At 66.0% G+C, this 57671-nt stretch carries 46 protein-coding genes, 3 tRNA genes and 1 pseudogene (2 of these 50 only partly in view); 30 read left to right on the plus strand and 20 right to left on the minus strand.

Features of this window, described 5'->3' with window-relative positions; genetic code table 11:
• The 4 genes from ACRCUN_RS25075 to ACRCUN_RS25090 form a co-directional block, all read left to right on the plus strand.
• Nucleotides 1-8100: the 3' portion of a fatty acid synthase subunit beta domain-containing protein gene (locus ACRCUN_RS25075; protein WP_462144322.1), read on the plus strand. Its footprint begins 1134 nt before the window's first position; only the last 8100 of its 9234 coding nucleotides appear in the window; its start codon lies off the left edge, out of view; its stop codon occupies nt 8098-8100.
• 9 nt (nt 8101-8109) lie between these two features.
• On the plus strand, nt 8110-8502 hold the full coding sequence (gene acpS / locus ACRCUN_RS25080) for a holo-ACP synthase AcpS (protein WP_462144323.1): 393 nt from the start codon (nt 8110-8112) through the stop codon (nt 8500-8502).
• 101 nt (nt 8503-8603) lie between these two features.
• Nucleotides 8604-9935 (plus strand): dipeptidase, encoded by a 1332-nt coding sequence (locus ACRCUN_RS25085; protein ID WP_462144324.1) that lies wholly within the window; start codon nt 8604-8606, stop codon nt 9933-9935.
• Nucleotides 9936-9937: 2 nt separating this feature from the next.
• Nucleotides 9938-10936, plus strand: coding sequence for a calcium/sodium antiporter (locus ACRCUN_RS25090; protein WP_462144325.1), 999 nt, complete (start codon nt 9938-9940; stop codon nt 10934-10936).
• A gap of 14 nt (nt 10937-10950) precedes the next feature.
• On the opposite strand, the gene bcp is transcribed toward ACRCUN_RS25090, so the two are convergent.
• Nucleotides 10951-11424: a thioredoxin-dependent thiol peroxidase gene (gene bcp, locus ACRCUN_RS25095; protein ID WP_462144326.1), complete on the minus strand. Its 474-nt coding sequence runs from the start codon at nt 11422-11424 to the stop codon at nt 10951-10953.
• A gap of 105 nt (nt 11425-11529) precedes the next feature.
• Between bcp and ACRCUN_RS25100 the strand changes: the two genes are divergently transcribed.
• A complete protein-coding gene (locus tag ACRCUN_RS25100; RefSeq protein ID WP_462144327.1) occupies nt 11530-11754 on the plus strand; it encodes a DUF3618 domain-containing protein in 225 nt (74 codons plus the stop codon).
• A gap of 1122 nt (nt 11755-12876) precedes the next feature.
• Entirely contained in the window at nt 12877-13038 is a 162-nt protein-coding gene (locus ACRCUN_RS25105; protein WP_462144377.1) for a hypothetical protein, read from the plus strand.
• A 72-nt stretch (nt 13039-13110) separates the two neighbouring features.
• Here ACRCUN_RS25105 and ACRCUN_RS25110 read toward each other — a convergent pair.
• Nucleotides 13111-13186, minus strand: a tRNA-Lys gene (locus ACRCUN_RS25110).
• Nucleotides 13187-13340: 154 nt separating this feature from the next.
• On the opposite strand from ACRCUN_RS25110, the gene ACRCUN_RS25115 reads away from it, so the two are divergent.
• Together ACRCUN_RS25115 and ACRCUN_RS25120 are read left to right on the plus strand one after the other, a co-directional pair.
• Nucleotides 13341-14561, plus strand: a complete 1221-nt coding sequence (locus tag ACRCUN_RS25115; protein ID WP_462144328.1) for a L,D-transpeptidase — start codon at nt 13341-13343, stop codon at nt 14559-14561.
• A 95-nt stretch (nt 14562-14656) separates the two neighbouring features.
• Entirely contained in the window at nt 14657-15019 is a 363-nt protein-coding gene (locus ACRCUN_RS25120; protein WP_462144329.1) for a nuclear transport factor 2 family protein, read from the plus strand.
• A gap of 2 nt (nt 15020-15021) precedes the next feature.
• On the opposite strand, the gene ACRCUN_RS25125 is transcribed toward ACRCUN_RS25120, so the two are convergent.
• Both ACRCUN_RS25125 and ACRCUN_RS25130 read right to left on the minus strand, forming a co-directional pair.
• Nucleotides 15022-15489 carry an SRPBCC family protein gene (locus tag ACRCUN_RS25125; RefSeq protein WP_462144330.1) on the minus strand — a complete coding sequence of 156 codons (468 nt, stop codon included), beginning with the start codon at nt 15487-15489 and terminating at the stop codon, nt 15022-15024.
• Complete coding sequence (locus ACRCUN_RS25130; protein WP_462144331.1) at nt 15486-16172, minus strand: DUF899 domain-containing protein; 687 nt, start codon at nt 16170-16172, stop codon at nt 15486-15488. The genes ACRCUN_RS25125 and ACRCUN_RS25130 overlap by 4 nt, the downstream gene beginning before the upstream one ends.
• Before the next feature lie 144 nt (nt 16173-16316).
• On the opposite strand from ACRCUN_RS25130, the gene ACRCUN_RS25135 reads away from it, so the two are divergent.
• A complete protein-coding gene (locus ACRCUN_RS25135; RefSeq protein WP_462144332.1) occupies nt 16317-17087 on the plus strand; it encodes an SDR family oxidoreductase in 771 nt (256 codons plus the stop codon).
• Nucleotides 17088-17099: 12 nt separating this feature from the next.
• A complete protein-coding gene (locus tag ACRCUN_RS25140; protein ID WP_462144333.1) occupies nt 17100-17918 on the plus strand; it encodes an LLM class flavin-dependent oxidoreductase in 819 nt (272 codons plus the stop codon).
• Nucleotides 17919-18003: 85 nt separating this feature from the next.
• Here ACRCUN_RS25140 and ACRCUN_RS25145 read toward each other — a convergent pair whose 3' ends face one another.
• The 3 genes from ACRCUN_RS25145 to orn all read right to left on the minus strand — a co-directional run bounded on the left by ACRCUN_RS25145 (nt 18004) and on the right by orn (nt 19449).
• The gene (locus ACRCUN_RS25145) at nt 18004-18615 is read right to left on the minus strand and encodes a maleylpyruvate isomerase family mycothiol-dependent enzyme (protein ID WP_462144334.1); all 612 of its coding nucleotides are present in this window, start codon (nt 18613-18615) and stop codon (nt 18004-18006) included.
• A 72-nt stretch (nt 18616-18687) separates the two neighbouring features.
• Nucleotides 18688-18760: transfer RNA gene (locus ACRCUN_RS25150), tRNA-His, on the minus strand.
• Nucleotides 18761-18801: 41 nt separating this feature from the next.
• Entirely contained in the window at nt 18802-19449 is a 648-nt protein-coding gene (gene orn, locus ACRCUN_RS25155) for an oligoribonuclease (protein WP_462144335.1), read from the minus strand.
• 103 nt (nt 19450-19552) lie between these two features.
• Between orn and ACRCUN_RS25160 the strand changes: the two genes are divergently transcribed.
• Nucleotides 19553-21124 (plus strand): helicase HerA-like domain-containing protein, encoded by a 1572-nt coding sequence (locus tag ACRCUN_RS25160; protein ID WP_462144336.1) that lies wholly within the window; start codon nt 19553-19555, stop codon nt 21122-21124.
• 20 nt (nt 21125-21144) lie between these two features.
• On the opposite strand, the gene cmrA is transcribed toward ACRCUN_RS25160, so the two are convergent.
• The gene (cmrA, locus tag ACRCUN_RS25165; protein ID WP_462144337.1) at nt 21145-21951 is read right to left on the minus strand and encodes a mycolate reductase; all 807 of its coding nucleotides are present in this window, start codon (nt 21949-21951) and stop codon (nt 21145-21147) included.
• 32 nt (nt 21952-21983) lie between these two features.
• On the opposite strand from cmrA, the gene ACRCUN_RS25170 reads away from it, so the two are divergent.
• Nucleotides 21984-23288 carry an MFS transporter gene (locus ACRCUN_RS25170; RefSeq protein WP_462144338.1) on the plus strand — a complete coding sequence of 435 codons (1305 nt, stop codon included), beginning with the start codon at nt 21984-21986 and terminating at the stop codon, nt 23286-23288.
• Here the strand turns inward: ACRCUN_RS25170 and ACRCUN_RS25175 are convergent.
• Nucleotides 23285-24058, minus strand: a complete 774-nt coding sequence (locus ACRCUN_RS25175) for an MmpS family transport accessory protein (RefSeq protein ID WP_462144339.1) — start codon at nt 24056-24058, stop codon at nt 23285-23287. The genes ACRCUN_RS25170 and ACRCUN_RS25175 overlap by 4 nt on opposite strands.
• Before the next feature lie 104 nt (nt 24059-24162).
• Between ACRCUN_RS25175 and ACRCUN_RS25180 the strand changes: the two genes are divergently transcribed.
• Nucleotides 24163-26031: an alpha/beta hydrolase family protein gene (locus ACRCUN_RS25180; protein ID WP_462144340.1), complete on the plus strand. Its 1869-nt coding sequence runs from the start codon at nt 24163-24165 to the stop codon at nt 26029-26031.
• Here the strand turns inward: ACRCUN_RS25180 and ACRCUN_RS25185 are convergent.
• A complete protein-coding gene (locus ACRCUN_RS25185; protein WP_462144341.1) occupies nt 26028-26624 on the minus strand; it encodes an SACE_7040 family transcriptional regulator in 597 nt (198 codons plus the stop codon). The genes ACRCUN_RS25180 and ACRCUN_RS25185 overlap by 4 nt on opposite strands.
• An 81-nt stretch (nt 26625-26705) precedes the next feature.
• Between ACRCUN_RS25185 and ACRCUN_RS25190 the strand changes: the two genes are divergently transcribed.
• From ACRCUN_RS25190 to ACRCUN_RS25225, 8 genes are all read left to right on the plus strand, one after another.
• Complete coding sequence (locus tag ACRCUN_RS25190) at nt 26706-28247, plus strand: carboxyl transferase domain-containing protein (protein WP_462144342.1); 1542 nt, start codon at nt 26706-26708, stop codon at nt 28245-28247.
• 3 nt (nt 28248-28250) lie between these two features.
• The gene (locus tag ACRCUN_RS25195) at nt 28251-30248 is read left to right on the plus strand and encodes an acetyl/propionyl/methylcrotonyl-CoA carboxylase subunit alpha (protein ID WP_462144343.1); all 1998 of its coding nucleotides are present in this window, start codon (nt 28251-28253) and stop codon (nt 30246-30248) included.
• The gene (locus tag ACRCUN_RS25200; RefSeq protein WP_462144344.1) at nt 30245-31408 is read left to right on the plus strand and encodes an acyl-CoA dehydrogenase family protein; all 1164 of its coding nucleotides are present in this window, start codon (nt 30245-30247) and stop codon (nt 31406-31408) included. The genes ACRCUN_RS25195 and ACRCUN_RS25200 overlap by 4 nt, the downstream gene beginning before the upstream one ends.
• Nucleotides 31405-31893, plus strand: a complete 489-nt coding sequence (locus ACRCUN_RS25205; protein WP_462144345.1) for a MaoC family dehydratase — start codon at nt 31405-31407, stop codon at nt 31891-31893. The genes ACRCUN_RS25200 and ACRCUN_RS25205 overlap by 4 nt, the downstream gene beginning before the upstream one ends.
• Nucleotides 31893-32711, plus strand: coding sequence for an HpcH/HpaI aldolase/citrate lyase family protein (locus ACRCUN_RS25210; RefSeq protein WP_462144346.1), 819 nt, complete (start codon nt 31893-31895; stop codon nt 32709-32711). Before ACRCUN_RS25205 ends, ACRCUN_RS25210 begins: the two co-directional genes overlap by 1 nt.
• Nucleotides 32712-32808: 97 nt before the next feature.
• Nucleotides 32809-33897, plus strand: coding sequence for a pyruvate dehydrogenase (acetyl-transferring) E1 component subunit alpha (gene pdhA / locus ACRCUN_RS25215; RefSeq protein ID WP_462144347.1), 1089 nt, complete (start codon nt 32809-32811; stop codon nt 33895-33897).
• A 61-nt stretch (nt 33898-33958) separates the two neighbouring features.
• Nucleotides 33959-34972 carry an alpha-ketoacid dehydrogenase subunit beta gene (locus tag ACRCUN_RS25220; protein ID WP_462144375.1) on the plus strand — a complete coding sequence of 338 codons (1014 nt, stop codon included), beginning with the start codon at nt 33959-33961 and terminating at the stop codon, nt 34970-34972.
• Nucleotides 34969-36162 carry a dihydrolipoamide acetyltransferase family protein gene (locus tag ACRCUN_RS25225; protein WP_462144348.1) on the plus strand — a complete coding sequence of 398 codons (1194 nt, stop codon included), beginning with the start codon at nt 34969-34971 and terminating at the stop codon, nt 36160-36162. Before ACRCUN_RS25220 ends, ACRCUN_RS25225 begins: the two co-directional genes overlap by 4 nt.
• Nucleotides 36163-36169: 7 nt before the next feature.
• On the opposite strand, the gene ACRCUN_RS25230 is transcribed toward ACRCUN_RS25225, so the two are convergent.
• On the minus strand, nt 36170-36922 hold the full coding sequence (locus ACRCUN_RS25230) for an enoyl-CoA hydratase (protein WP_462144349.1): 753 nt from the start codon (nt 36920-36922) through the stop codon (nt 36170-36172).
• Nucleotides 36923-37095: 173 nt separating this feature from the next.
• Here ACRCUN_RS25230 and ACRCUN_RS25235 point away from each other — a divergent pair, with 173 nt between their 5' ends.
• Nucleotides 37096-37479: a hypothetical protein gene (locus ACRCUN_RS25235; protein ID WP_462144350.1), complete on the plus strand. Its 384-nt coding sequence runs from the start codon at nt 37096-37098 to the stop codon at nt 37477-37479.
• Nucleotides 37480-37944: 465 nt separating this feature from the next.
• On the opposite strand, the gene ACRCUN_RS25240 is transcribed toward ACRCUN_RS25235, so the two are convergent.
• The 3 genes from ACRCUN_RS25240 to ACRCUN_RS25250 form a co-directional block, all read right to left on the minus strand.
• The gene (locus tag ACRCUN_RS25240) at nt 37945-38595 is read right to left on the minus strand and encodes a hypothetical protein (RefSeq protein WP_462144351.1); all 651 of its coding nucleotides are present in this window, start codon (nt 38593-38595) and stop codon (nt 37945-37947) included.
• Nucleotides 38596-38604: 9 nt separating this feature from the next.
• Complete coding sequence (locus ACRCUN_RS25245; RefSeq protein WP_462144352.1) at nt 38605-39294, minus strand: MspA family porin; 690 nt, start codon at nt 39292-39294, stop codon at nt 38605-38607.
• Nucleotides 39295-39615: 321 nt separating this feature from the next.
• Nucleotides 39616-40314 carry an MspA family porin gene (locus ACRCUN_RS25250; protein WP_462144353.1) on the minus strand — a complete coding sequence of 233 codons (699 nt, stop codon included), beginning with the start codon at nt 40312-40314 and terminating at the stop codon, nt 39616-39618.
• A gap of 381 nt (nt 40315-40695) precedes the next feature.
• On the opposite strand from ACRCUN_RS25250, the gene ACRCUN_RS25255 reads away from it, so the two are divergent.
• The gene (locus tag ACRCUN_RS25255) at nt 40696-41292 is read left to right on the plus strand and encodes an Rv2240c family protein (protein WP_462144354.1); all 597 of its coding nucleotides are present in this window, start codon (nt 40696-40698) and stop codon (nt 41290-41292) included.
• Nucleotides 41252-41971: a sensor domain-containing protein gene (locus ACRCUN_RS25260; RefSeq protein ID WP_462144355.1), complete on the plus strand. Its 720-nt coding sequence runs from the start codon at nt 41252-41254 to the stop codon at nt 41969-41971. The genes ACRCUN_RS25255 and ACRCUN_RS25260 overlap by 41 nt, the downstream gene beginning before the upstream one ends.
• 77 nt (nt 41972-42048) lie before the next feature.
• On the opposite strand, the gene ACRCUN_RS25265 is transcribed toward ACRCUN_RS25260, so the two are convergent.
• From ACRCUN_RS25265 to ACRCUN_RS25290, 6 genes are all read right to left on the minus strand, one after another.
• Nucleotides 42049-42534 carry a DinB family protein gene (locus ACRCUN_RS25265; RefSeq protein WP_462144356.1) on the minus strand — a complete coding sequence of 162 codons (486 nt, stop codon included), beginning with the start codon at nt 42532-42534 and terminating at the stop codon, nt 42049-42051.
• Nucleotides 42535-42576: 42 nt separating this feature from the next.
• Complete coding sequence (locus ACRCUN_RS25270) at nt 42577-43464, minus strand: DMT family transporter (RefSeq protein ID WP_462144357.1); 888 nt, start codon at nt 43462-43464, stop codon at nt 42577-42579.
• Entirely contained in the window at nt 43461-45002 is a 1542-nt protein-coding gene (locus ACRCUN_RS25275) for an amino acid adenylation domain-containing protein (RefSeq protein WP_462144358.1), read from the minus strand. The genes ACRCUN_RS25270 and ACRCUN_RS25275 overlap by 4 nt, the downstream gene beginning before the upstream one ends.
• A 593-nt stretch (nt 45003-45595) precedes the next feature.
• Nucleotides 45596-48451 (minus strand): MMPL/RND family transporter, encoded by a 2856-nt coding sequence (locus tag ACRCUN_RS25280; protein ID WP_462144359.1) that lies wholly within the window; start codon nt 48449-48451, stop codon nt 45596-45598.
• The gene (locus tag ACRCUN_RS25285) at nt 48448-48888 is read right to left on the minus strand and encodes an MmpS family transport accessory protein (RefSeq protein WP_462144360.1); all 441 of its coding nucleotides are present in this window, start codon (nt 48886-48888) and stop codon (nt 48448-48450) included. The genes ACRCUN_RS25280 and ACRCUN_RS25285 overlap by 4 nt, the downstream gene beginning before the upstream one ends.
• 277 nt (nt 48889-49165) lie before the next feature.
• Nucleotides 49166-49238: transfer RNA gene (locus ACRCUN_RS25290), tRNA-Arg, on the minus strand.
• Between the two features lie 31 nt (nt 49239-49269).
• On the opposite strand from ACRCUN_RS25290, the gene ACRCUN_RS25295 reads away from it, so the two are divergent.
• The 6 genes and pseudogenes from ACRCUN_RS25295 to ACRCUN_RS25320 form a co-directional block, all read left to right on the plus strand.
• On the plus strand, nt 49270-49752 hold the full coding sequence (locus ACRCUN_RS25295) for a group I intron-associated PD-(D/E)XK endonuclease (protein WP_462144361.1): 483 nt from the start codon (nt 49270-49272) through the stop codon (nt 49750-49752).
• 126 nt (nt 49753-49878) lie between these two features.
• Nucleotides 49879-51342, plus strand: coding sequence for a wax ester/triacylglycerol synthase family O-acyltransferase (locus ACRCUN_RS25300; protein WP_462144362.1), 1464 nt, complete (start codon nt 49879-49881; stop codon nt 51340-51342).
• Between the two features lie 32 nt (nt 51343-51374).
• The gene (locus ACRCUN_RS25305) at nt 51375-52940 is read left to right on the plus strand and encodes an HAD-IB family hydrolase (protein ID WP_462144376.1); all 1566 of its coding nucleotides are present in this window, start codon (nt 51375-51377) and stop codon (nt 52938-52940) included.
• Entirely contained in the window at nt 52937-55312 is a 2376-nt protein-coding gene (locus ACRCUN_RS25310) for a glycerol-3-phosphate 1-O-acyltransferase (protein ID WP_462144363.1), read from the plus strand. Before ACRCUN_RS25305 ends, ACRCUN_RS25310 begins: the two co-directional genes overlap by 4 nt.
• Nucleotides 55313-55412: 100 nt before the next feature.
• Nucleotides 55413-56383, plus strand: a pseudogene (locus ACRCUN_RS25315) (IS481 family transposase).
• 74 nt (nt 56384-56457) lie between these two features.
• Nucleotides 56458-57671: the 5' portion of a bifunctional copper resistance protein CopD/cytochrome c oxidase assembly protein gene (locus ACRCUN_RS25320; protein WP_462144364.1), read on the plus strand. Its footprint extends 796 nt past the window's final position; the window shows 1214 of its 2010 coding nt (coding positions 1-1214); it begins with the start codon at nt 56458-56460; the stop codon falls past the right edge of the window.

Below are 57671 nucleotides of genomic sequence, written 5' to 3' on the forward strand. Positions count from 1 at the left end.
GGTCAGCGCAACCTGTTCACCGTCGGTGCGGTGCCCGAGGTGGCCCGCCCGTGGTCGAGCTACGCCCCGACCGTGGTGTCGCTGCCCGACGGTTCGGTGAAGCTCGCCACGAAGTTCACGCGGCTCACCGGACGTTCCCCGATCCTGCTCGCCGGGATGACCCCGACGACCGTCGACGCCAAGATCGTTGCCGCGGCGGCCAACGCCGGTCACTGGGCCGAGCTGGCCGGCGGCGGGCAGGTCACCGAGCAGATCTTCAACGACCGGATCGCCGAGCTGGGCACCTTGCTGGAGCCCGGCCGCGCCATCCAGTTCAACACCCTGTTCCTCGATCCGTACCTGTGGAAGTTGCAGGTCGGCGGCAAGCGCCTGGTGCAGCGGGCCCGCCAGTCCGGCGCCCCGATCGACGGTGTCGTGGTCAGCGCAGGCATCCCTGACCTCGAAGAGGCCGTCGAGCTGATCGACGAGCTCAACGAGATCGGCATCAGCCACGTCGTGTTCAAGCCGGGCACCGTCGAGCAAATCCGTTCGGTCATCCGTATCGCGGCCGAGGTGCCCACCAAGCCGGTGATCGTGCACATCGAGGGCGGCCGCGCCGGTGGCCACCACTCGTGGGAGGATCTCGACGACCTGCTGCTGGCCACCTACTCGGAGCTGCGGTCGCGGGCCAACATCACGATCTGCGTCGGCGGCGGCATCGGCACGCCCGAACGTTCCGCGGAATACCTCTCCGGCCGCTGGTCGGCGACCCACGGCTACCCCCTGATGCCGATCGACGGCATCCTCGTCGGCACGGCCGCCATGGCCACGCTCGAAGCCACCACGAGTCCTCAGGTCAAGCAGCTCCTGGTGGAGACCCAAGGCACCGAGGCCTGGGTGGGGGCCGGAAAAGCCGCGAACGGCATGGCATCCGGGCGCAGTCAGCTCGGCGCCGACATCCACGAGATCGACAACACCGCATCGCGGTGCGGTCGGCTGCTCGACGAGGTCGCCGGTGACGCCGATGCGGTCGCCGCGCGGCGCGACGAGATCATCGCGGCGATGGCCAACACGGCCAAGCCCTACTTCGGCGATGTCGCCGAGATGACCTACCTGCAGTGGCTGCGTCGCTATGTCGAGCTGGCCATCGGCGACGGCAGCAGCACCGCCGACACCAAGCGCGACGACTCGCAGTGGCTGGACATCACGTGGCGGGACCGCTTCGAGCAGATGCTCAAGCGCGCCGAAGCACGTTTGCACGCACAGGATTTCGGCCCGATCGAAACCCTCTTCGACGACGAGCGGCTGCTTGAGGACCCGAAGGCCGCGCTGACCGCGCTGGTGGGCGCCTATCCGGACGCCGCGTCGGTGCAGCTCCACCCGGCCGACGTGCCGTTCTTCGTAGAGCTGTGCAAGACGCTGGGCAAGCCCGTCAACTTCGTGCCGGTCATCGACAAGGACGTGCGCCGGTGGTGGCGCAGCGATTCGCTGTGGCAGGCCCACGACGCCCGTTACGACGCCGATCAGGTCTGCGTCATCCCCGGCACCGCTGCCGTCGCGGGCATCACCCGCGTCGACGAGCCCGTCGGTGAACTGCTCGACCGTTTCGAGCAGGCCGCGATCGACGAGGTGCTGGCCACCAACGGCGACGCCCAGCCGGTGATCTCGCGCCGTCAGGGCCGCACCGACGTGACCGGGCCGCTGGCGGTGCTGCTCGACGCCCCTGACGTGTTGTGGGCCGGTCGCATGGCCGTCAACCCGGTACACCGGATCGCCGCGCCGGGCGAGTGGCAGGTTAACGAGAACCGTTCGGCCACACATGCTTCCACCGGTGCCCGCCTCGAGGTCGCCGATAATTCACACGTCGTGCTGAGCGTGCCGCTTTCGGGAACGTGGATCGAGATCCGCTTCACGTTGACCGATGCGATCCGCAGTGGTGGCGCCCCGATCGTCGAGGTCGACGACGCCGCGAAGGCGATGCGTTCGGTGTTGGCCATCGCGGCCGGCGTCGACGGACCGGATGCGCTGCCGCCGGTCACCGACGGCGCCGCCACTGTCACCGTGGCGTGGGACCCCGAGCAGGTCGCCGACCACACCGGTGTCACCGCGACGTTCGGCGCCCCGCTGGCGCCGACGCTCACCGTCGTCCCCGACGCGCTCGTCGGCCGCTGCTGGCCTGCGGTGTTCGCCGCGATCGGCTCCGCCGTGACCGACAGCGGGTTCCCCGTCGTCGAGGGCCTGCTGAGCCTGGTGCACCTCGACCACGCTGCTCACCTGCTCGCGACGCTGCCGGCCGAGCCGGCCGAATTGACCGTCACCGCAACCGCTTCGGCCGCCACCGACACCGAGGTGGGTCGTGTGGTTCCGGTTTCGGTGACCGTGACTTCTGCTGACGGCACCGAGCTGGCCAAGCTCGAGGAGCGGTTCGCGATCCGCGGCCGCACCGGTGAGGCCGAGCTGACCGACCCGGTGCGCGCCGGTGGTGCGATCTCCGACAACGCGACCGACACCCCGCGCCGTCGTCGGCGTGACGTCACGATCGGTGCACCGGTCGACATGCGTCCGTTCGCGGTCGTCTCCGGTGACCACAACCCGATCCACACCGACCGTGCGGCCGCGCTGCTGGCCGGCCTGGAATCGCCGATCGTGCACGGCATGTGGCTGTCCGCGGCCGCTCAGCATGTCGTCACCGCCACCGATGGCAAGCCGATCCCGCCGGCCAAGCTGGTCGGCTGGACCGCTCGATTCCTCGGCATGGTCAAGCCGGGCGACGATGTGGACTTCCGCGTCGACCGCGTCGGAATCGACGTCGGCGCAGAGGTTTTGGAGGTCTCCGCGAAGGTCAACGGCGAGCTGGTGATGGCTGCCACCGCACGGCTGGCCGCCCCCAAGACCGTCTACGCCTTCCCCGGCCAGGGCATTCAGCACAAGGGCATGGGCATGGAGGTCCGCGCCCGGTCCAAGGCTGCCCGCAAGGTGTGGGACAGCGCCGACAAATTCACGCGTGAGACCCTCGGGTTCTCGGTGCTGCACGTCGTGCGCGACAACCCGACGAGCCTCATCGCGTCCGGTGTCCATTACCAGCACCCCGAGGGCGTGCTGTACCTGACGCAGTTCACCCAGGTCGCGATGGCTACCGTGGCGGCGGCGCAGGTTGCCGAGATGCGCGAGCAGGGTGCCTTCGTCGAGGGCGCGATCGCCTGCGGCCACTCCGTCGGTGAGTACACCGCGCTGGCGTGCGTGTCGGGCGTGTACGAGCTCGAGGCACTGCTTGAGGTCGTGTTCGCGCGCGGCGGCAAGATGCACGACATCGTGCCGCGCGACGAGCTCGGGCGCTCCAACTACCGGCTGGCCGCGATCCGGCCGAGCCAGATCGATCTCGACGACGCCGACGTCAAGAGCTTCGTCGCACAAATCGCGGCGAATACTGGTGAGTTCTTAGAGATCGTGAACTTCAACCTGCGGGGTTCGCAGTACGCGATCGCCGGCACCGTTCGCGGCCTCGAAGCCCTGGAGGAGGAGATCGAGCGGCGTCGCGAAATCAGCGGCGGCAAGCGGTCGTTCATCCTCGTTCCGGGTATCGACGTGCCGTTCCACTCCTCGGTGCTGCGGGTCGGTGTGGCCGACTTCCGCCGCAGCCTGGAGCGGGTCATGCCGCGGGACAAGGATCCCGAGCTGATCATCGGCAAGTACATCCCGAACCTCGTGCCCCGGCCGTTCACCCTGGACAAGGATTTCGTCCAGGAGATCCGGGACCTCGTGCCCGCCGAGCCGCTCGACGAGATCCTCGCCGACTACGACACCTGGCGTAACGAGAAGCCGGCCGAGCTGTGCCGCAAGATCGTCATCGAGTTGCTGGCCTGGCAGTTCGCCAGCCCGGTGCGCTGGATCGAGACGCAGGACCTGCTGTTCATCGAAGAGGCCGCGGGCGGCCTCGGTGTCGAGCGGTTCGTCGAGATCGGCGTGAAGTCGGCGCCCACCGTGGCAGGTCTCGCGACCAACACGCTCAAGCTGCCCGAGTACTCGCACAGCACGGTCGAGGTGCTCAACAGCGAGCGCGACGCCGCGGTGCTGTTCGCGACGGACACCGACCCCGAGCCTGAGCCCGAGGTCTCGGAAGAGCCGGCAAGCCCGTCCGCGGACGCCGCTCCGGCTGCCGAGGCGGCACCGGCTCCCGCGGCGGCTCCTGCCGCCCCGTCCGGTGGCCCGCGGCCCGACGACATCACGTTCGACGCGGCCGATGCCACGGTCGGACTCATCGCGCTGTCGGCCAAGATGCGTATCGATCAGATCGAGGCGCTCGACTCCATCGAGTCCATCACCGACGGGGCGTCGTCACGGCGCAACCAGCTGCTGGTCGACCTGGGGTCGGAGCTGAACCTCGGTGCGATCGACGGTGCGGCCGAGGCCGACCTCGGTGCGCTCAAGGGACAGGTGAGCAAGCTCGCCCGTACCTACAAGCCGTTCGGCCCGGTGCTGTCCGACGCGATCAACGATCAGCTGCGCACGGTCCTCGGGCCGTCCGGCAAGCGTCCGGCCTACATCACCGAGCGCGTCACCAAGACGTGGGAGCTCGGCCCGGGCTGGGCCAAGCACGTCACCGTCGAGGTCGCGCTGGGCACCCGTGAGGGCAGCAGCGTGCGCGGCGGTGATCTGGGCGGCCTGCACGCCGGTGCACTGCCGGATGCGGCAGGCGTCGACAAGGTCATCGACGCCGCGGTCGCGGCCGTTGCCGCACGACGCGGGGTGTCGGTGTCGCTGCCGTCGGCAGGCGGTGCCGGTGGCGGCGTGGTCGATTCGGCCGCGCTCGGCGAGTTCGCCGAGAAGGTCACCGGACGTGACGGTGTGCTCGCTTCGGCGGCCCGGCTGGTCCTCGGCCAGCTCGGACTCGACGACGCAGTCAGCACACCGGAAGCCGCGACGGACGCCGAGCTCGTCGATCTGGTCACCTCCGAACTCGGTTCGGACTGGCCGCGTTTGGTCGCGCCAGCGTTCGATGCCCGCAAGGCCGTCGTGTTCGACGACCGGTGGGCCAGCGCCCGTGAGGATCTGGTCAAGCTGTGGCTCGCCGACGAGAACGAGATCGACGAGCAGTGGCCGCAGCTGTCCGAGCGCTTCGAAGGTGCCGGGCATGTCGTTGCGACGCAGGCGAACTGGTGGCAGGGCAAGTCACTGGCCGCCGGCCGCAACGTTCACGCGTCGCTGTTCGGCCGGATCGCGGCCGGCGCGGAAAACCCGGGCAAGGGCCGCTACAGCGACGAAGTCGCGGTGGTGACCGGTGCGTCGAAGGGGTCGATCGCGTCGGCGGTCGTCGGGCAGCTGCTCGACGGCGGTGCGACCGTGGTCGCGACGACGTCGCGCCTGGACGACGACCGGTTGGCGTTCTACAAGAAGCTCTACCGCGACAACGCCCGCTTCGGCGCGACGCTGTGGGTGGTGCCCGCCAACATGGCGTCGTACTCCGACATCGACGCGCTCGTCGACTGGATCGGCAGTGAGCAGATCGAAAGCCTTGGGCCGCAATCGATTCACCTCAAGGATGCGCAGACCCCGACCCTGCTGTTCCCGTTCGCCGCGCCGCGCGTGGCGGGGGACCTGTCGGAGGTGGGTTCGCGTTCCGAGATGGAGATGAAGGTTCTGCTGTGGGCCGTGCAGCGGCTCATCGGCGGGCTGTCCACGATCGGCGCCGAGCGCGACATCGCGTCGCGTCTGCATGTGGTGCTGCCGGGCTCGCCGAACCGCGGCATGTTCGGCGGTGACGGTGCCTACGGCGAGTCCAAGTCGGCGCTCGACGCACTCGTGAACCGCTGGAGCGCCGAGGCCTCGTGGGCCGAGCGGGTCAGCCTCGCGCATGCGCTGATCGGCTGGACCAAGGGCACCGGCCTGATGGGTCATAACGACGCCATCGTCAGTGCGGTCGAAGAGGCCGGCGTGACCACCTACACCTCTGCGGAGATGGCGGCCATGCTGCTCGACCTCTGCACGGTGGAATCGAAGGTGGCCGCGGCGAATTCGCCGATCAAGGCTGATCTGACCGGCGGTCTGGGCGACATCAAGATCGACATGGCCGAGCTGGCTGCCAAGGCCCGCGAGGAAATGTCGGGTTCTGCTGCCGACGAGGACGAGGACGAGGCAAGCGGAACGATCGCCGCGCTGCCGTCCCCGCCGCGCGGCTACGACCCGGCTCCGGCGCCGGTCTGGGACGACCTCGACGTCGACCCGGCCGATCTGGTGGTCATCGTCGGCGGTGCCGAGCTCGGGCCGTACGGTTCGTCGCGCACCCGCTTCGAGATGGAGGTCTCGGGCGAGCTCTCGGCGGCCGGTGTGCTGGAGCTGGCGTGGACGACGGGTCTGGTCAAGTGGGAGGACGATCCCAAGGCCGGCTGGTACGACAGCGAAACCGGTGAGCTGGTTCCCGAATCGGAGATCGTGGAGCGCTACCACGATGCCGTGGTGGAGCGGTGCGGTATCCGCGAGTTCGTCGACGACGGCGCGATCGATCCCGATCACGCGTCGCCGCTGCTGGTGAGCGTGTTCCTGGACAAGGACTTCAGCTTCGTGGTGTCCAGCGAGGCCGACGCGCGGGCGTTCGTGTCCTTCGATCCCGAGCACACCGTGGCCCGCCCGGTGCCGGACTCCAGTGACTGGCAGGTGATCCGCAAGGCGGGCACCGAGATTCGGGTTCCGCGCAAGACGAAGCTGTCGCGCACGGTCGGCGCCCAGATCCCCACGGGCTTCGACCCCACGGTGTGGGGCATCACCCCGGACATGGCCAATTCCATTGACCGGGTCGCGCTCTGGAACATCGTGGCGACCGTCGACGCGTTCCTGTCGTCGGGCTTCACCCCGACCGAGCTCATGCGCTGGGTGCACCCCAGCTCGGTGGCCTCCACGCAGGGCACCGGCATGGGCGGCATGACCTCGATGCAGACCATGTATCACGGCAACCTGCTCGGCCGGGCCAAGCCGAACGACATCCTGCAGGAGGTGCTGCCGAACGTCGTTGCGGCACACGTCATGCAGAGCTACGTCGGTGGCTACGGCGCGATGGTCCACCCGGTCGGCGCGTGCGCCACCGCGGCAGTCTCGGTCGAGGAAGGTGTGGACAAGATCCGCCTCGGCAAGGCTGACCTCGTGGTGGCAGGCGGCTTCGACGATCTGACGCTGGAGGCCATCATCGGCTTCGGTGACATGGCGGCCACCGCCGACACCGAGATGATGCGGGCCAAGGGCATCAGCGACTCGAAGTTCTCCCGCGCCAACGATCGTCGCCGGCTCGGCTTCCTCGAGGCACAGGGTGGTGGCACCATCCTGCTGGCCCGCGGTGACCTGGCGGCCAAGATGGGTCTGCCGGTGCTGGCCGTGGTCGGCTACGCGCAGAGCTTCGCCGACGGCGTCCACACCTCGATCCCGGCCCCCGGTCTCGGTGCCCTCGGCGCCGGTCGCGGCGGCAAGGATTCGGTGCTGGCCCGGTCGCTGGCCAAGCTGGGCGTCGGAGCCGACGACATCGCGGTGATCTCCAAGCACGACACATCGACGCTGGCCAACGACCCCAACGAGACCGAGCTGCACGAGCGGCTCGCGGACTCGATGGGCCGTTCCGCTGGCGCGCCGATGTTCATCGTCAGCCAGAAGACGCTGACCGGGCACGCCAAGGGCGGCGCGGCGGTGTTCCAGATGATGGGTCTGTGCCAGATCCTGCGGGACGGCGTCATTCCGCCGAACCGCAGCCTGGACTGCGTCGACGACGAGCTGGCCACCTCGGGCCACTTCGTCTGGGTGCGCGAGGCCCTCGACCTGCGCGGCAAGTTCCCGCTCAAGGCCGGTCTGGTCACGAGCCTCGGCTTCGGTCACGTGTCGGGTCTGATCGCACTGGTGCACCCGGAGGCGTTCATCGCGGCACTGGATCCGGCGGAGCGCGAGGACTACCGCAAGCGGGCCGAGCAACGCACGCTGGCCGGTCAGCGCCGGTTGGCCTCGGCCATCGCCGGTGGGCGCCCGATGTACGAGAAGCCTGCCGATCGCCGGTTCGATCACGACGTGCCGGAGAAGCGCCAGGAAGCAGCGATGTTGCTGAACGTCGACGCCCGCCTCGGCGAAGACGATCTCTACGTCGGCTAGGGTCGGTGCGTGGCGATAGTCGGAGTAGGCATCGATCTGGTTTCCATACCGGAGTTCGCCGAGCAGGTCGATCGGCCGGGAACGGTTTTCGCCGAGACGTTCACGCCAGGTGAGCGCCGGGACGCCGCGGACAAGAGTTCGTCGGCGGCCCGGCACCTGGCGGCTCGGTGGGCAGCCAAAGAGGCCGTCATCAAGGCCTGGTCGAGTTCGCGGTTCTCGAAGCGTCCGGCGTTGCCGGAAGGGATCCACCGCGACATCGAGGTCGTGACCGACATGTGGGGGCGCCCGAAGGTGCGGTTGTCCGGGGACATCGCCAAGCACCTCGAAAGCGTCACCATCCATGTGTCGCTCACGCACGAGGCCGACACCGCCGCCGCGGTCGCCATCATCGAGGAGCCCTAGCCCCGCACCGCGAGCGTGCGTGTCTGCTGCCCGACACGCCGTGATCGGGCAGCATTTCATGCACACTCGTGGCATTCGACAGTGCGGCTAATGTCGTCACCATGAGCGATGTCGTGGAACGGGTGCAGCGGGTATTGCCGTCGGTGCGATCAGATCTGGAGGATCTGGTCCGCATTCAATCGGTGTGGGCCGACCCGGCCAGGCGGGACGAGGTGCACCGCAGCGCCGAAGCGGTGGCGAAGCTGTTGTCCGAAGCCGGTTTCCCTGATGTCCGGATCGTCAGCGAAGGCGGCGCACCGGCCGTCATCGCGCATTTCCCGGCACCGGACGGGGCGCCGACCGTGCTGCTGTACGCCCACCACGATGTACAGCCCGAAGGTGACCCGGCACAGTGGAGTTCCGCGCCATTCGAACCCACGGAGCGCGACGGCCGGCTCTACGGCCGCGGCACCGCCGATGACAAAGCCGGCATCGCAACACATCTCGCCGCAATCAGAGCGTTCGACGGCAAGCCGCCGGTCGGCGTGACGGTGTTCGTCGAAGGTGAAGAGGAATCCGGTTCACCCTCGCTGGGCGCCCTGCTGGCCGCGCACAAAGAGGCGCTGCGAGCCGATGTCATCGTCATCGCCGACTCCGACAACTGGAGCACCGACATCCCCGCACTGACCGTATCGCTGCGCGGATTGGCCGACTGTGTCGTCGAGGTGGCGACGCTCGACCACGGCCTGCACTCGGGCCTGTGGGGTGGCGTGGTGCCCGACGCGCTGAGCGTGCTCGTGCGCCTGCTGGCAAGCCTGCACGATGACGAGGGCAACGTCGCCGTGGCCGGCCTGCACCAGGGTGATGCGGCCGACGTCGATCGCGGCGACGACTGGGTGCGCGCTGAGTCCGGGTTGCTGGACGGCGTCGCCCAGATCGGTTCTGGCTCAGTGGTGCAACGACTTTGGGCCAAGCCCGCCATCACGGTCATCGGGATCGACACCACGCCGATCGACAAGTCGTCGAACACTCTCATCCCGCGAGCACGGGCCAAGGTCAGCATGCGGGTGGCGCCCGGCGGAGACGCTCGCGCTCATCTCGAGGCGCTGACCCGTCATCTTGAACAGCATGCGCCGTGGGGTGCACGCGTGACCGTCACGCCCGGCGATGTCGGCCAGCCCTACGCGATCGATGCGACGGGTCCGGTATATGAGGCTGCCCGCGCAGCGTTTCGCGAGTCCTGGGGCACCGATCCGGTGGACATGGGGATGGGCGGATCGATCCCGTTCATCGCCGAGTTCGCGACCGCCTTCCCGCAGGCCACGATCCTGGTTACCGGGGTGGAAGACCCCGGCACCCAGGCACACAGCATCAACGAGAGCCTGCACCTTGGCGTACTGGAGCGGGCTGCGACGGCCGAGGCGCTCCTGTTGGAGAAACTGGGCGCGCACTGACCGTGGCCGGCAACGCGGGCTGGTTTCTGGCGGGCCTGATCGCGCTGGCCTTCGGCGCGGAAGTGATGGTTCGTGGCGGCGCACAACTCGCGTCGCGGCTCGGGATCAGCCCGATGATGGTCGGATTGACGGTGGTTTCCATCGGGACGAGCCTGCCTGAGCTTGCCGTTGGAGTCACCGCGGCGGTCGAGGGCAGTGGCGAATTGGCCGTCGGCAACATTGCCGGCACAAACGTCGTCAACGTCCTGTTCATTCTCGGCTTGAGTGCCCTGCTGCGGCCATTGGCCATTGAACGCCGGACGCTGCGCTTCGATCTGCCTGCCATGGCCGCGGCTGCGGTGCTGCTGTGGGCGCTCTCGGCAGATGGTGTGTTGTCTCGTCTCGACGGCACCATTCTCGTGGTCGGTGCGCTGGTGTACACCGCGATCCTGGCCTACCTGTCGAGGCAGGAGAGCTGTGATGCCGAAATTCCACCGGCACGACCGCATCTCGGCGAGGCGGACCCGGTGAGCGCTGATGCCTCGCCACCGCCTTCCAGCGCGAGCACCGCACGCCTCATTGCGATGACGGTGGCCGGGATCGGCGTCGTCGTCCTAGGTGCCGAGTGGCTTGTCGATGGCGCAGTCGGATTGGCAAGGGGTTTAGGCGTATCTGACGCCCTCATCGGTCTCACCATCGTCGCGATCGGCACCTCGGCGCCCGAGTTGGTGACGACGCTCGTCTCCACTGTGCGTGGTGAACGCGACATCGCGCTCGGAAATCTGCTGGGCAGCACTGTTTACAACGTTTTGCTCATCCTGGGCGTCACGTGCCTAGTGCCCGCGTACGGCTTGACCCTTAGTCCGGCCCTGGTGTGGATTGACATCCCGATCATGATGGTGGCCGCTTTGGTTTGCATACCGATCTTCTTCTCGGGGCGTCGAGTACACCGCGCCGAGGGTTTCGGAATGGTTGTGGCCTACCTGCTTTACCTGGCGTTCCTGCTGAGCACGCAGGCGTGACGCGACGAAGCCGCCTAGACCGATAGGTCCCGACGGAGCTTGGCAACGTGACCGGTGGCGCGCACGTTGTACTGTGCGACCTCGATCTTGCCCTTCTCGTCGACGACGAACGTCGAGCGGATCACGCCCTGAACGGTTTTGCCGTACATCGTCTTTTCGCCGTACGCGCCCCAGGCCGTCAGCACCTCGCGGTCGGGATCGGACAGCAACGGAAATGTGAGGCCTTCCGCGTCGCGGAACTTGGCCAGTTTGGCGGGCTTGTCGGGGGAGATCCCGATGACGTCGAGCCCGGCGCCGTTGAGTTCGGCGAGGCTGTCGCGAAAGTCGCAGGCCTGCTTGGTGCAACCCGGGGTGGACGCGGCCGGGTAGAAGTACACGATCACCTTGCGGCCCTTGTAGTCGGCGAGCTTGATGGTGTTGCCATCGGCGTCGGGCAGACTGAACGCGGGGGCGGTGTCACCCACCTGCAGGCGGGGGGTTGGCGGCATGCGCGGGTATCCCTTCTTGTCGGCCGGTGCCGTCGACACGGTGCCGGCTGATCTAGGGTAGTGCGGCAGGGCAGCACGACATGGAGCGGCTTAGAGGAGCAAACAGTGGCGAACCGCGATCCGGAGACGATCAAGCAGGACATCGACAAGGCCCGCGATCAATTGGCGTTGACTGTCGACTCGCTGGCAGAACGCGCCAACCCGCAGCGTTTGGCCGACGACGTCAAGGCGGCGGTGATCAGGTTCGTCAAGAAGCCCGTCGTGGCCGCCTCGCTCGCGGGTTTCGGCGCTCTGGTCGTCGTCGTCACGGTCCGACGCATCAAACGCTGACGATCCCGAGAAGCAGTTAGCCCAACGGCCGGTGCGGTGTGTGATCCGCTACCGGCCGTTGTGTTATTGACGTGTTCGTCTCAGCGCCGACGACCGGGCAGGAGCCAGTCAGTCAGCGAGAAACTCGGGGGATTGGCGACGCGTCCGAGACGCCTGCAGCTATGGACCATCAGCGGTTGGTCGGCAGCAACAAAAGCGGAGGTTGACGACGGCGTGGGGTTCGCGCCCCCGGCGGTGGTCATCAGCTAATACCTCGTATCTCGGCATCACTGCCGCGCAGTGCCGAATCATCGAGACTCAGCTAACTTGAGTTTAGCAGCTTGTCTGGTGGCTGACCAGCATATGTAATCCCAGCCGGATTGTAGGCAGTAACTTACGTATACGTCAACGAGGTGTCCATCGTCGGCTACTGCCGCTCGGCGGCTCCGTCCTTGGCACATTTTCTGCGGTATCGGCAAGAATCTGGCGGTACACGACCCGCCGGGCTTTCTGCAAAGGGGAGAGCCGGCCTGAGGCCGGGGTGTGCACTGCGTCGGCCGAATGTTCCGGCAAGGCGGCCAGCGAACGCCGCATGCTCTCGGGCGGGCCTCCCTGTGCCGACCCTGCATGCGCGCGCCTTCGCGGTACCGGCTAGGGTGGCAAGCGAGCTCGGACGTACTGCGAGAAATTTGCTGGATGCGCGCTGCGGGCTGGCGATGAACCGATCTGACCGATTTATTGACGTAACCATCAATCCATTGGCAAACGGCACTTCGTCTGCTATGCACGGCTTTTCCAGCAATGCGTGGCGAATCGGCGACGAAATTAAGATTCGTCGCAGATTATTGTGTGAACGGCTCTTATTCCGAGATCGGTTGCTACCCCATAGGTGTACAGCTAAGGTCGGGTTCAGGTCTGGGTCGGGGAGTCGGACCGGGATCTGAACGGAGCCGCAACACGAATCAATCGTGTGACTAGGGGGATTTTGCCGTGCAGCAAACGATTTCTGAATTTGCCGCCGTAATCACTGGTGCCACCGCAGGCGAAGCCGGGGTCAAAGTTCGCTGGCAGTAGACGACGCTTTCGCAGCGGGTACCCCGTGCGAGTCGCCTTTCACACGATCCTGGAGGTCATATGGCACACGTGAGCGATGAAACCCTCAACGATCTACGTAGGGAACTCAACCGCTTCAAGAGCGAGCAGTACCGCGACCGCGGCTACGCGGCGGCCCACCTAGCCGGTGCGGTGGAGATGTTGTTGGAAGAAGCCGAACAGAGCGTCGGCGACCACTACCGAGCCGGCTGAGCGCCGGCGCGACGCCATGCCTGGCCCAGAAACACCGAAGGCCAGGCATTGTCATGCCTGACCTTCGGTATGTGGTGCGCCGTCAGGGTTTCGAACCCCGGACCCGCTGATTAAGAGTCAGCTGCTCTACCAACTGAGCTAACGGCGCGCGTGTGAGACAATAACAGGACTCGCGGCCAAGCGTGAAATCCGCTGGCCACGCGCTCTGGAGAGACGCTGTCGTCGGACTCTGGTCAGCGTTGCCCTTAGACTATTGCCAAGATTGGTTGATCGACAGCCACGTTATGAGGGGTGGAGCAAAAATGGGGCAGGTGCAGACGGTGGTCCGTCCGCACCGGAATCTCTTCCGGTGGGCGATTGTCGCCATGGTGCCCGCTGTGATGGCCGGTCTCGTGGCCTGTGGGAGGGACGAACCGCAGGGGCCGCCGCCGGTGATCACCGACAAGGGCACGCCGTTCGGTGACCTCCTGGTGCCGCGCGTGAACGCATCGGTCACCGATGGTGCGGTCGGTGTGACCGTCGAATCCCCGGTCACCGTCACCGCTGAGAACGGTGTCCTCGGTGCGGTGTCGATGACCGATGAAGATGGGAACCCGATCGCGGGCAAGATCAGCCCTGACGGCTTGACGTGGTCGACGACCGATCCGTTGGACTACAACGAGCAGTACACGCTCAACGCGTCCTCACTGGGGCTCGGGGGCGTGGCCAATCGCCGGCTGACGTTCGAGACGCACTCGCCCGAGAACCTCACGATGCCGTACGTGCTGCCGAACGACGGTGAAGTCGTCGGTGTCGGACAGCCGCTCGCGATCCGCTTCGACGAGAACATCTCCGATCGGGTCGCGGCGCAGCGGGCGATCACCGTCAAGACCAATCCTCCGGTCGAGGGCGCCTTCTACTGGCTCAACAATCGCGAAGTGCGTTGGCGCCCCGCGCAGTACTGGAAGCCGGGCACGACCGTCGACGTGTCGGTGAACACCTACGGTGTCGAGTTGGGCGACGGACTGTTCGGCCAAGGCAACGTCGAAACCCATTTCAAGGTGGGCGATGAGGTCATCGCCACAGCCGACGACAACACCAAGACGCTGACCGTGCGCCGCAACGGTGAAGTCATCAAGACCATGCCGATCTCGATGGGCAAGAACAGCACCCCCACCAACAACGGCACCTACATCATCGGTGACCGCTACGAGCACCTGGTGATGGATTCGTCGACCTACGGCGTTCCGGTCAACTCGCCCAACGGTTATCGCACCGAGGTCGACTACGCCACCCAGATGTCCTACAGCGGCATCTATGTCCACGGTGCGCCGTGGTCGGTCGGAAGCCAGGGTTACAGCAACGTCAGCCACGGGTGCCTCAACGTGAGCACCTCTAACGCGCGCTGGTTCTACGAGAACACCAAGCGCGGCGACATCGTCGAGGTGGTCAACACCGTCGGCACGGTATTGCCGGGCACCGATGGGCTGGGAGACTGGAACATCCCATGGGAACAGTGGCGGGCCGGTAACGCCAGCACCTGACCGGGCCGGGTTCAACTACCTGTGCGGTAATCGACAGCACGCCCCATCGCGGCGAATCTGGTTGTGTACCAGTTCAACACCGCGAAAGAGGCGAGATGCCCGAGTTCAACGACATCGTTTCGGCGTACCTGAACACCTGGAACGCCACCGACGAAACCGACCGAAAGCAGTTGCTGCACCAGCACTGGTCGCCTGCAGCCACGTATGTCGATCCGCTGGCCGAGGTCAGCGGATACGACGAAATCTCCGGGGCCATCGAAGGCGTACATACGCAGTTTCCGGACTTCGTGTTCAGCCTTGTGGGTGCACCCGACAGTCATCACCGGCAGGTCCGCTTCCAGTGGGGCCTCGGTCCGCGCGACGCCGATCCGCTGGTGATCGGATTCGACGTGCTGACCACTGATGGTGACGGCCGGATCCATACCGTGCTGGGATTCCTCGACAAGGTCCCGACCTGACCTTAACGCACTGAACGTTCCAGTGCCGCAAGCGATTCAGCGATGAACTCCTCGGGGAACGGAGGCATGCCACCGATCTGGTCGGCGAAACTCTGTGGCGTATTGGTCCAGTCGTAGGTGAGGGTCACGTCAGTGCCCGCATCGTTCGGCGACAGGTCGTAACGCCACGTCCAGCCGCCCGGATCGTGGTTGCCCGATTCGTCGAGTTGACCGGGAAGCCACTCGATGGCGCGGTCCTTCTCGAAATCGGTGACCAGGTTGTGCATGACGTAGTGCCCGCCGGCCGCGTCGAGGTACATGTTGATCGCGAAGATCTGGCCGGTCCCGGTGATGGGTTGCGGGTCGATGGCGTCGCGCACCCAGTCACCGGGCTCGGTGTCCTGGTGGCGGGCCGGGTCGGCCAGCAGCGCGAACACCTCGTTGGGAGGTGCGGCGATCGTGCGGGTGACGACGTAGCGGGTGTCGGTCATGCGTTGTCCTCTCCGTAAAGGCGGGCGATGTCGGGACTGTCGAGCCAGCCCGAATAGGTCGGTCGTTTCGGCCAACCCTCGGGCGAATCGAGCCATTCTTCCTGCCGGCCCCAGGGCAGCAGGTCGATGAGTGCGAATGTGTGGCTGAGCTGTTCGGTGCCGCGGCCGTTGGTGTGCCACGTTCGGTACACGGTGCCGCCGTCCCTGAGAAAGACGTTCACCGCGAAACCCTCATTGGGTGGGGCGTCGACGTCGGCTCCGAACGAGCTCTCCGACGACGAATACCAGTCCATCTTGTTGCCGACCTTCGCGCGGTACGCCAGTGCCTCGTCGATCGGACCGTTGGTGACGACGACGAAGCGCGCGTCGTAGTTGTCCAGGAAATCGAGCCGAGTGAACTGCGATGTGAACCCCGTGCAGCCACCGCACTGCCATTCGGCGCCGTCCGTCCACATGTGGTGGTAGGTGATCAGCTGCGACCGGCCCGCGAACACGTCGACCAACCGCACGGGCCCGTCGGCCCCGATCAGCGTGTAATCCGGCAGTTCCACCATCGGGAGCCGCCGCCGGGCAGCCGCAATCGCATCGAGTTCCCGGGTGGCGGCCTTCTCGCGCTTGCGTAGCTCGTCGAGTGCGGCTCGCCAGGTTGTCTGGTCGACCACCAGGGGCATTGCCGTTGTCATCCGTTCCTCCTCGTCGGCGGAGTCAAATGTCGTCCACCGGTATTGACCCACCATGCGGCCAAAACTCATCGCGCACGGTACTGTCCGACGAACGAAGGGTGGCCTAACACTTTTACGGAAGTTTGGAAAGCAGGGGGACACAGAATGAGCGGCCAACGCACCGACGCAGCAGGCCTGCGGCTCCTCGTCATCGGGGCTTCGTCGGGTATTGGGCATGCTGTGGCGACGAGTGCCGCTCAGCGCGGCGCCAAGGTTGCGGTGGCGGCCCGTCGGATCGATCCGCTGAAGTCCTTGGCCGCCACTGTCGGAGGTTCGGCATTCGAACTCGACGTCGAGGACGCCGCCGCCATCAACCGGGTCGTGAGCGCGGCCGCAGACGCGCTTGGCGGTCTGGACGCGGTGGTGTTCACCAGCACAGTGGTTCCATTCGCCTACATCGAGGACACCGACGTGGCGACGTGGCTACACGCGTTCAACGTCAACGCCGTCGGCGCCAACAACGTGTTGCGCGCCGCGCTGCCGCACCTGACCGACAACGGCGTGGTGCTGATCGCCTCGAGTCACGATGTCGGCCGCCCGCGGGCGGGTGTGGCCGCGTACAGCGCGAGTAAGGCCGCCCTCGACGAGATCCTGCACTCGTGGCGCAGCGAGCATCCAGAGCTCTCGATCCTGCGCGTCGGTATCGGACCCACTGAGGACACCGAGATTCTGCGTGGCGCCGACCGTGACCTGCTGGCCCAGCTGTTCGAATCGTGGGTCGAGCATGGACAGCTGCCCGCGCGGATGTCGGCACTCGGCGACGTCGCGAACACCCTGGTGTCACTCGTGACCACCGCGCACGAGAACCCCAGTGTGGTAGCGGAATTCGTCCAGCTGGCGCCGCGCATCAAGAAGCCCGCGGCCGAGACGTCGTAGTCGGGCAGCGTCGTGCAGGCAGGGTTTTATATCCCGAACTTCGGTTGTTGGGGCGATGCCCGGATACTCGGCGACCTCGCTCACGAGGCCGAGGACTGCGGATGGGACGGACTGTTCCTGTGGGATCATCTTCAGGTCATCGAGCCGACGGTTGACCCGTGGATCGCGCTTACGGTGATGGCATTGCGGACCCGACGGCTGCGGTTGGGCACGCTCGTCACACCGGTGCCGCGGCGCCACATCGCCAAGCTTGCGCGCGAAGTCAGCACACTCGACCAGCTCTCGGGTGGCCGCATGATCTTCGGCGCCGGAGCGGGATACGCGCTATTGCCCGATTACGCGGCGTTCGGCGACATCACCGACGCCAGGCAACGCGCGGTCAGGCTCGACGAAGGTCTCGGCGTCCTCGCCGATCTGTGGAGCGGCGCGGCGGTCGATCATCACGGCGAGCATTTCGACGTCACCACAGACGGTTTCGCGCCGCCGGCACAGCGACCCCGGGTGCCGGTGTGGACCGCGGCTACCCATGGCGCGTCGAAACCCCTTGCGCGCGCGGCCCGCTGGGACGGGATGATCTGCGCCGCACAGTACGGATTGGACGTCGAACCTGCCGTTCTGCGGGACATGGTGCAGGCTGTGGAGCGGATACGGGGCGCGACAGCGGGTTTCGACGTCGTCCGGTTCGGCCAGACCGGCGATGCCACAGACAACGCCACCGTCACCGCATGCGCGGAGGCCGGCGCGACGTGGTGGATGGAATACACGTTCCCGACGATCACGACTCTGGAGGCCACCCGCGAACGCCTCCACGCCGGGCCACCACGCGTCTGAGATTGGCACAGCCGTTGCGCGGCACCGACGCAATGGTCGATCCGCGCGACGGATTTCGACCATTGCGTCGGTTTCGACGCTTGGGCTACAGGCGGGTGACGCCGTCGCCGGTCAACTCGCCGGCGACCGCTTCGACCCTCCCCGTCATGGCCAGCAGCAGGGCCTCACCGGATCCGCGTATCTCGGCACCGCGTCCGCCGGCCCAATCGACGTCCGTGGCGATCAGCCGCAGTCCCCGCGTACGTCTGGCACCGCCGATCACCGGGCTGACCCGGGCGTAGGTCAGCGATGCGCGCAGCGCGTCAGTCGGGATGGTGCGGGTGAGGCCGAGCGGGCGTCGGATGTCTTGCTGGTGGACCAGGCATTCGATCAACGCCACCCGCCCGCCGTACAGCGCGCCCGCCCCGGACGGCTCACTATCTCGCATGAGCGCGATGAGCCGTGCGGGTTCGACGTCGGAGAGTGCGTCGAGGGCGCGGGCATTGAGCTTATCGACGTCACCCCCGCACGCGGCCATGTTCAGCACCAGCCGGGGCAGGCTCTGCCCGAGGTAGGCGATCGTGTGGGCAGCCACGTCTCGCACGGTCCACCCGCCGCAGAGGGTGGGGGACTGCCACTGCGCCGGCGAAAGCCCGGCCAACAACTCGGCGAAATCCTCGCGTTCGGCACGGGCCAGGTTTCGGACGTCATCTGGCATGGGGTGAGTGTGCCGGGTGGTCGTACAAACGAAAACGCCGCCTACCTTCGTAGACGGCGTTCCCGATACCGGGGTGGCTGACGGGACTCGAACCCGCGACAGCCAGGATCACAACCTGGTGCTCTACCAACTGAACTACAGCCACCATCGCTGCCAAGCCTATCGGCACACGCAGCGTCGTAGATACTAACCGCTCGGACGCTCTACAGCCGAATCGGTTGTCGTCGCGTCGGCCGACCGTGGGCCGAGCTCACTCGCGATCGCGGCGATTTCGCTGGTAGAGGGCCCGGGCTGGGTTACGAACGCGGTCGCGCGGTAATACTTCAGTTCGCGGATCGATTCGTGGATGTCGGCCAGCGCGCGGTGGGCGAGGCCTTTTTCGGGCTGGCCGAAGTAGATCCGCGGGTACCAACGCCTGCACAGCTCTTTGATCGAGCTCACATCGATCATCCGGTAGTGCAGGTAGTCGTCGAGTTTGGCCATGTCACGGGCGATGAAACCCCGGTCGGTGGCGATCGAGTTGCCGGCAAGCGGCGCGGTCTTGGCTTGTTTGACGTGCCCGCGGATGTAGTCGAGCACCATTTCCTCGGCCGTGGCGAGGTCGACGGTCGACTTCCGCACCTCTTCGATCAGGCCGGATCGGGTGTGCATCTGCTTGACGACGTCGATCATCGAGGTCAGCGCCTCGTCGTCGGTGTGGATCACGACGTCCAGGCCGTCACCGAGGATGTTCAAGTCTGCATCGGTGACCAGCACCGCGATCTCGATGAGACGATCGGACTTGAGGTCAAGGCCCGTCATCTCGCAGTCGATCCATACCAGTTCGTCTCGCACGAAGATCCACAGTATGCCCACGCCCGTCAACCAGCCGCCCATACCCACCGGTTGGCAAGTAGTGTCAGATGCCGACTTGATCGCGCAAACGGGAGGACGCGGCATGACGACCGAATCGACAGCAAACCCCGCGCAGCAGATCGCTGCCGGCTACGCGGTCGAAGGCCAGGCACTGGAGTTGGGCACCGTCGTCGTCGATGGAGCCGCCGATCCCGCTGCCCAGGTGCGCATCCCGCTCGCCACCGTCAACCGGCATGGGCTGATCGCCGGTGCGACCGGTACCGGTAAGACCAAGTCGCTCCAGGTGATCGCCGAGCAGCTATCGGCGGCGGGCGTCCCGGTGTTGATGGCCGACGTCAAGGGCGACCTGTCGGGTCTTTCGAAGCCCGGCGAGACCGGCGAGAAGATCGATGAGCGCGCCAAGGACACGGGTGACAGCTGGGTCCCGACGGCTTATCCGGTCGAGTTCTTGTCGCTGGGAACCGATGGCGTCGGGGTTCCGGTGCGGGCCACGATCACCAGCTTCGGCCCGATCCTTCTGTCAAAGGTTCTGGGGCTCAACACAACCCAGGAATCGACGCTGGGCCTCATCTTTCACTGGGCCGACCAGAAGGGTCTGCCGCTGCTCGACATCAAGGATCTGCGGTCGGTCATTCAGTACCTGACGAGCGATGAGGGCAAGCCCGAACTCAAGGCCCTCGGTGCGGTGTCGACGACCACCGCCGGTGTGATCCTGCGTGCACTCGTCAACCTCGAAGCCGAGGGCGCCGACACGTTCTTCGGTGAGCCCGAGCTGGAGCCGAAGGATCTGCTGCGCGTGGACGCGCAGGGCCGCGGCGTCATCACGCTACTGGAGCTCGGTGCGCAGGCCGCACGGCCGGTGATGTTCTCGACATTCTTGATGTGGGTCCTGGCCGATCTGTTCACGACGCTGCCCGAGGTCGGCGACGTCGACAAACCAAAGCTCGTGTTCTTCTTCGACGAAGCCCACCTGTTGTTCAACGACGCGTCGAAGGCGTTCCTCGAGCAGGTGGAGCAGACGGTCAAGCTGATCCGGTCCAAGGGTGTCGGGGTGTTCTTCTGCACCCAGTTGCCTACCGATGTGCCGAACGAGGTGCTGTCGCAGTTGGGTGCGCGGATTCAACACGCGTTGCGCGCCTTCACACCTGACGATCAGAAGGCGCTGACCAAGACGGTGCGCACCTATCCCAAGACCGATGTCTATGACCTGGAGAAGGCGCTGACGTCGCTCGGGATCGGCGAAGCCGTCGTCACGGTGTTGTCGGAGAAGGGTGCGCCGACGCCAGTGGCCTGGACCCGCATGCGGGCGCCGCGTTCGCTGATGGACACCATCGGGCCGGAGGCCATCACAGCCGGGGCCAAGGCGAGCCCACTTCAGGCGACATACGGCCAGACCGTCGACCGGGATTCGGCCTATGAACGGTTGGCCGCCAAGCTGGCCCCGCCGGAGGGTGGCGAGGCGGGTGGCTTCGCGGGTGTCGAGGCGTCCGGTGACGTCGCGCCCATGCCGGCCCCGGTTCAGCCGGCGGAGCCAGGCTTCTTCGACAAGATGATGGCCAGCCCGGCCTTCAAGAGCGCGATGCGCTCGGCGGGCACGGTCATCGGCCGCGAGATCACCCGCAGCATCTTCGGAACTGGCCGCCGCCGGCGCTGATTCTCACCGGCGAAAAAGGCCTAGCCGCCGCCGAGCTTCTTGTAGACGGCGCCGACGATGGGGGTGACGATGGCCCGCGGCGCATAGCCGCTGGCGACCGACATCGCCTTGGACGTCACGCCGGGAACCACGCGCATCTTGTTCTGTTCCAAGCCATCCAGCGAGAGCTTCGCGGTGTACTCGGTCGAGATCCACAGGAAGTCGGGGATCAGTTTCTCGACGAGCGACTGCTCGGAGGTGTCGGGCAGTGTTTCGCGCACCGGCCCCGGCGCGAGCAGCGTGACATGCACACCGTCGCGCTTGAGTTCGCCGCGCAGCGACTCGCTGAACGTGTTGGCGAAGGCCTTGGATGCCGCGTACGTCGCGTTGTTCGGGATCGGCGAATTGCCTGCCGCCGAGCCGGAAATCAGGATGCCGCCGGCCTTGCGGGCCACCATGCCGGGCAACACCGCGAGCACAAGGTCATGTACGCCAAGGACATTCAGCTGAACCTGGGCTTTTTCGCCGGCGGGGTCGAGGTCCTTGACCGCACCGAACGTCGCGGTGCCGGCATTCGCGCACAGGATCGAGATCTCGCGCGTCGACAGTTCCTCGCACAGTTCGGTCCTGGCCGTCGGGTCGGCCAAATCGACCGCCCGCACCTCGACGGTGACGCCGTAGCGCTCGGTGAGCCGCTGCGCCAGCGACGTCAGCACATCCTCGCGCCGCGCGGTGACGATCAGGTGGTGACCGCGGGCGGCGAGCTCGGTGGCCAACGCTTCGCCGATGTTCTGCGAGGCGCCGGTTACCACGGCGCGGGCGTTCGGATTGGGAGCGGGTACTGGCATCCCGCAATCGTAGAAGCCATAGGGTGGCGGTCATGACCAACCCCGGCCGGGCGCGGGTGCTCGCATGGGCTTTGTGGGACTGTGGCGCGACCGGCCTGAACGCGGTCGTCATCACCTTCGTGTTCGCGGTGTACCTGACCGGGACCGTCGGGGCGGACCTGCCCGGCGACACGACCCCGGCCAGCTGGCTCGGCCGTGCGATGACGATCGCTGGTCTCGTGGTGGCCGTACTGGCACCCGTCACCGGAATCTGGGTCGACTCGCCGCAGCGGCGACGCCGCGTACTGGCGGTGACGACCGGCGCGGCGGTGGTGCTGACGGCTTCCATGAGTCTGATTCGCGACGATCACCGGTATCTGCTGCCTGGATTGGTGCTGTTGGCATGCACGGCGGCGTGCAACGAGCTGGCCACGGTGCCGTACAACGCGATGCTGCGGCAGTTGTCCACACCGGAGACGTCGGGCCGCGTGTCGGGGCTCGGCCTGGCGTTGGGTTACGCGGGCAGCGTCGTGCTGTTGCTGCTGGCCTACGTCGGGTTCATCGCCGGCGACGGCGACACCCGCGGATTGCTGGGTATCCCCGTGGAGGATGGCCAGAACGTCCGGGCGGTCATGCTGCTCGTTGCGGTGTGGTTCGCGCTTTTCGCGCTGCCGTTGTTCATCGTCGTGCCGCGCGTGAGCGACGCCGGGCCGCCCGAACGGGTCGGCTTCGTCGGCGCCTATCGCAAGCTGTGGTCCGAGGTTCGAGGCGAATGGGACCGGGACCGCCACGTGGTCTATTACCTCGTCGCGAGTGCGGTTTTTCGCGACGGGTTGGCCGGGGTGTTCGCGTTCGGTGCCGTGGTCGGCGTCAACGTCTACGGCATCTCAGACGCGAACGTGCTGCTCTTCGGGATCAGCGCCTGCGTGATCGCGGCAATCGGTGCGGTCACCGGTGGGCTGCTCGACGATCGGCTGGGTTCCAAGCCCGTCATCGTCGGATCGCTCATCAGCATGATCGTCGTGGGGCTGACGTTGATGGCGCTGTCGGGGCCGGTGGCCTTCTGGGCGTGCGGGTTGTTGCTGTGCCTGTTCATCGGTCCGACGCTGTCGGCGGCGCGCAATCTGATGCTGCGCATGTCGACCGAAGGTAAAGAGGGCGTGGCGTTCGGTCTTTACACGACCGTGGGTCGTGCGGCGTCGTTCCTGGCGCCGTGGCTGTTCTTCATGTTCATCGACATCTTCGGCACGGATCGGGCCGGCTTGGGCGGCATCGTCCTGGTGTTGGTCGCGGGCCTGGCGGGCATGGTCGCGGTGCGCACGCCCGCCAGGGCCAGCGTCGAACCCCGTACCCGCTAGCCCGAACCCACGCAGATCGTCAGGCCCGACCCGGTGCGGTGCTGGGTTTGGACTCCGTTGACCGTGACCGTGCACGACACCTCGGGGCCGAAGTTGAGAACGCTCACGCTGGCCGTTTCACCGGCCGGCTCGGCGAGCTCCACGGTTTTGCTCCAGGGCAGCAACACGTTGAACTCGGTCTGGAACATGTTGCCGGTGTCCAGGTAGGTGATGTTGATGGCCCGGCCGTCGCCGGCGACCTCGTATGTGACGGTCTCGGTGGCGCCCGGCGTGGTCGTGCCGGTTGGCGGTGTCGTTGCCGGGGGGACAGGTATCGGCCGTGGTACGCGCGATGTCGTCGTCGGCGGGGTGGTGCTCGGCGTACTGAAGCTCGGTTCCGGCGCGATCGGCGGTGCGACGACGGTCTCCTGCCGCGAGCCGTTCGCGATCACCAGGGCGATGACCAGACCGACCACGACGAGTACCGCAAGCGCGGCGAGCACCCACAACCACATGCGCGGTTCGCCGCCCTCGGGTTCCTGCTGCTGCGGCGGTTCACCGGGTGGCGGATAACCCGTGCCGTACTGGCCCGCGCCGTACTGCCCGGTGGCGTACGGGTCGTACCCATAAGGCGGGTACGACGGGAGCTGACGGGTGGTATTCGGCGCAGCAGGGTAGACGCCGTTGTACGGCGGCTGGTTCGCGTACGCCGGATCGGGATAGTCCACGGGATAGCCGGAACCGAGCTGTTGGGTCGGTTCGGACCCGTCACGGCGTGGTGAATCGGTCATGCCCACCTCATGGCTGCAGGGTACCTGTGCGGGTGCTCAGTGCGCTGCGACCGAGTTGGGTCTGGATACCCTTCCAAAGGGCGACACAGGACGGAGGGAGGCTAGTGGACTCGGCGAATCGGCACGTGCGCGTGAATTACGGCGCGTCGTTGTCGCCGGATGCGACTGCGTTCGCGCATCTCGTCGACGACGGCGGCTATCCACGCGCCGTACAGCGGTTCCTGCGTGGCTGGCGAGCGAGTTCGTCGCGCGACGTGGAACTGCCTGTCGTCGGTGCGGTGACGCGGGTCATTCACTCCGCCGATGGTCACTGGCTGGCATGCGAGGTGTCCCCGGAGGGCGGGACTCGCAGCCAGATCTGGGTCGTCACCACCGATCCCGATGATCGTGATGCACGTCGCATCGATTCATGGCCGGCCGACGCGGCCGAGGGCACGGCGGAACTGATCGGGTGGGACGGCACCCACGTGGCGGCCATCCTGACCGGTGAGGACGGCGTCGGCAGCTCGTGTCTGATCGACCCGGCGACCGGTGACGTCGTCGTCCTCGACCGCCGGTCGGGCGGGCGGCTGGTCGACTCCTGGGCGGGTGCGTCGCTCGTGCGCGTCGGCCCGCGCGGTTACCGCGAGCTGATCATGTTGTGGGGCCTGACGGAGATCGCGCTGCTGCCCTACGACCCCGGTTCCACCACCGATATCGGCGTCATTCTGGACGACCATCAGCCCCGCCGGCTCCGTAGCGGTTTCGAGGGCGATGCGACCACGCTGATCGAGCCCGCCAAAATGTACGGGCGGGGTAGCACCGAGGGATATGTGCGGGCACTGATCCGCAGCGAAAACGGTGCCTCGCATGCGCGACTGCTCGAAGTGACGGTGACCGCCGACGGTGTGTCCTACCACGTGGTGGCCGAGCGTCCCGGATACGAACTCGACGAGTTCGTCGTCAGTGACGACTTGTCCACGGTGGCACTGTTGTGGAACATCGACGGCTGCAGTGAGCTGCAGATCCTGCAGTATGCCGATGAGACGCTGTCCGAACCGATTCCGCTCCCCGGGATGGTGGCCAGCGAGCTGAGCATCAGTGCCGGCGGTTCCATGGTGGCCTTGACCGTTCAGGGCCCGTCACTGCCGCCGACCGTCGAACTCGTCGATCCTCGTACGCTCGAATGGGAGCGGATCGATCGGGAACCCAGTTACGGACCACTCACCGGCACACCGACTTTGGCGCGTATCACAGCCCGCGACGGGCTCGAGCTCAACGCGTGGCTCTACGAGCCGGAAGTCGAGCCGATCGGGGCGATGATCTTCCTGCACGGGGGACCGGAGGGACAGTCCCGGCCCGATTACAACGAGTTCTATCCGAAGCTGCTCGATGCCGGGATCGTGGTGCTGACCCCGAACGTGCGCGGATCCGGGGGATTCGGGCGGGCTTTCATGCACGCCGACGACAAGGAGCTGCGTTTCGCGGCCATCGACGATGTCGCGGACTGCGTGCACTATCTCGTCGAGCGCGGTCTGGCGCGCGCCGATCGCATCGCCTGCAGCGGTTGGTCCTACGGGGGCTATCTGACCCAGGCGGCGTTGACGTTCCATCCTGAGTTGTTCGCCGCCGGCATCAGCATCTGCGGCATGAGCGATCTGAATACGTTCTACCGCAACACCGAACCGTGGATCGCAGCCGCGGCCTATCCGAAGTACGGCCACCCCATCGCGGATCGTGAACTGCTGGAGCGGCTTTCGCCATTACTGCGGGCACATGCGCTGACCGCGCCGCTCCTGCTGGTACATGGCGCCAACGACACCAACGTACCGCCGAGCGAATCGCAGCAGATGTACGACGCGCTGCGTGCGCTTGGCCGCGATGTCGAGATGCTGGTGTTCGAGGACGACGGCCACGAGATCATCAAACGCGAGAACCGCGCGGTACTCGTCGACGCCATGGCGCGCTGGCTCACCAAGGCGTTCAGCGGCTAGACCGTCGCCGTCAACGCGGCGATCGTCATCCGTCGCAGCACCTCACGCGACTGTGCTTTGGGTGCAGCGGGTCTCACGCTGTGCGGCGTGGAGTTCAGCAAGCCGAAGGCCGCGTGTGCCATCACCCTGGCGTCTTCCTCGGGCAGGCGCCGGTCGAGTTGCGTGAGCACCGAAACCCAGATCTCGACATACTGGCGCTGAGACCGGCGCACCTGCCGCTTGGCGGCGTCGGGCAGGTGGCCGAGGTCGCGATCCTGAATGCGGATCAGGTCCGATTCGCCGAATGCGAAATCCAGGTGAAAATCGACGAGACCGTCCAGGGCCTCGGCGGGATCGTCGGTTCGCCCGATGACCTCGCGGGCTCCTGCGAGCAGTCGCGTGCTGATCCCGACCAGCAGTTCGACGAGCAGGGCCTCTTTGTTGGGGAAGTGCCGGTAGATGGCAGGCCCGCTGACTCCGACGGCCGCACCGATGTCCTCCAGCCGGACCGCAAGGTAGCCGCGCTCAGCCACCAGTCGTTCGGCAGCGGTGATCAGCTGGCTGCGGCGATCCGACTTGGCCTGGCTTCGGCGCGTCGCGGCGCTGGTGGACATGGCGTCTCCGGAGGGTAGACAACTCGGTTAATCGTGACTAACATACCACGAGTTAGTCGCCATTAACTCAAATGGAGCTGCATGTCATCGCACCGCGACGATCATCTGGAGTTGGTCGCTCAACTGCGCGCCAAACTCGCCACCGCCTCCCTCGGCGGCCCTGAGCGGGCCCGTGAACGCCACGTCAGTAGAGGCAAACTGTTGCCCCGAGACCGGGTGGACGGCCTGCTCGACCCGGGTAGCCCGTTCCTGGAAATCGCTCCGCTGGCCGCCGACGGCATGTACGACGACGAATGTCCCGGCGCCGGGATGATCGCAGGCATCGGGCGGGTCTCGGGCCGCGAGTGCCTGATCGTCGCCAACGATGCGACCGTCAAAGGCGGCACCTACTACCCGATCACGGTCAAAAAGCACCTGCGCGCACAGGAGATCGCGCTGCAGAACAAGCTGCCGTGCATCTACCTCGTCGACTCGGGTGGTGCCTTCCTGCCGCGCCAGGACGAGGTGTTCCCGGATCGCGAGCACTTCGGCCGGATCTTCTACAACCAGGCCACCATGAGCGCGCAGGGCATCGCCCAGATCGCCGCGGTGCTCGGTTCGTGCACGGCCGGTGGCGCGTATGTGCCTGCCATGAGCGACGAGGCGGTCATCGTGCGCAATCAGGGCACGATCTTCCTTGGCGGCCCACCGCTGGTGAAGGCCGCGACCGGGGAAGTGGTGACCGCCGAGGAACTCGGTGGCGGCGACCTGCACTCCAAGACGTCCGGCGTGACGGACCATCTGGCCCATGACGACCGCGATGCGCTGCGTATCGTGCGCAACATCGTGACGACGCTCGGCCCGGCCGAAGACCCGCCGTGGGGCACGGAACCGACGGTTGACGCGGTCGCCGACCAGAACGAGCTCTATGACGTCGTGCCGGTGGACGCGCGGGTCCCCTACGACGTGCACGAGGTCATCACCCGCATCGTCGACGGCGGACAGTTCAACGAGTTCAAGGCCGAATACGGCGCCACCCTAGTCACCGGCTTCGCCCGCATTCATGGCCATCCCGTCGGCATCGTCGCCAACAACGGTGTGCTCTTCGGCGAATCCGCGCTCAAGGGAGCACATTTCATCGAGCTGTGCGACAAGCGCAAGACCCCGCTGTTGTTCCTGCAGAACATCTCGGGGTTCATGGTCGGTCGTGACTACGAGGCCGGCGGTATCGCCAAACACGGCGCCAAGATGGTCACCGCCGTGGCCTGCGCGCGGGTGCCAAAACTGACCGTGGTGATCGGCGGCTCCTACGGCGCGGGCAACTACTCGATGTGCGGGCGCGCGTACTCGCCGCGGTTCCTGTGGATGTGGCCCAACGCGAGGATCTCGGTGATGGGCGGTGAACAAGCCGCCTCGGTGCTGGCCACGGTGCGCGGCGAGATGACCGAGGAGCAGGCCGAGGAATTCAAGGCGCCGATCCGCGCGCAGTACGAACACCAGGGCAACCCGTACTACTCCACGGCGCGGCTCTGGGACGACGGCGTGATCGATCCCGCCGACACCAGAACCGTGCTCGGACTGGCTCTTTCGGTTGTTGGCCAGGCTCCGCTCGAGCCGGTCTCCTACGGCGTATTCCGGATGTGAGGCATGAGTTCTTCGGTATTTGACACTGTCCTGGTGGCCAACCGCGGTGAAATCGCCGTTCGCGTCATCCGCACGTTGCGCGCCATGGGGATCCGTTCGGTCGCGGTGTTCAGCGACGCCGATGCCGGTGCCCGGCATGTCGCCGAGGCGGACGTCGCGGTGTGCATCGGCCCGGCCGCCGCCCGGCAGAGTTATCTCAAGATTGACGCCGTCGTCGACGCCGCCCGACGGACCGGGGCGCAGGCCGTGCACCCCGGGTACGGATTCCTTTCCGAGAATGCCGATTTCGCGGCCGCCCTGCAGGATGCCGGCATCGTGTTCATCGGACCGCCCGCGTCGGCGATCGCCACGATGGGCGACAAGATCGCGGCCAAGGCCGCGGTGTCGGCATTCGGTGTTCCTGTGGTACCCGGAATCTCGCGTCCCGGCCTGACCGACGAGGACCTGATCGCCGGGGCCGACGAGGTCGGCTACCCGGTGCTGGTCAAACCGTCAGCCGGTGGCGGCGGCAAGGGTATGCGGGTGGTCGAGCGGGCAGCTGACCTACCTGCCGCCCTGGTCAGTGCTCGCCGTGAGGCGGGCGCCGCGTTCGGCGACGACACGCTGTTTCTCGAACGATTCGTGTTGCGGCCCCGCCACATCGAAGTGCAGGTGCTCGCCGACGCTCAGGGCAACGTCATCCATCTCGGCGAACGGGAATGCAGCCTGCAACGCCGCCACCAGAAGGTCATCGAGGAAGCGCCGTCTCCGCTGCTCGACGCCGCCACCCGGGAACGGATCGGCGCCGCGGCCTGCGACACCGCGCGTAGTGTCGACTACACGGGTGCGGGCACGGTGGAGTTCATCGTCTCCGCCGACCGGCCCGACGAGTTCTTCTTCATGGAGATGAACACCCGCCTGCAGGTCGAGCACCCGGTGACCGAAATGGTCACCGGCATCGATCTCGTCGAGCAGCAGATCCGGATCGCCGGCGGTGACAAGCTCGCGATCGGCCAGGACGACATCGTCATGACCGGACACGCTGTCGAGGCCCGGGTGTACGCCGAAGACCCCGCCAACGGATTCCTTCCGACCGGGGGACCGGTGCTCGCGCTCAGTGAGCCCGGCGGGGCCGGGGTTCGGGTCGATTCCGGGCTTGCGGCGGGAACGGTGATCGGCAGCGACTACGACCCGATGTTGTCGAAGGTCATCGCACACGCCGACAACCGAGCGGGTGCCCTGCAGCGGCTCGACCGCGCGCTCGCCGACACCGCCGTCCTCGGCGTCACCACGAACATCGAGTTCCTGCGCTTCCTGTTGGCCGATCGCGACGTCGCGGCCGGGCGGCTCGACACCGGTCTGCTCGATCGCCGCGCACCTGACTTCAGCAGCGGCGAGGCCGGTGACCAGGAGCTCATCGCTGCCGCGGCATACAAGTGGGTACGGCACTGGACCGCGGCCGGTGACAACCTGTGGCAGCTGCCGTCCGGCTGGCGAACGGGTGAGCGTGCCCCCGCCGCCTTCCGGCTGCGGGCCGCCGGGCGCACCGATCACGTGTATCTGACGGGCACCCCGCGCCACGCCACCGCTGCCGTCGAACACGGCGAAACCCACACGGTCAGTGCGAATCTCGGCAGCGGCCGGCTGACCGTCACGCTGGACGGGTTGCGAACCGAGTACCTCGTCGCAGTCAGTGACGGCCAGATCTGGCTGTCCGGTGGCGGGCGCACGTTCCTCGTCGAGGAAGTGCGTGAGGCGCCGGTACGCCCCGACGACGAACACAGCGGCGACGCCGAACTCGTCAGCCCGATGCCGGGATCGGTTGTCGCCGTTGGGGTCGACAGTGGTGCCGAGGTCGCCGCCGGAACCGTTGTCGTCACGGTCGAGGCCATGAAGATGGAGCACGCGCTGGCCGCACCGGTCGATGGTGTGGCCGAACTACTCGTCGCCGTCGGCGACCAGGTCAAGGTGGGTCAACCGCTGGCCCGAATCACCGCTCACCCACAGGAGAACCAGCCATGAGCGATTTTCTGTCAACCGGCTCGCTGCCGGACGATTACGCCCAGCTCGCCAAGACGGTCCGCGATTTCGCGCAGACCGTGGTTGCGCCCGTCGCCGCCAAACACGATGAGGAGCACTCGTTCCCGTACGAGGTGGTTGCGGGCATGGCCGACATGGGCCTGTTCGGTCTGCCGTTCCCCGAAGAGTACGGCGGCATGGGCGGCGACTACTTCGCGCTGTGCCTGGCCCTTGAGGAACTCGGCAAGGTCGACCAGAGCGTGGCGATCACGCTGGAGGCCGGGGTGTCGCTCGGTGCGATGCCGGTGTACCGCTTCGGCAATGAGGCGCAGAAGCAGGAGTGGCTGCCCTTGCTCGCGAGCGGCAAGGCGTTGGGCGCATTCGGGCTGACCGAGGCCGGTGGCGGCAGCGACGCAGGCGCAACTAGGACCAACGCCCGCCTCGACGACGGTCATTGGGTGATCAACGGCTCCAAGCAGTTCATCACCAATTCGGGCACCGACATCACCAAGCTGGTGACGGTCACCGCGGTGACGGGCGAGAAGCCCGACGGCAAGAAGGAGATCTCGTCGATCCTTGTGCCGGTGCCCATCGACGGCTTCACCGCAGAACCGGCCTACAACAAGGTCGGCTGGAATGCCTCGGACACCCACCCGCTGAGCTTCGACGACGTCCGGGTGCCACAGGAGAACCTGCTCGGGGAACGCGGCCGCGGCTATGCCAACTTCCTGCGCATCCTCGACGAGGGCCGCATCGCGATCGCGGCGCTGTCGGTCGGTGTGGCACAGGGCTGCGTCGACGAGTGCGTCCGCTACGCCAAGGAACGTCAGGCATTCGGCGCTGCCATCGGCACCTATCAGGCGATCGCGTTCAAGATCGCCCGGATGGAGGCACGGGCGCACACGGCCCGCGCGGCCTACTACGACGCTGCCTCGCTGATGCTGGCCGGTAAGCCGTTCAAGAAGGCGGCCTCGGTGGCCAAACTGGTATCCAGTGAGGCCGCGATGGACAACGCGCGCGACGCCACCCAGATCTTCGGCGGCTACGGGTTCATGAACGAATACCCGGTGGCGAGGCACTACCGTGACAGCAAGATCCTCGAAATCGGGGAAGGGACAACGGAAGTGCAGCTCATGCTGATCGCGCGGGAGGCGGGCCTGTGAGCGAACCGAGAATCGTCGAGCAGCGCGGGCTGTGGTTCGAGGAGTTCGAGACCGGGGTGCGGTACCTGCACCGGCCCGGGCGCACCATCACCGAAGCCGACAACGTGCTGTTCACCACGCTCACCATGAATACTCAGGCGCTGCACCTCGACGCGGCCTTCTCCGACGCGCTGCCGCCGTTCAACCAGCGGCTGGTGAACTCGATGTTCACGCTGTCCACGCTCGTCGGGCTTTCGGTCGCCCAGCTGACCCAGGGGACCATCGTCGGCAATCTCGGATTCTCCGAAATCTCGTTCCCCAAACCGCTTTTCCATGGCGACACGCTTTACGCCGAAACCGAGATCACCGACAAGCGGGCGTCCAAGAGCCGGCCGGGGGAGGGCATCGTGACCTTCGCCCACACCGGCCGCAACCAGCACGGCGACATCGTCGCCACCGCGTCGCGCAAGACCATGGTCCGGATGCGCCCGGCGGAGGAGGCATAGTGGCACTGGCGAATACCGGACCGGGTTGGCTGTTTTGTCCGGCCGATCGGCCGGAGCGGTTCGAAAAGGCCGCGGCGGCAGCCGATGTGGTGATCCTCGACCTCGAAGACGGCGTCGCGGCCAAGGACCGGGAGGCCGCGCGGCAGGCGCTGCTCGACACCCGGCTCGACCCGTCCCGCACGGTCGTTCGGATCAATCCGACCACCACCTCCGACCACGAACTCGACCTGAAGGCCGTTGCGGCCACCGACTACACGACGGTCATGCTGGCCAAGTCCGAACATCCCGACCAAGTGCGGGCGTTGGCACCGCTTGACGTCGTCGTGCTCATCGAGACACCGCTCGCCGCGCTCAACGTCGTGCAGCTGGTCCAGCCCGACAACGCGTTCGCGGTGATGTGGGGCGCGGAGGACCTATTCGCGGTCACGGGCGGCACAGCAAACCGGCGTGCCGACGGCAGCTACCGCGACGTCGCCCAGCATGTGCGGTCGCAGACCCTGCTGGCGGCCAAGGCGTACGGCCGGATGGCGCTGGACTCGGTGTACCTCGACATCAAGGATCTCGCGGGGCTGCGGGTTGAGGCCGACGACGCGGTCGCGGTCGGATTCGACGCCAAAGTGGCCATCCATCCGACCCAGGTCGCGGTCATCCGGGCGGCGTACGAGCCGACCGCTGAGCAGGCCGAATGGGCGCGACACGTACTCGCCGAAGCTCGCGTTCAGCGGGGCGTGTTCCAGTTCGGGGGCATAATGGTGGATGCCCCAGTGCTGCGACGTGCCGAGCGGATTGTCCAGCTAGCGCCACACCCAGGCGACTAGTCGGCAGCCCCTCACCAGGGGTTATGCTCGTACCGCCGCTGCGCTGAGCACCTCACGGAATGGCGGCGCAACATGCCGTCACCGACAAGGAGGCGGTATGGCCATTGGTATTGAGCCTGTTGAGCTCGAGCTGGATCCGGTGCGGCTGGTCGACGCCGACGGATCACCCACCACGGAAACTCGCTACAGCCGCGAGCTACCTCCCGAAACTCTGGCGTGGCTCTACGAGTCGATGGTCGTCGCGCGCGACCTCGACACCGAGTTCGTCAATCTGCAACGTCAGGGCGAGCTCGCGCTGTTCGCGTCGTGCCGAGGCCAGGAGGCCGCCCAGATCGGCGCGGCGGCGTGCCTGCGCAAAACCGATTGGCTGTTTCCGCAATACCGCGAGATCGGCGCATTCCTGCTGCGCGGCATCACTCCGGGCCAGATGGGTGCGGTGTGGCGCGGCAAATGGCACGGCGGCCTCGAGTTCACCAGCAAGTGCGTCGCACCCATCGCCATCCCCATCGGCACCCACGGACTGCATGCGGTCGGCGCGGCGATGGCCGCGCAGCGCCTCGGCGAGGATTCCGTGACGGTCGCGTTCCTCGGTGACGGCGCCACCAGCGAGGGCGACGCCCATGAGGCGCTCAACCTCGCATCGGTGTTCGACGCACCGTGCGTGTTCTTCGTGCAGAACAACCAGTGGGCGATCTCGGTGCCCGTCAGCCGGCAACAAGCCGGGCCTTCGATCGCCCACCGCGCCATCGGCTACGGCATGCCCGGTATCCGGGTCGACGGTAACGATGTACTCGCCTGCTACGCCGTGATGGCCGAGGCTGCCGAGCGAGCCCGCCACGGTGGTGGGCCGACATTGATCGAGGCGATCACCTATCGCATGGGGCCGCACACCACGTCCGACGATCCGACCCGTTACCGCTCGGCCGACGAGGTAGACGAGTGGCGGGCGCGCGATCCGATCGCGCGGTACCGAACGTATCTGGAGTCTGTCGGGGTGTGGTCGGAACGGCTGCAGGAACGCGTAGCGGCGCGATCGGCGCGGCTGTGCTCGGAGCTGCGCGAGACGATGGTCGGCGCGGCCGATTTCGATCCCGCCGAGATGTTCGACAGCGTCTACGCCGAGATAACCCCGGATCTCGCGCGGCAACGGGATCAGCTGCTCGCGGAACTGGCGAAGGAGGCATGACATGACTCAGATCATCGACCGGCCTGCCGCTCAAGGTGATTCGCCGGAACCGTGGGAGCCGATGCTCACACAGGTCGGATTGCCGGCACCGCCGGCTACGACCGAACTGACCATGGTGCAGGCGATCAACCGGGCCCTGCATGACGCGATGGCCGCCGACGATCGCGTGCTCGTCTTCGGCGAAGACGTCGCCACACTGGGCGGGGTCTTCCGGGTCACCGACGGTCTGACCGAAACATTCGGCGCTGAACGGTGTTTCGACACGCCGCTGGCGGAATCGGCGATCATCGGGATCGCGGTCGGGTTCGCGATACGGGGATTCATCCCGGTTCCCGAAATACAGTTCGACGGCTTCAGCTACCCGGCGTTCGACCAGATCGCCAGCCATTTGGCCAAGTACCGCATGCGCACCCACGGCGATATCGACATGCCGGTGACCGTGCGAATCCCGTCCTTCGGCGGGATCGGAGCCGTCGAGCACCACTCCGAATCCACCGAAAGTTATTGGCTGCACACAGCGGGACTCAAAGTGGTGGTGCCCTCCACGCCGAGCGACGCCTACTGGCTGCTGCGACAATCGATCACCTGCCCAGACCCGGTGATGTTCCTGGAGCCCAAACGGCGGTACTGGGCCAGGGAACCCGTCGACACCAGTACACCGGGTCTGCCTATCGGGCGGGCAGCGGTGCGGCGCACCGGCGCCGATGTCACGGTGCTCACCTACGGTGGGCTGGTCGCCACCGCGCTCAACGCGGCGGAGCTGGCCGCCGAACGCGGCTGGAGTCTCGAGGTCGTCGACCTGCGCACGCTCAACCCGCTCGATTTCGACACGATCGCCGACTCGATTCGTCGCACCGGCCGCGCCGTCGTGATGCACGAGGGCCCGCGGACTCTGGGCTTCGGCGCGGAACTGGCCGCGCGGATCTCCGAGGAGATGTTCTACGACTTGGAGGCTCCGGTATTGCGCGCCACCGGATTCGACACACCGTACCCGCCGGCCAGGCTCGAGAAAGTGTGGCTTCCCGGCGTCGACCGGCTCCTCGACTGTGTCGAGCGCGCGATGGGGCAGCCGTGACCGGCAAGGAGTTCCTGGTTCCCGATCTCGGCGAGGGACTCCAGGACGCCACCATCACAAGCTGGAACGTCGCGGTCGGCGACACCGTCGAATTGAACCAGACGCTGTGCACAGTGGAGACCAACAAGGCCGAGGTCGAGATTCCGAGCCCCTACGCAGGGCAGGTGCTCGAGCTCGGCGGTGCAGCGGGAGACACGCTCGCCGTCGGTGCGCTGCTGGCCCGCATCGGCACCGCTGAAAACTCGGCACCGGCGGCCACCAACGGAGCCGCCGCACCCCGCAAGCCGGTGCTCGTCGGGTACGGCACCGACGACGCCATGGACGTCAGCCGACGTGCCCCGGCGCCATCCACGCCACCCGCCACACGTGCCCGCGCCAAACCGCCGGTACGCAAGCTGGCCGCCGAACTGCACGTCGACCTGGAAACCCTGACCCCTGGCTCCGGTCCGGAAGGCATCGTGACACGTGACGATGTGCTTGCCGCAGCGGGCAGTTCGGAACTGCGCGATGTCCGCGGTGTCCAAGCGGAGATGGCGCGCCGAATGGCCCTGTCCCGCCACGAAATTCCCGATGCACATACCCGTGTCGACGTGGACGGTTCGGCATTGCTGCGGCTGCGGGATTCGATCCGGGCCACCGACGCCGAGCTGCCGGTCACGCCGTTCGTCCTGACGTTGCGGTTGCTCACAATCGCGTTGCGCCACCATCCGATCCTGAACTCGACCTGGGTGGAAACCACGAATGGGCCAGAGATTCATCAGCACCCTTCGGTGCACCTCGGATTCGGTGTGGCCGCACCGCGAGGGCTGCTGGTTCCCGTCGTGCGTGACGCGGATCGCCTCACCACCCGCGAACTCGCCGGCATGGTGGCGCAACTCGTGGAGGGTGCCCGGGCCGGAACACTCAAACCGGCCGAGCTGGCCGGATCCACCTTCACGGTGTCGAACTTCGGCGCACTGGGCATGGACGACGGAGTGCCGGTGATCAACTACCCCGAGGCCGCGATCCTGGGTATGGGTTCGCTGAAGCCGCGGCCCGTCGTCATCGACGGGACGGTGGTTGCGCGCCCGACGATGTCACTCACCTGTGCGTTCGACCATCGCATCGCCGACGGTGCGCAGGTGGGGGCGTTCCTGCGTGAGTTGCGGCAGTTGATCGAAGAACCGGAACTGGCGTTGATGGACCTGTAGCGGGCTGCTACTTGCGCTTGGCGGCGGCCAAACGCGCTGCGAACTCGGGCGATTCGATAGACCGTGCTTGCGGACCGATCTCGATGTCCACCGCGATGCGGTGCTGATCCGAGTCGATGACGCCGGGATTCGCCGTTGCCCGCATCGACGCCTTGGTCGCCAGCACGACCTCTCGCGGCGCACCGGCCGGGCCGGCGGCGAGTTCGCGTGCGGCGGCCACCGGATCGTCGGCGACGCTGAGCGCCAGGCCGTGGCGCACGGCCGCCTCGGCATCGAATCGCATGCCGAACAGCAGCGACGCCCTGGCCACCTGAAGTCCGACAGCGCGTTGCAGCATCCACGTCGCGCCACCGCCAGGATGGATGCCGAGCTTCTGGAACCGCGGATCGAACAAGGCGGACGGCCCGGCGATGCGTACGTCGGCGGCGAGCGCAAGATTCAGCCCCGCCCCGACCGCGGGGCCGTTGACCGCCGCTACGGTCGGCAACGAGCAGTGGGCAACTGCCAGAAAGCCGTCGTAGATCTTGCGCAGACCCTCCTCGGTCGCCTCACCGAGCGCGGTGAGGTCCGCACCCGCGCAGAACGCTTTGCCTGCGCCGGTGACGATGACTGCATGTACATCCGAATTGGCTTCCGCTGCCTCGACTGCGGCGCGCAATGCGGCCGACATCTCGAACGTCACCGCGTTGCGGCGGTCGGGATCGTTGACAGTGATCACTGCGACACGGTCGACAAGATCGACCAATACGGATTCTGACACGACGCTCAGCCTAGTTCCAGTCGCGCCGCCGCAGTAGGTAGCGGTAGTGCAGGGCACGTCGAGCCGTCGCTGGTGTCACTCCTACGACAGTGCCGACGCGGATGGGTGAGATTTCACCTGGCCGTCAGCTGCCGCCTGAACAACTGCGTATGTCGTTGGGGGACAATGTCTTCATGCTGGATACCAGTCCCGACGAGGAGGTGGCGGAGCAGACCCCGTGGCACGAGTCGGACTGGGCCATGGTTGTCGCGGGCGTCGGTGGCCTGCTGGTGATCGGCCTGCTCGCATTCGCCGTCTTCATGACGTCGCATCAGTCGACGCTGCCGGTCCTGCCGCACGAAACGACGACCTCGACGGTGACTACCGCGTCGATCACCCGGCACACGACGTCCTCGTGGATGACGCACCCGGTTCCCGTAACCACGAGCGAGCTGACCGAACCCGCGATCATCCCTCCTGCACCGCAAGCGCCGCCTGCGACTAGCTCGGAGCCCGCGACCACCACGATGACGAATCCCTATGCGACGACGACCGTCGCGAATGCCGGTGCTGTCTGAGGACGCGTGTTCAGCTGAACGGGCCGGGCGGTCCGAAGATGATCCCTGGATCATCGGGTTCGTTGGGCATGAGACGTCGACGTACACCGTTATCGATGACTTCGGCGTGGGCGGTGCCGAGCGGTCGGGGTTGTGAATCGCGCTGACCGCACATTCGGTCAACGGCATCGTGCTTCGGCCGCCGACCCAGTTGATCTCGACGTGGTAGCCCTCGCTCTCGAGGCCGTCGATGATCGCGTCCGCCGACTCACCGCCCACCACTGGGTCCGCGGCGGCAACCGCCGCCAAACCTCCAGGCGTCGCGTAGGCAACCGTAAAAATCGCGGTCGCAATGAGTTTCGTTGACGCTGACAGCGTCAGCATGGCGATCCTCCCGGCGGCCGGATCTCGTGCTGTCGCTCTCACCGGCGGCTCCGGCCGTCTCCTGCATTTTATGCCTGGTCACAGGAGGGGCCGGTAGGCCGGTCAGGGGAGGGGTGGTGCCGGGGCCTGCGGTGCCGCCGGGTCGACCGGCGGCCCGGGCTCGGGCAGGTACTGCACCAGGCCCGGTGGCACGTTGGTTCCTGGCGGCGGTGCCGTGCCGGGCAAGGGCTGACCGAGTTGCTCCTTGGGGAGCTGGCCGAGAAGTGAGCCCCGGAGGTTGCCGTTCTTGTACAGCTCGTGCAACTGCTTGATGTAGTCGATCCCGGAGATGTCGGCGCTCTCCTGTCCCGGTGCCACACCCACCACCGAACCTTGACCGGGGGCCGAGGGCACCTCGTTCTGCGGCAGCACGTAGCCGTTGTTGAACGCCCTCAGGTTGGGCGGCGCGCCGGGCGGTCCGCCCGGAGTCGCGTTCTGGGCGAGCAGGCTTTTCGGATCAAGGCTGACGCCTTCGGGAAGGCCGAGCGGGCCTGCGGTCGGTGTCCCGGTCTGCTCCAGCAGCGCAAGTCCGTTGGGGCCCAACGGAGCACCGATCCCGGGAACCGTCGGGCCGGGTGGTGGTGGCGCGGGCACTGGAACCGCCGGATTGGCGGGCGCATCCGGGGCTGGTTCGGCACTGGCGGCCGCCGATGAGGCGACCGCCGCGCCGAGCGCCAGGATGCCGGCCGCCATGATGCGGTGTGTCGGCTTCACGGGATTACCTCAGACTGCCTTGGTGACGCCGTAGTACGCGACGACGTCGTCGGTGTCTGTCGTCGAGCTGGTCAGGATTGCGTAGGACCGCAGGAAGGACTGGCCGGCGCACCCGTCGAGCTTGATGTGGACGTCCTTGATGGTGACCCGGACGGGCGCGGCCTTGAAGGACTTTTTGGTCACCGAGACGTTGTTCACGGTGCCGGGCTTGAGGTGGATCTCGAGGGTTCCGGACAGCGGAACGCTCAGTCCCGTCGGGATCAGGCCGCCGAGCGTGGATCCGGAGGTGCTGAGGCCGACCGAACCGATCAGGCGGACCTGGCCGAGCTCGATACCGCAGCCGATCTGATAGCCCGTGTCCAATGTTCCACCGGTAAGCGTGGATTCGCCCGACCCCGACACACTGCCGGTGAAGGTGGCCGCCACCATGTACTCACGCGAGGACACGGCGGTGGTCAACGGCGCCACGGGCAGCTGGCTTTCATTGGATGCCGCGACCGTCAGAGTCCAGCCGTCAGGTGTGGTGACCACGCCTGGCTCGGCGGACGCGACGATGCCGTTGTCCGGCGGTGGTGGGGCGTCGGCGACCGGAGCCGCCGGATCCGGCGGCGGGGGTACGGGTTCGGCTGACGCAAGCGGGGCCACCGCGATGGGGGCCAACATGCAGACTGCAGCCAGTTTGGCAAAACGATTCAACATGCGTGAACTTGCGCCTCTCATGGGGTCTGAATCCGCTGGATCGACGAAATGTCGGAGAAGCCAAGGGATTCAAGGGATCTGTCGCGACGAATCATGTATGGATGGCGTTGCGAAACGGTGAACTGTCGGGCAACAGATCAGGCCGCGCGACCGTCCAATGGGCATGCTGGAGCTGTGATGTTCCTGCAAATGGACTGCGAGCGGCCACAGTTGGCACACTGCCCGAATACCGCTGATTCGCAATGTATTCAAAGACGATGAGCAAAAAGCGTGGTTGAGCCAGGCAAACCTGGCTCAACCACGCTCCGAATTCCGGTGGTGTCAGACGGCCTTGGTGACACCGAGATAGGTGATGACATCGTCGGTGTTCTCGGTCGACGCGGTGAGCGTCGCATACGACCGGATGAACGACTGGCCGGCGCACTGGTCGAACTTGATGCGCACGCCGGTGATGGTGACGCGGGTGGAATCGCCCTTGAAGGTCTTCTTGTCGATTGGAACGATCGTCACGGTGCCCGGCTTGAGGTACACCTTGCCCTGAAGGTTGATGCCGGTACCGAAACCCACATCGGTGGCGGCGCCGGTGAACGGCACCCTGATGGACGGGGAAAAGCTTGCGCCCGGGTTGATTTCAGTCTCGTCGGAAACGATCCCGCAACCGATCTGCTGCCCGGCTTCGAGCGTTCCGCCGGTCAGTTTGGTCTTGCCGGAACCGGTTATCGTGCCGGTGAACGTGCCCGCCACCAGGTATTCGCGCGAGGACACTGCGGTGGTCAGCGGCGCCACCGGCAACTGGCTCTCATTGCTGCCCGCGACGGTCACGTGCCAGCCGTCCGGGGTGTCGAGGACCCCAGGAGGCGCCGATGGCACTGCGCCGGTGTCGGGTGCGGGCGGTGCCGGCGCGGCGACCGGCGCCGCCGGATCCGGCGGCGGGGGTACGGGTTCGGCTGACGCAAGCGGGGCCACCGCGATCGGGGCCAACATGCAGACTGCAGCCAGGGTGGCAAAACGATTCAACATGCGTGAACTTGCGCCTCTCATGGGGACTGAATCCGCTGGGGCCGACACAATTTCGGAGAAGCCAAGGGATTCATGGGATCTGTCGCGACGAATCATGAACGGATCGCATTTCGAAACGGTGAACAAAGCGCCAACACGTCGCGCCACATTCCCATCTGGCAGGGGTTTCCGGATCCTGTGAACTTCCTGCTAATTGACTGCGTACCAACGTAATACATTCAACAGTGCGGTGTGAGGCTTCGGCCACGCAATGGACGGCGGGCGGAGGACGACCGTTTCGCCGCCGTTCACCTTTGCGAAACGTATTGCGCCGACGGTATGGGAGCAATGTCGCGGCGATGCATGAATCGCGCGCGGGCAGTTGGACTTTTGGAGGACTAGGTGAGGTCGTCAGACCTGTATGCGCACGGCCTGGCCGTGTTCGGTATCGCGCTGGGCATCGGGATCGCCGCAGTGCCGACCGCGTCTGCCGATCCGGACGCCGTCGTCCAGACCGAAGCGGGCGCGGTTGCCCCGCCGCCCGCAGCACCTGCGCCGGCAGCACCTGCAGCCCCGGCGCCCGATCCGATGGCCGCGGGCCCGGTGCCTGCCGGTGAGGCCGACCCGGCGGCGGTCGCGGCGTGCTCACTGTTCGCCGAGGCGCTCGACAACGCATCGGTGTTCTACGGGGACTTCGCGGACACGATCGACGGCAGCGCCCGCCCCGACTACTCGGACCCGGTCGTCAGCACCACGAACGTGAGCGGTCGTACCGCCCTGCGCGAATCGGCGGCGAAGGCCATGAATGCGGCCGGGACACCGGGGCTGTCACCCGATATCGCCAGTCCGATGCGCGCCTGGTCGGTGGACGCGACCAAGCTGTTGTTGAAGATGGGGTTGCGGGGCAGTGGCGACACGCTGAATGTGACTGCCAGCGAGCTCAACGACGATGCCCACAATGCCCAGATGGCGTGTGCGCTGGCCGGTACGCATGCCTGAGCGCCACCGACTGCGCTGCGTGGCTGCCCTCGTCATCCTGCTGATGGGGCTGACCGGGTGTGCGGGACAAGAGAACGTCGATGCGGCGCCCACTGTCGTCGGCGACGCGGATCTCAACGGACTGCTGCTCAGCACCGATCAGATGAACACTCTGATGGCGACCACCGGGATGACGCCACACGCGATGGTGACCACGATGGGCGATCACCGCAATCTGCTGCCCAACCTCAATTGCCTTGGGGTATGGCAGGTTAACGAGGCGGCAATATACGGGGACGGGTGGGACGCGCTGCGTCAGCAGTTGTTTCGCTCACCGGACACCGACAGCTGGGACAACCTCGTCGTGCAATCGGTGGTCTCCTACCCGTCGGAGCAGGATGCCCGTGACTTCTACCGGCAATCCGCCGATCGCTGGTCGAAGTGTGCCGACCACAACGTGAACATCAACCTCAACGGCCAGCAGTTACCCAAGTGGAAGAGCGGGGCGCTGGCCGAGACCGACAACCAACTGTCGATGCCGTTCACCCGCGGAACGGGCGAGCAGACGCGGTCATGCCAACGGGTGCTGGCCGTTGAGTCGAACGTGATCATCGATGTCCAGGCCTGCAAACCCGCGTCGGAAACCGTCACTCAGGCCGCGATGGTCGCGGATACCATCAAGGCGTCGCTGCGCAGGTAGTCGCCGACCGTGGGGCCTGCGCGCGACATCGGGCCCGATCCCGTGCACCAGGCCCACGCTCGGCTGCAAATGGACAGTCAACGGCCGGTCGACCCGTCGATGAGCTCCCGCAGGATGTCCATGTGCCCTGCGTGGCGGCCGGTCTCTTCGATCATGTGAGTGAGCGCCCACCGCATGGACGGTGGTTTGCCTTGGCGGGTGGGGCGCGCACACGGTGCCTCCAGATCCGCGCAGGACGCGATGGCCTCGTTGGCTTGGGTGGTAACCCGCTCGTATTCAGCGGTCAGCGACTGCACGGTGCTGTCGCCGGAAGCGCGAAACGTTGCGGGCCAGTCGGCGACGTGTTCGCCGAGAAACGTGAACCTCTCGACATTGATCAAATGGTTGAGCAGTCCTAGCAGGTTCGTACCTGACGGCACACCGGGTTCACGGACCTGCGGTTCGGGCGTGCCCTGCACCTTCGCGACCACACACTCGCGCAGGTAATCGAGAAACCCGAGAAGAACGTCGCGCTCGCTGCCACCCGTGGCGGGCGGAGGCATGTCGTTTCGTCGCCGTGCCATGTGAGGACAGTAGCCAGTCTGGAACGCGCTGCGGTAGCGGCATCAAAACGTGTGCAGCGCGAGCACTCCGGCAATGGTGAGACCGGCGCCGGCCAGTGCGACTGTGTCGGCGCGCTCGTCGAAGTGGCGCAGTGCCAACAGAATCGTGATGACCGGATAGGCCGCGGATGTCGTCACGACCATCGTCCCGGCGGCCTGGTCGAGTCCATAGCCGATGTTGATGGCGAGGATGGCGAGCATCTGCAGGGTTCCCGCGGCAAGGATGATCGGACTCCGCGCACACTGTGCCACGAGCACCGGTGCCAGCCCTTCCTGCTTGCGCCGCAGGACGAGGAGGACACCGAGCACCGGCACCATCGTGATGAGTTGAACGAGCGTGACGGCTTGCGACCCCGAGGTGTTCACCGCCTGGCCGAGCAAGGGATAGGCCGCACCCCAAAGGACAGTCGTGAGGAGTGCGAGGCGTGGGCCGGTGGTCACTCTGCGTTCGGTCTTCTCGACTCCGAACAGGCCCGACGCCAGCATGACACCGAGCACGATCACCACAACGGCCCCGCACTCGGCGGGGCTGAGCGCTGCGTGGAAGAACAGCACGCCGACGGCGGCTGTTACCAGGGGATAGGCGGCGCTCAGGGGACTGACCAGACTGACGGGGCCGTGTTCGAAGGCGAGGTAGAGGGTGCACATTCCGGCACCCATGAACAGTGCGCCGGCGAATGCGTAAAGCCATGTGGCTGTGGACATCTGTGGGAATCCGATGCCGCTGGCGACGTACCAGACGCCGTAGGCGGCGGCACCGACGGCTTGCACGCAGAAAGCTGCGGTCACCGGGCCGATGTTCTTGGAGGCGCGGGCCCCGAAGAAGTCCGCGACGCCGAGCGCGACGGCCGCGAACGCGCCGATGGCGAAGACCGCGAGGGTGCCGCTCATGACACCTCTTGGAACCTGTGGGCCAGCAGCGCCGCGCGGTCGATCTTGCCGTTCGGGTTGAGGGGGATACGGTCCAGCACGACGATCTCGTCGGGCAGCATCAGCGGATGCAACCGGGCCGTCAGGAAGGCACGGAGTGCTTCGACGTCGATCACGCTGTCGCCCGCGGTTTCGACGAAGGCGACGAGACTTCCCCGGTCGCCGTCGACGGTGGGCGGTTTGAACACCACGACAGCTTCCCCGACGGCCGGGTGATCATGGATGCTGGCCTCGATCTCGGTCGGTTCGATTCGTAGACCGTTAATCTTGATTTGGGAGTCGCGCCGGCCCATCCACACGAAGGCGCCGTCGATACGCTGGCGAACCAGATCTCCGGTCCGATAGCACCGCGCCCCGGGAATCGGGTCGAAGGCGTTGTGCCCGAACCGTTCCGCCGTCTTTCCCGGCAGATTGCAGTAGCCGCGCGCAATGCCAACGCCTCCGATGTACAGCTCGCCGACCTCACCCGGTTCCGCGAGCTCACCATCGTCACCGACAACGTAGGCAGTGACGTTGTCGAGGGGCGCGCCGATCGGCATCAGCGGTTCGTCACGCAGATCGTCTCGGGCTGCCGTGAGATAAAGGAGTGAGGTCACAGTCGCCTCGGTCACGCCGTAAGCAGCCACCCACCAAACGTTTTCGGCGCCGGGCAGCGACATCCACTCCTGGAACTTCGCGGTGTAGATCTTGTCACTGCCGACGATCACCAACCGCAGGGTATGGGGAACGGCGCTGCCGGACTGCTGCAGATATGTCGTCCACTGGTGCCACAGTGGTGCCGGAATGTTCAGGACGGTGTAACCGTCGGCCAGGATGTCCTCGGTGAACTCGCGCATCGACGGCGATTGATGCGGCGCGTCCACCAGGGTGCACCCCGACACCAGGGGCGGCAAGATCTCCTCGGTCGCCATGTCGAAGGTCGCAGGGGCCATCATCGGCAGCCGATCACCCGGTCGCAGCTCGAGCTGCTTGCGCAATGATGTCGCGTGATTGCTCAACGCGGCATGCGTGATGAGTACTCCCTTGGGGCGGCCCGTCGAGCCCGACGTATATGCGACGTACGCGAGATTGTCGGGCGCTACTCCGGCGGCCGGGACGGGCCCGGCAGCGCGCGAAAATCCTTGCAGGAGTTCGGCCATCAGCAATGTCGTGCGCTTGCCGGTCAAGCTGGCAGGGGGCCGCTTGTCGGAGAGGATGCACGTCGGATCGCTGTCGTCGATCATGTTGCGCAGGCGCTCTGCCGGCAATTGCGGATCCAACAGGAGGTAGGCACCGCCGGCCTTCAGTACAGCCAGCATCTGAACCACCGTGGACAGCGAGTCATGGGACCAGCAACCGACCACCGTTTCGGGGCGTACTCCCGCGAGTTGAAGTCGGCATGCCAGGGCGTCGGTGAGGCGATCGAGTTCTGCGTACGTCAGGGCGCTCTCGCCGCCGATAACGGCGATGACGTCGGGGGTGCGGAGGGTTTGCGCCCTGAACATTGCGTGAATCAGCACTGGACGGTCCTTAGACGCGGAGTTTTTGCGCACGAGAAATCGTGGTGGCGGGACGTGGAATTCTCGCCGAATGGATATCCGCTCGACGCTTACCTACCGGCAGGTCGAATGCGGAATGTGAATTACTGATGGTGCTCGATTTGTCCGACGTAAAAGCCGGGTCGAGGTGAAAGTCAGCTGTCAGTTGCCGACAGCCCCGCGAGTGGTTACGGACTCTGCACGCGCGTGCTCCTTGTGCCACACGGAAACTGACAAAGCTAACCGTAGCTTAGCCGGGGTTTTTATGTCGAGTATCGATGCCATTCGCTGTTACGTCTATTTCGCCTCGCTAACGATTGGCTGCCGCGGTGAGTTACAGCAATTCCTCGCGTCGCGATCATGATCGCATTCACTGTATGAATTATGTAGGAACGTGGCCACAGCAACTCAACGTCCGTTTCTCGCCATGCTCAACAAAGTTATACGGCACAAGTCGCGGGCAGGGGCTGTACGTTCGGCGGATCGGATAGCGGCGGATGCGGTCCGGTTCCTCGGCATCAGGCCATTCTCGGAATCCTGACACGCTCATATGAGCAGACAGTATTCACTTCCCCTCATGACGGGTTCGCAATCGGTATTGGCGTGGTGTCATCGCGTCGGACACGTGCCGGGCGCTGCCGCACCCGCAATGGCCACCAGAACCACCGGCCCAGGATCGCGGCGATCGACGGCGTCATCAATGAACGCACCACGAGGGTGTCGAACAGCAGACCGAGTCCGATCGTGGTGCCGCCCTGTCCGATCGCGATCAGGTCGCTCGTGGCCATCGACGCCATCGTGAACGCGAACACCAGGCCGGCCGCGGTGACCACGCCGCCGGTGGCGCCCATGGCCCTGATGATTCCGGTGTTGATACCCGCGGCGATCTCCTCCTTCATTCGGGACACCACGAGGAGGTTGTAGTCGGATCCGACGGCCAGCAGCACGATGACCGAGAACGCCAGCGTCATCCAGTGCAGGTCGATTCCGAGCAGGTACTGCCACACCAACACCGAAAGGCCGAATGATGCCGCCAGCGACAGGATCACGGTGCCCACGATCACGAGTGAGGCGATCAAGGCGCGGGTGATCAGCAACATCACCATGAAAATCAAGGTGATCGCGCCGACAGCGGAGATCAGCAGGTCCCATTGAGCGCCGACCTGGATGTCCTTATAGGTCGCGGCCGTGCCGCCCAGGTAGATCTTCGCATCGGCCAGCGGAGTGGTCTTGATGGCCTCTCTGGCGGCCTGCAGCAACGGGTCGACGTGCGAAATGCCTTCGGTGGTGGCGGGATCGACGTCGTGGGTGATGATGAACTGCGCGGCTTGCCCGTCCGGCGAGACCATCAACTCGAGCCCACGTTTGAAGTCGGGGTTGTCGAACGCCTCCGGCGGCAGGTAGAACGAATCGTCGTTACGAGCGTCGTCGAAGGCCTGTCCCATCACCGATGCCGTATCGGTCATCTTGCTGATCTGGTCGATCAGGCCGTTAAACGTGCTGTACATCGTCTTCATCGTGGCCTGCATGCTCTTCGAGATCGCGATCATCGGTGGCAGCTGGGCCACCAACTGGGGCATCAGCTGATCCATCTCGGTCATGTTCTTCATCGACTCGGTGATGCTGTCGCTCATGTCGTTGATGCCGTCGAGCCCGTCGAACACCGACCGCATCGCGTTGCACACCGGAATGTCGTAGCAGTGCGGCTCCCAATAGAAGTAGTTCCGCATCGGCCGCATGAAATCGTCGAAATTCGCGATGTGATCGCGCATTTCGCGGGTGTTGGCCTCCATCTCGGTCATGGTCGCGGTGAGCTCGTGGGTGATCTCGGTCATCCGGTTCATCATCCCGAGCATGTTCTCCATGATCGTGACCATCCGGCCCAGATCGTCGGTCATCGTCAGCATGTCGCCCATGCGCTCGCGGAGGAACTGCAGGTTCTCGGTCATCGACACCGACTGCATGCTCACCTGGAACGGCACCGAACTGTGCGCGATCGGACGGCCCAGCGGACGAGTGATGCTCTGCACGCGCGCGACACCGGGGACGCGGATCAACTCTCTGGCGATCTTGTCCAGCACGATCATGTCCGCGGGGTTGCGCAGATCGCGTCCGGCATCGACAAGCAGCAGGTCGGGATTCATGCGCGCCGCGGTGAAATGCCGTTCGGCAGCGGCATATCCGACGTTGGACGGCAGGTCCTGCGGGATGTATAGCCGTTCGTTGTAGGACGTCTGGTAACCGGGCAGTGCGAGCAGGCCCACCAGCGCGATGGCGATGGCCGCGGTGAGGATGGGCACCGGCCAGCGCACCACCGAGGTGCCGACCTTGCGCCAGCCCCTCGACCGGATCTTGCGCTTGGCGTCGAGGAGTCCGAACCGGCTGCCCACCACGAGCACCGCGGGGGCAAGCGTGAGCGAGGCCAGGACCACCACGGCCATGCCGATGGCGCTGGGGATGCCCATCGAACTGAAGTAGTTCAGGCGGGTGAAGTGCAGGCACAGCATGGCGCCCGCGACCGTGAGTCCCGATCCGAGTATGACGTGCCCGACGCCGTGAAATGCCGTGTAGTAGGCATCTTCTCGGTCCTGGCCCTTCTGTCTGGCCTCCTGATAGCGTCCGACGAGGAAGATCGCATAGTCGGTTCCGGCCGCGATCGCCAACGAGGTCAGCAGACTCACGGCGAACGTCGACAGGCCGAGTAGATGGGCATGTCCGATGGCTGCGACGACGCCACGCGCGGCCGACATCTCGAGCAGGACGATGATCAACATCAGCAGCGTCGTGGCGATCGACCGGTAGACCACAAGCAGCATCACGGCGATCACGGCGATCGTCACGAACGTGATCGTGATCATGCTCTTGTCGCCGGCCTCGTTCATGTCCGTGGTCAGCGGACCCTGGCCGGTCACATAGGCTTTCACGCCTGCCGGGGGGTTCGAGTCCTCGATGATCTGGCGCACCGCGGCCACCGATTCGTTGGCCAGTGTCTCGCCCTGATTGCCAGCGAGGTTGACCTGAACGTAGGCGGCCTTGCCGTCGGTGCTCTGCGAGCCCGCCGCGGTGATCAGATCGCCCCAGTAGTTCTGTACGTGCTGAACGTGTTCGGTGTCGGCCTCGAGTGTGCGGACGAGCTCGTCGTAGTAGCGATGGGCTTCGTCGCCGAGCGGTTGCTCGCTTTCCAGCACGACCATGGCGATCGTGTCGGAGTCGAATTGATTGAAGCGCTCGCCGATCTTCTTCATCGCCACGAGCGCGGGTGCGTCTTGCGGTGACAGCGAAACCGAGTTCTCGTGGCCGACGACCTCGAGCTGGGGGATGAGCGAGTTGAGGGCAACGACGATCGCGACCCAGATGAGGATGATCGGAATTGCGGCGACGCGGATGACGCGGGCGATCCCGGCATGTGAGGAATGGTGCTGGCCGGTCATGCCGCTTTCTCCAGGCAGAAGGCTTGGGCGTGGTGCTGGTTCACCGTTTGGGTATCTCTGACTTCTCCGTTGACGACGATTCGGCAGGTGATCACGTCGCTGTCTCCTTGCGCGACGAGGTTGGCGAACACGGTCGGCAACGTGGTTACGACCTCATGCCGCCACGGCAGTGAGGAGAAGCTCTCCGTGTGCGGTTGGGCGTCGGCATCCAGATAGCTAACGTGACCGCTGGTTCCGCTGGGGCCTTCGATCTCGTAGACGACGCGTTTGGGATTGAACTCGACGATGTCATCGCCTGCGGCCGGTGCGGCGCCAGACTTGATGTGGGTGCCGAAGATTCCGTGCCTCCGGTTCATCGCGAGACCGCTGATCGCGAGTACGGCAACCAAGACCAGCGGGATCCAGAACCGCGCCAGGACCCGAAGAAGCCCAGCCACGGGCAAACCACCTTTCCGGCCGGCACACGCCAGGCCGGAACCCCTTCCGGCCGCGGAACCGCTCGGCTGAACGTAACAGTCCAGTAGTGGATCGACAACGTTCCATTAAGGAAGGTTGATCTTCCTCACAGTTTGCTCTCAGGTGGAATTTTCTGTCCCTCCCAAGGCAGGGCGGGGGGCAGACCACGACCGCGTCCTGGGCGTTGTCACGTTGGGCTGACCGGTCCGGAATGTGCGTCGGTGCCCCGTAGCGGCCCGACGTTATGCAACGAAAAAGCGCCCCCGGCAGGGATCGAACCTGCGACCAACCGCTTAGAAGGCGGCTGCTCTATCCGCTGAGCTACGGAGGCGGCCCACTAACCCTAACTGAACGGCAGACCGATGGACGAGTCGTCCATTACTCTTGAGCTGATGGCGAAGCACCACACGAAAGACAAGGGTGACCTCGGTGTGGCGAAGGCTCACGCCGACTTAGCCGGCAAGGGGTTTACAGTCCTGTTTCCGGCGACAGAACATGCCCCGTTCGATCTGGTCGCTTATAGGGACGGAGAGTTTCATCGGCTCTCAGTGAAGTATCGGTCGGCCCGGGCAGGAGCAATAACTGTGAAGTTCGCGTCTACGTGGGCAGATCGCAACGGAACACATATTTCGCTGATCGACCGGGAATCGATCGACCTGGTGTGCATTTATTGTCCCGAAACAGATGAGTGTTACTACGTGCGGCCTGCCTCGCACGGTTATTCCGTCACGCTGCGGATTGCGCCCAGCAAAAACGGTCAACGGAGGGGAGTGTTGGACGCTGCTGCGTTCCGTGTGCTGCCCTCGAAGATTCCCGCTGACTTCAGTGACGGGACGTCGGCCTGAGCGAGAACCTCGTCGCACTGATGCCGTGGTTCGTGTAACAGCGATGAAAGGCACGTCGTGACCATCGGTAGCGGACTAGCGTGGACGCTGCACTTGGCGGCCAGGTGAGGGGAGAGGGACCACGCTATGAGCGACGTGCCGGAGCTGGACGCGGCCGGACTGCCCGAGGAGCTGAGTGCAGTCGACCAGCTGCTGCATCGCGGGGAAGCGAACCCACGGACCCGCTCGGGCATCATGGGCGTCGAGATCCTCGACACCACTCCGGATTGGGAACGGTTTCGGGCCCGCTTCGACATCGCCTCGCGCAAGGTTCTGCGGTTGCGCCAGAAAGTGGTCATGCCGACGTTGCCTACCGCGGCGCCGCGTTGGGTCGTCGACCCGGACTTCAATCTCGACTATCACGTGCGTCGCGCGCGGGTACCGGAGCCGGGCACCCTGCGCGAGGTTCTCGACCTCGCCGAGGTGGCGATGCAATCCCCGATGGATATTTCGCGGCCGCTGTGGAGCGCGACGCTCGTCGAAGGCCTGGCCGACGGGCGGGCCGCCACGATTCTGCATCTCAGCCACGCCGTGACCGATGGTGTCGGTGGTGTCGAGATGTTCGCCAGCATCTACGATTTGGAGCGAGATCCGGAGCCGAAAGCGCCTCCGCCGCTGCCGATCCCGCAAGACTTGTCACCCAATGACCTGATGCGGCAAGGCATCAACCGGCTGCCGGGCTCGATCGCAGGCGGCCTGCTCGGTGCGCTCGGCGGTGCGACGCGCGCCGCTACCCGGGTCGTGCGCGATCCGGTTTCGGCAGTCAGCGGTGTGGTGGATTACGCGATGTCGGGCGCGCGTGTGATGGGACCGGCGGCCGACCCTTCACCGCTCCTGCGGCGGCGCAGTCTCGCGTCGCGAAGCGAGGCGATCGACATACCGTTCGGTGACCTGCACCGCGCCGCCAAGGCGGCGGGCGGTTCGATCAACGACGCGTATCTGGCCGGATTGTGCGGTGCCCTGCGGCGCTATCACGACGCCAAGGGCATTCCGGTGCAAGCGCTCCCGATGGCGGTGCCGGTGAATCTGCGATCGGAGGATGACGCGGCGGGCGGCAACCGGTTCGCCGGGGTCAACCTGGCGGCGCCGATCGGCATCACCGACGCCGAAACCCGTATCAAGGCAGTCCGATCCCAGATGACCAGTAAGCGCGAAGAGCGGGCCATCGACGTGGTCGGAGCGATCGCGCCGGTGCTCAGCTTGCTGCCCGACACGTTCCTGGAATCGATGGCCGGTTCGGTGGTCAACTCCGACGTACAGGCCAGCAACGTCCCGGTTTTCGCGGGTGACACCTACATCACCGGGGCAAAGATCCTGCGGCACTACGGGCTTGGACCGCTGCCCGGGGTTGCGATGATGGTCGTGCTGATCTCGCGATCGGGCTACATCACCGTCACCGCCCGCTACGACCGTGCCGCGATCACCGACGAGCCGTTGTTCGCCCGGTGCCTGTTGGAAGGTTTCGACGAGGTGCTCGCACTGGGCGGTGACGGCCGCGCGGCCCCGGCCTCGTTCAGCGCCACAACCACGGACGGGAGTTCCACGCAGTGAGTCCAGCAGGAACACCGGACAATTCGAAGCTGATGCGGCTGCCTGGCACACTGGCCGAGATCGAGGCGAGTCCGGCAGGGCCGGAGATCGGAGCGTTCTTCGATCTGGACGGCACCCTCGTGGCCGGCTTCACCGGCGTGATCATGACGCGAGACCGGCTGCGGCGCAGGCAGATGGGTGTCGGCGAGTTCATCGGAATGGTCCAGGCGGGCCTCAACCACCAGCTGGGCCGCTCGGAGTTCGAAGACCTGATCGGCAAGGGCGCCCGGATGCTGCGCGGGAATTCGCTCAGCGATCTCGACGAGCTCGGGGAGCGCCTGTTCGTCCAGCACGTGCAGAGCCGCATCTATCCCGAGATGCGGGCGATGGTGCGTGCGCACATGGAGCGCGGCCATACCGTGGTGCTGAGTTCGTCGGCGTTGACGGTCCAAGTCGAGCCCGTAGCCCGGTTCCTCGGTATCGACAACGTGCTGAGCAACAAGTTCGAGACCGACGAAGACGGCTTGATCAGCGGCGAGGTGAAGACGCCGATCATTTGGGGTTCGGGCAAAGCCCGTGCGGTACAGAAGTTCGCGGCGGCCAACGGCATCGACCTGGCGAAGAGCTATTTCTACGCCGACGGCGACGAGGACGTCGCATTGATGTACCTGGTGGGCAATCCGCGGCCTACCAACCCGGCCGGGAAACTGGCCGCGGTCGCCGCCAAACGCGGCTGGCCCGTGCTCAGGTTCACCAGTCGCAGTGGCAGCAGTCCGGTCGCGCAGTTGCGGACGGTGGCGGGTGTGGCGTCACTCATGCCCGTGGCCGCGGGCGCCATCGGCTGGGGGCTGCTCAATCGCAACCGGCGCAGCGGCGTCAACTTTTTCACGTCGACCTGGAGCCGCGTGCTGCTGGCGGCCACCGGTGTCAACCTCAATGTGCTGGGAGAGGAGAACCTCACAGCCCAACGGCCCGCGGTGTTCATCTTCAATCACCGCAATCAGGCCGACCCGATCATTGCCGGAACGCTGGTCCGCGACAACTTCACCGGTGTCGCCAAGAAGGAACTGTCCAACGACCCGCTGGTTGGCACGCTCGGGCGGGTCATGGATGCCGCCTTCATCGATCGCGAGGACCCGCAGAAGGCCGTCGAGGGTCTGCACAAGGTGGAAGAGCTTGCCCGCAAAGGCCTGTCGATCCTCATCGCGCCGGAGGGCACACGGCTGGACACCACGGCGGTGGGTCCGTTCAAGAAGGGCCCATTCCGCATCGCGATGGCGGCGGGCATTCCGATCGTCCCCATCGTCATCCGCAATGCCGAGGTGATCGCCGCACGCGACTCGAGCACGTTCAATCCCGGCACCGTGGATGTCGCGGTGTACCCGCCCATTCCGGTGGACGACTGGACCGTCGACAATCTGACCGAACGCATCGACGCCGTCCGGCAGATCTACCTCGACACGCTCAAATCGTGGCCGCACGACGAACTTCCGCAGCCCGACATCTACGCGCAGCCCAAAGCGCCCAAGAAGGCTGCGCCGCGTAAGGCCGCTAAGAAGGCGCCGACGAAATCAACGCCAAAGACCACGCCGAGGCCCACCCGGAAGGGCCGGCCGTGAGCGCGCCCACCGACTATTTCGCGAGCTTCACCACAACCGACGACGCGTTGGTGCTCGCGTCGGTGTCCTCGCCGGCCGAACTCGAACTGCTGAACGACTGGCTCAAGAAACAGCGGCAGGAGCATCCCGATTCGAAGGTCGAGGTGCTGCAACTACCTGCGGCCGATGAACCGACGCCGGGGATGCTGGCCCGGCTGGTCGAAGAGCTAGAAGCCGACGAGGACAGGCTCGTCGTACCGGTGCGGGTGTTCTGGGTGCCGGCCGGGCTGCCGACGCGGCTGAAAGTGGTTGCGCTGATGTCGGGCCGCGACACCTACCGGCCGCCGGAGATCCTGCAGCGGCGGATCCTGCGCAAAGACCCGGCGCGGGCCAGGATGGTGGCCGGCGAACCAGCCAAGGTGTCCGAACTGCGCAAGCAGTGGAGCGAAACGACGGTCGCCGAGAACCCAAGAGAGTTCGCACATTTCGTACTCCGCCGGGCTGCGCTGGCGATCGAACGAGTGGAGCTGCGACTGCTCGGGCCGGAATACAAGTCACCGCGGCTCGTCAAACCCGAGATGCTGGCCTCGGCCCGGTTCCGCCAAGGGCTGGAACAGATTCCGGGCGCGACGGTCGAGCAGGCCGGCGAGATGCTCGACGAACTCGCGACCGGATGGAGCCGGTTCTCGGTCGATCTGATCCCGTCGCTTGGCCGGGCGATCTTCAGCAGGGGCTTCGACCCGCGCATCGACTATGACCGCGCCGAGATCGAGTCGATGCGTCACTCGCTGGAACTGCACCCGGCCGTGCTGCTGTTCTCGCACCGGTCCTACCTCGACGGCGCGATCGTGCCGGTGGCCATGCAGGAGAACCGGCTACCGCCGGTGCACACGTTCGCGGGCATCAACCTGTCGTTCGGCTTCATGGGTCCGCTCCTGCGGCACTCCGGGGTCATCTTCATCCGCCGCAAGCTCGACGATCCGCTCTACAAGTACGTGTTGCGGCAGTACGTCGGCTACATCGTGGAGAAACGGTTCAACCTGAACTGGTCCATCGAGGGCACCCGGTCGCGGACGGGAAAGATGTTGCCGCCCAAGCTCGGACTGCTCGCCTATGTCGCGGACGCGTACCTCGACGGCCGAAGCGACGACATCCTCCTGCAGCCCGTGTCCATCAGTTTCGACCAGCTGCACGAGACCGCCGAGTACGCCGCATACGCGCGCGGCGGGGAGAAGACGCCCGAAGGCCTGAGCTGGCTCTACAACTTCATCAAGGCTCAAGGGGAACGCAACTACGGCAAGATCTATGTTCGGTTCCCCGAAGCGGTTTCGATGCGCGAGTACCTCGGCGAACCGCATGGCCCGATCGCGCGGGACGCGGCAGCCAAACGCCTGGCCATGCAGAAGATGGCGTTCGAGGTGGCGTGGCGGATCCTGCGCGTTACCCCGGTCAACGCCACCGGTCTGGTGTCTGCGTTGCTGCTAGCCACCCGGGGTGTCGCGCTCACGCTGGATCAGCTGCACCACACCCTGCAGGATTCGCTCGACTACCTGGAACGCAAGAACACGCCTATGACCAACAGCGCGCTGCGGCTGCGCACGCCCGACGGGGTGCGGTCGGCGGTCGACGCGTTGTCCAACGGTCACCCGGTGACGTTGGTGGACAGCGGACGCGAACCGGTCTGGCGCATCGCGCCCGAGGATGAACTTGAAGCCGCGTTCTACCGCAACTCGTTGATCCACGCGTTCCTGGAGACGTCGATCGTCGAGCTGGCACTCGCGCATGCCGCGCGCGTCGAAGACGATCCGCTGCAATGCTTCTGGACCCAGGTGATGCGGCTGCGCGACCTTCTCAAGTTCGATTTCTACTTCGCCGATTCGGCGGCGTTCCGGGACAACGTGGCCGAGGAGATGTCCTGGCATCACCGCACGCGAGGAGGACAGAGCACTGAAGCTTGGGAGTCGCATGTCTCCGCAGGCGGCGAGGAGATCTTTCAACTGATGCGGGCCAAGCGGCCGCTCATCGCGGGCGCCATGTTGCGTCCGTTTTTCGAGGCCTACGAGATCGTCGCCGATGTGCTGCGCGACGCGCCGCCCGAGATCGCCGAGAAGGACCTGACGAAGCTGGCGTTGGGAGTCGGTCGCCAGTACGCCGCACAGGGCAGGTTGCGCAGCAACGAGTCGGTGTCGGCGCTGCTGTTCGCCACCGCGCAGCAGGTCGTCGCCGATCAGGACCTCCTGGAATCCGGTCCGGACCTCACGGGCCGCCGCGCGGCGTTCCGCGATGAGCTGCGCGCCATCCTCGACGACATGGATACGGTCGAGCAGATCGCCCGCGAGCAGTTCTACGCCAGAGAGGCCGAGCGGCGTCTGCTGCGCGGCGATTCGGCCTAGCTGTCGTGACCTGTGAGGTTGTTGACGGCGTGCCTGCTTGAAACTGGGAGGACCTCCTGACGGAGTGGATGTGTCTGGCATTCACCCGTAGGAGGTCCTCGTGTCTCACGCTAACGCCCGTACCAACGTGTTCGCTCGTCGCCTGATCGTTGAGCGTGTTGCGGCCGGTTGGCCGCCGGCGCATGTCGCTGAACAACTGGGCATTTCGAGAGCGACGGTCTACAAGTGGCTGCGCCGGTATGCCGAGGGCGGCGAGCAAGCGTTGGCCGACCGATCTTCGCGCCCGGTCCGAATGCCCCAGCGCACCAGTCCTCGGGTCGAGCAGAAAGTGCTCAACGCCGACGCCGCCTCAAGCGTGGCGCTGTCGTCTTGGCTGGTGAACTCGGCTTGAATCCGTCCACGGTCGGACGGATCCTGGCCCGTCACCAGGTGCCGCACCTGTCTGCCATCGATCCGATCACCGGCCAGGCCGTGCGCTGCTCGCGGCGCACTCCCAACCGCTACGAACACCGCACCCCGGGCTCACTGGTCCATGTTGACGTCAAAAAGCTCGGCCGCATCCCCAAGGGAGGCGGGTGGCGCCTGCACGGCCGCGACGCCGCGGTATCGGTGGCCAACCGGCACAAGAAGATCAAGATTGGCTACGACTACGTCCATACCGCTGTCGATGACCACACCCGCCTGGCCTACAGCGAAGTGCTAGCCGACGAAAAAGACATGACCTGCGCGGGATTCCTGCACCGAGCGTTGGCCTGGTTCACCACTCACGGCGTGCACGTGCGGCGGCTGCTGACCGACAACGCGTTGGTCTACCGGCGCGGCACCAACTGGGGTTGGGTGTGCTCAGCCTGGCAGCTCAAACGCCGATTCATCAAATCCGGCCGGCCCTGGACCAACGGCAAAGCAGAACGCTTCAACCGAACCTTGCTCACCGAATGGGCCTACGCCCGCCCCTGGACCTCAAACAGCTTGCGCGCACAAGCTCTTGACCGATTCCTGCATCGCTACAACACTCAACGAGGCCACTCCGCCCTCGGCGGACAACCACCCATCAGCCGGCTCGCCGCCTGACAACAACGTGTCAGGTCACGACACCTAGCCCTGGGCAGTGGGCTGTGGTCTGAGCCACGCCATACCCTGAGAACATGACTTCGCCCGGCCGCGTGGCCTCCGACGTGCGCAACAGCGCGGTGTGGCCCGTGCTCGTCGGAGTCGGCGTGCTGGCCGGAGCCGTCGCGGCCGGCATCGGCGCGTTGTCGCTTGCGGACGCGCTGACCGCTACCGGCTTGCCCAATCCCGGCCCGGTCACCACCTACGGCCTGCCGTTCGTGCGAGCCGCAGGGGAGATCGCCGCCGTGGTGGCAGTCGGATCGTTCCTGTTCGCGGCATTCCTGGTTCCTCCGCAGACCAACGGCGTGCTCGATGTGGCGGGTTACCGCGCGCTGCGGCTCGGCTCCGCGGCGTCGGCGGTGTGGACGGTATGTGCTGCGCTACTGGTTCCGCTGACCATCTCCGACGTGTCCGGTCAGCCGTTCCTCGACCATGTCGGTCCGGTCGAGGTGTGGTCGGCGACGAGCCTCGTCGACATCGCCGGGGCGTGGCGCTGGACGGCCATCCTGGCCGCGGCCGTGACGATCGCAAGCTTGCCGGTCTTGCGCTGGGCGTGGACACCGGTGCTGTTGGCGGGATCGATGCTGACGTTGGTGCCGCTCGCGCTGACCGGTCACTCGTCGGCGGGCGGTGCCCACGATTTGGCCACCAACAGCTTGTTCATCCACCTGATGGCCGGTGCGCTGTGGGCCGGTGGCCTGCTGGCCCTGCTCGCCCACGCGCTGCGGGGCGGTGAGCACGCTGACTTGGCCGCTCGCCGGTTCTCGGCGCTGGCCCTGTGGTGCTTCGTCGCGATGGGCGTGAGCGGTGTGCTCAACGCCCTGGTGCGCATGCAGGTGGCCGACCTGTTCCGGACGTCCTACGGCTTGCTGATCGTCGGCAAGATCGTCGCCCTCTGCCTGCTGGGTGCGCTCGGGTGGCAGCAGCGGCGCAAGGGCGTGACGGCCCTGGCGGCCGATCCCGCCGCACGCCGCCCGTTGATCCGGCTGGCGCTGACCGAAGCCGCACTGTTCGGTGTGACGTTCGGCATCGCCGTCGGGCTGGGCCGTACCCCGCCGCCCCCTGAGCGCGCCGAGCCCAGCGCGACCGAGGTCGCGATCGGGTACGACTTCTCCGGACCGCCCACCGTCGCGCGGGTGTTGTTCGACTGGCGGTTCGACCTGCTGCTTGGCACCGCCGCGATCGTGGGTGCGCTCGTCTACCTTGCCGCTGTGTACCGGCTGCGCCGCCGGGGCGATGCATGGCCGGT

The sequence above is a fragment of the Mycobacterium venezuelense genome (assembly GCF_054919535.1).

Bases quoted from the DNA above. Each gene is read 5' to 3' on its own strand.
- bcp (WP_462144326.1), bottom strand. From the start codon at position 11,424: ATGCCGCCAACCCCCCGCCTGCAGGTGGGTGACACCGCCCCCGCGTTC.
- ACRCUN_RS25300 (WP_462144362.1), top strand. From the start codon at position 49,879: ATGAGCGACGTGCCGGAGCTGGACGCGGCCGGACTGCCCGAGGAGCTG.
- ACRCUN_RS25265 (WP_462144356.1), bottom strand. From the start codon at position 42,534: ATGGCACGGCGACGAAACGACATGCCTCCGCCCGCCACGGGTGGCAGC.
- cmrA (WP_462144337.1), bottom strand. From the start codon at position 21,951: ATGCCAGTACCCGCTCCCAATCCGAACGCCCGCGCCGTGGTAACCGGC.
- ACRCUN_RS25115 (WP_462144328.1), top strand. From the start codon at position 13,341: ATGGGGCAGGTGCAGACGGTGGTCCGTCCGCACCGGAATCTCTTCCGG.
- ACRCUN_RS25160 (WP_462144336.1), top strand. From the start codon at position 19,553: ATGACGACCGAATCGACAGCAAACCCCGCGCAGCAGATCGCTGCCGGC.
- ACRCUN_RS25145 (WP_462144334.1), bottom strand. From the start codon at position 18,615: ATGCCAGATGACGTCCGAAACCTGGCCCGTGCCGAACGCGAGGATTTC.
- ACRCUN_RS25190 (WP_462144342.1), top strand. From the start codon at position 26,706: ATGTCATCGCACCGCGACGATCATCTGGAGTTGGTCGCTCAACTGCGC.
- ACRCUN_RS25130 (WP_462144331.1), bottom strand. From the start codon at position 16,172: ATGACAACGGCAATGCCCCTGGTGGTCGACCAGACAACCTGGCGAGCC.
- ACRCUN_RS25185 (WP_462144341.1), bottom strand. From the start codon at position 26,624: ATGTCCACCAGCGCCGCGACGCGCCGAAGCCAGGCCAAGTCGGATCGC.
- pdhA (WP_462144347.1), top strand. From the start codon at position 32,809: ATGGCCATTGGTATTGAGCCTGTTGAGCTCGAGCTGGATCCGGTGCGG.
- ACRCUN_RS25220 (WP_462144375.1), top strand. From the start codon at position 33,959: ATGCTCACACAGGTCGGATTGCCGGCACCGCCGGCTACGACCGAACTG.
- ACRCUN_RS25125 (WP_462144330.1), bottom strand. From the start codon at position 15,489: ATGACCGACACCCGCTACGTCGTCACCCGCACGATCGCCGCACCTCCC.
- ACRCUN_RS25175 (WP_462144339.1), bottom strand. From the start codon at position 24,058: ATGACCGATTCACCACGCCGTGACGGGTCCGAACCGACCCAACAGCTC.
- ACRCUN_RS25170 (WP_462144338.1), top strand. From the start codon at position 21,984: ATGACCAACCCCGGCCGGGCGCGGGTGCTCGCATGGGCTTTGTGGGAC.
- ACRCUN_RS25200 (WP_462144344.1), top strand. From the start codon at position 30,245: ATGAGCGATTTTCTGTCAACCGGCTCGCTGCCGGACGATTACGCCCAG.
- ACRCUN_RS25135 (WP_462144332.1), top strand. From the start codon at position 16,317: ATGAGCGGCCAACGCACCGACGCAGCAGGCCTGCGGCTCCTCGTCATC.
- ACRCUN_RS25245 (WP_462144352.1), bottom strand. From the start codon at position 39,294: ATGTTGAATCGTTTTGCCAAACTGGCTGCAGTCTGCATGTTGGCCCCC.
- ACRCUN_RS25280 (WP_462144359.1), bottom strand. From the start codon at position 48,451: ATGACCGGCCAGCACCATTCCTCACATGCCGGGATCGCCCGCGTCATC.
- ACRCUN_RS25195 (WP_462144343.1), top strand. From the start codon at position 28,251: ATGAGTTCTTCGGTATTTGACACTGTCCTGGTGGCCAACCGCGGTGAA.
- ACRCUN_RS25250 (WP_462144353.1), bottom strand. From the start codon at position 40,314: ATGTTGAATCGTTTTGCCACCCTGGCTGCAGTCTGCATGTTGGCCCCG.
- ACRCUN_RS25235 (WP_462144350.1), top strand. From the start codon at position 37,096: ATGCTGGATACCAGTCCCGACGAGGAGGTGGCGGAGCAGACCCCGTGG.
- ACRCUN_RS25085 (WP_462144324.1), top strand. From the start codon at position 8,604: ATGAGCGATGTCGTGGAACGGGTGCAGCGGGTATTGCCGTCGGTGCGA.
- ACRCUN_RS25120 (WP_462144329.1), top strand. From the start codon at position 14,657: ATGCCCGAGTTCAACGACATCGTTTCGGCGTACCTGAACACCTGGAAC.
- ACRCUN_RS25260 (WP_462144355.1), top strand. From the start codon at position 41,252: ATGCCCAGATGGCGTGTGCGCTGGCCGGTACGCATGCCTGAGCGCCAC.
- ACRCUN_RS25305 (WP_462144376.1), top strand. From the start codon at position 51,375: ATGCGGCTGCCTGGCACACTGGCCGAGATCGAGGCGAGTCCGGCAGGG.
- ACRCUN_RS25295 (WP_462144361.1), top strand. From the start codon at position 49,270: ATGGACGAGTCGTCCATTACTCTTGAGCTGATGGCGAAGCACCACACG.
- ACRCUN_RS25270 (WP_462144357.1), bottom strand. From the start codon at position 43,464: ATGAGCGGCACCCTCGCGGTCTTCGCCATCGGCGCGTTCGCGGCCGTC.